The sequence below is a fragment of the Amphibacillus cookii genome, assembly GCF_016908375.1.
Classification (GTDB): Bacteria; Bacillota; Bacilli; order Bacillales; family Amphibacillaceae; genus Amphibacillus_C; species Amphibacillus_C cookii.
Genome location: NZ_JAFBDS010000005.1, coordinates 173,014 through 230,684 on the forward strand (window position 1 = coordinate 173,014; position 57,671 = coordinate 230,684).

General features: G+C 37.2%; 43 protein-coding genes and 1 pseudogene (2 of these 44 only partly in view). 4 read left to right on the forward strand and 40 right to left on the reverse strand.

What is annotated here, in order from left to right:
* The 4 genes from JOE23_RS08860 to JOE23_RS08875 all read right to left on the reverse strand — a co-directional run.
* Positions 1-664: the 5' end (the start) of a YlbE family protein gene (locus tag JOE23_RS08860; RefSeq protein ID WP_204437741.1), read on the reverse strand. 767 nt of this gene lie to the left of the window's left edge; only the first 664 of its 1,431 coding nucleotides appear in the window; it begins with the start codon at positions 662-664; its stop codon lies off the left edge, out of view.
* Positions 665-2,218 (reverse strand): acyl-CoA synthetase FdrA, encoded by a 1,554-nt coding sequence (fdrA, locus tag JOE23_RS08865; protein ID WP_204437742.1) that lies wholly within the window; start codon positions 2,216-2,218, stop codon positions 665-667.
* 13 nt (positions 2,219-2,231) lie between these two features.
* On the reverse strand, positions 2,232-3,125 hold the full coding sequence (locus tag JOE23_RS08870; protein WP_204437743.1) for an oxamate carbamoyltransferase subunit AllH family protein: 894 nt from the start codon (positions 3,123-3,125) through the stop codon (positions 2,232-2,234).
* An 819-nt stretch (positions 3,126-3,944) separates the two neighbouring features.
* Positions 3,945-5,627, reverse strand: a complete 1,683-nt coding sequence (locus JOE23_RS08875) for a PucR family transcriptional regulator (RefSeq protein WP_204437744.1) — start codon at positions 5,625-5,627, stop codon at positions 3,945-3,947.
* Positions 5,628-5,960: 333 nt separating this feature from the next.
* Here JOE23_RS08875 and upp point away from each other — a divergent pair, with 333 nt between their 5' ends.
* Entirely contained in the window at positions 5,961-6,593 is a 633-nt protein-coding gene (gene upp / locus JOE23_RS08880) for a uracil phosphoribosyltransferase (RefSeq protein WP_204437746.1), read from the forward strand.
* Positions 6,594-6,737: 144 nt separating this feature from the next.
* Here the strand turns inward: upp and JOE23_RS08885 are convergent, their stop codons facing one another.
* The 17 genes from JOE23_RS08885 to rhaM form a co-directional block, all read right to left on the reverse strand.
* Entirely contained in the window at positions 6,738-8,717 is a 1,980-nt protein-coding gene (locus JOE23_RS08885) for a beta-galactosidase (protein WP_204437748.1), read from the reverse strand.
* A 16-nt stretch (positions 8,718-8,733) separates the two neighbouring features.
* Positions 8,734-9,375: a YesL family protein gene (locus JOE23_RS08890; RefSeq protein ID WP_204437751.1), complete on the reverse strand. Its 642-nt coding sequence runs from the start codon at positions 9,373-9,375 to the stop codon at positions 8,734-8,736.
* 268 nt (positions 9,376-9,643) lie between these two features.
* Positions 9,644-10,489, reverse strand: coding sequence for a carbohydrate ABC transporter permease (locus JOE23_RS08895; protein WP_204437753.1), 846 nt, complete (start codon positions 10,487-10,489; stop codon positions 9,644-9,646).
* 2 nt (positions 10,490-10,491) lie between these two features.
* The gene (locus JOE23_RS08900) at positions 10,492-11,421 is read right to left on the reverse strand and encodes a carbohydrate ABC transporter permease (RefSeq protein WP_204437755.1); all 930 of its coding nucleotides are present in this window, start codon (positions 11,419-11,421) and stop codon (positions 10,492-10,494) included.
* 100 nt (positions 11,422-11,521) lie between these two features.
* Positions 11,522-12,829: an ABC transporter substrate-binding protein gene (locus JOE23_RS08905; RefSeq protein WP_204437762.1), complete on the reverse strand. Its 1,308-nt coding sequence runs from the start codon at positions 12,827-12,829 to the stop codon at positions 11,522-11,524.
* A 413-nt stretch (positions 12,830-13,242) separates the two neighbouring features.
* Entirely contained in the window at positions 13,243-14,127 is an 885-nt protein-coding gene (locus tag JOE23_RS08910; RefSeq protein WP_204437764.1) for a carbohydrate ABC transporter permease, read from the reverse strand.
* A 124-nt stretch (positions 14,128-14,251) separates the two neighbouring features.
* On the reverse strand, positions 14,252-15,214 hold the full coding sequence (locus JOE23_RS08915) for an ABC transporter permease (protein ID WP_204437766.1): 963 nt from the start codon (positions 15,212-15,214) through the stop codon (positions 14,252-14,254).
* Positions 15,215-15,286: 72 nt separating this feature from the next.
* Positions 15,287-16,822 (reverse strand): extracellular solute-binding protein, encoded by a 1,536-nt coding sequence (locus JOE23_RS08920; RefSeq protein WP_204437768.1) that lies wholly within the window; start codon positions 16,820-16,822, stop codon positions 15,287-15,289.
* A gap of 486 nt (positions 16,823-17,308) precedes the next feature.
* Positions 17,309-19,852 carry an exo-rhamnogalacturonan lyase family protein gene (locus tag JOE23_RS08925; protein WP_204437772.1) on the reverse strand — a complete coding sequence of 848 codons (2,544 nt, stop codon included), beginning with the start codon at positions 19,850-19,852 and terminating at the stop codon, positions 17,309-17,311.
* A gap of 58 nt (positions 19,853-19,910) precedes the next feature.
* Entirely contained in the window at positions 19,911-20,561 is a 651-nt protein-coding gene (locus JOE23_RS08930; RefSeq protein WP_204437773.1) for a YesL family protein, read from the reverse strand.
* A 16-nt stretch (positions 20,562-20,577) separates the two neighbouring features.
* A complete protein-coding gene (locus tag JOE23_RS08935; RefSeq protein WP_204437774.1) occupies positions 20,578-21,279 on the reverse strand; it encodes a DUF1961 family protein in 702 nt (233 codons plus the stop codon).
* Between the two features lie 53 nt (positions 21,280-21,332).
* The gene (locus JOE23_RS08940; RefSeq protein WP_204437775.1) at positions 21,333-23,615 is read right to left on the reverse strand and encodes a helix-turn-helix domain-containing protein; all 2,283 of its coding nucleotides are present in this window, start codon (positions 23,613-23,615) and stop codon (positions 21,333-21,335) included.
* A gap of 19 nt (positions 23,616-23,634) precedes the next feature.
* Positions 23,635-25,467, reverse strand: a complete 1,833-nt coding sequence (locus tag JOE23_RS08945; RefSeq protein WP_204437776.1) for a rhamnogalacturonan lyase — start codon at positions 25,465-25,467, stop codon at positions 23,635-23,637.
* A 16-nt stretch (positions 25,468-25,483) separates the two neighbouring features.
* A complete protein-coding gene (locus JOE23_RS08950) occupies positions 25,484-27,277 on the reverse strand; it encodes a glycoside hydrolase family 35 protein (protein ID WP_204437778.1) in 1,794 nt (597 codons plus the stop codon).
* Between the two features lie 597 nt (positions 27,278-27,874).
* Entirely contained in the window at positions 27,875-28,966 is a 1,092-nt protein-coding gene (gene bglB / locus JOE23_RS08955; protein WP_204437779.1) for a beta-galactosidase BglB, read from the reverse strand.
* A 171-nt stretch (positions 28,967-29,137) separates the two neighbouring features.
* Positions 29,138-29,971, reverse strand: a complete 834-nt coding sequence (locus JOE23_RS08960; RefSeq protein WP_204437781.1) for a sugar phosphate isomerase/epimerase family protein — start codon at positions 29,969-29,971, stop codon at positions 29,138-29,140.
* Positions 29,946-30,296, reverse strand: a complete 351-nt coding sequence (gene rhaM / locus JOE23_RS08965; protein WP_204437783.1) for an L-rhamnose mutarotase — start codon at positions 30,294-30,296, stop codon at positions 29,946-29,948. The genes JOE23_RS08960 and rhaM overlap by 26 nt, the downstream gene beginning before the upstream one ends.
* A 122-nt stretch (positions 30,297-30,418) precedes the next feature.
* On the opposite strand from rhaM, the gene JOE23_RS18180 reads away from it, so the two are divergent.
* From JOE23_RS18180 to JOE23_RS08980, 3 genes are all read left to right on the forward strand, one after another.
* Positions 30,419-32,128: a histidine kinase gene (locus JOE23_RS18180; RefSeq protein ID WP_204437785.1), complete on the forward strand. Its 1,710-nt coding sequence runs from the start codon at positions 30,419-30,421 to the stop codon at positions 32,126-32,128.
* Positions 32,129-32,170: 42 nt separating this feature from the next.
* Complete coding sequence (locus JOE23_RS08975; protein ID WP_204437786.1) at positions 32,171-33,733, forward strand: response regulator transcription factor; 1,563 nt, start codon at positions 32,171-32,173, stop codon at positions 33,731-33,733.
* 119 nt (positions 33,734-33,852) lie between these two features.
* Positions 33,853-34,614, forward strand: a complete 762-nt coding sequence (locus tag JOE23_RS08980; protein WP_204437787.1) for an IclR family transcriptional regulator — start codon at positions 33,853-33,855, stop codon at positions 34,612-34,614.
* 286 nt (positions 34,615-34,900) lie between these two features.
* On the opposite strand, the gene JOE23_RS08985 is transcribed toward JOE23_RS08980, so the two are convergent.
* The 19 genes and pseudogenes from JOE23_RS08985 to JOE23_RS09075 all read right to left on the reverse strand — a co-directional run.
* Positions 34,901-35,275 carry a hypothetical protein gene (locus JOE23_RS08985; RefSeq protein WP_204437788.1) on the reverse strand — a complete coding sequence of 125 codons (375 nt, stop codon included), beginning with the start codon at positions 35,273-35,275 and terminating at the stop codon, positions 34,901-34,903.
* A gap of 3 nt (positions 35,276-35,278) precedes the next feature.
* Positions 35,279-35,743, reverse strand: coding sequence for a DUF4879 domain-containing protein (locus tag JOE23_RS08990; RefSeq protein WP_204437789.1), 465 nt, complete (start codon positions 35,741-35,743; stop codon positions 35,279-35,281).
* A gap of 684 nt (positions 35,744-36,427) precedes the next feature.
* The gene (locus JOE23_RS08995; protein ID WP_204437790.1) at positions 36,428-36,748 is read right to left on the reverse strand and encodes a hypothetical protein; all 321 of its coding nucleotides are present in this window, start codon (positions 36,746-36,748) and stop codon (positions 36,428-36,430) included.
* A gap of 427 nt (positions 36,749-37,175) precedes the next feature.
* On the reverse strand, positions 37,176-37,427 hold the full coding sequence (locus tag JOE23_RS09000; RefSeq protein ID WP_204437792.1) for a hypothetical protein: 252 nt from the start codon (positions 37,425-37,427) through the stop codon (positions 37,176-37,178).
* 354 nt (positions 37,428-37,781) lie between these two features.
* The gene (gene kduD / locus JOE23_RS09005; protein ID WP_204437794.1) at positions 37,782-38,564 is read right to left on the reverse strand and encodes a 2-dehydro-3-deoxy-D-gluconate 5-dehydrogenase KduD; all 783 of its coding nucleotides are present in this window, start codon (positions 38,562-38,564) and stop codon (positions 37,782-37,784) included.
* A 25-nt stretch (positions 38,565-38,589) separates the two neighbouring features.
* On the reverse strand, positions 38,590-39,420 hold the full coding sequence (gene kduI / locus JOE23_RS09010) for a 5-dehydro-4-deoxy-D-glucuronate isomerase (protein WP_204437795.1): 831 nt from the start codon (positions 39,418-39,420) through the stop codon (positions 38,590-38,592).
* A gap of 22 nt (positions 39,421-39,442) precedes the next feature.
* Entirely contained in the window at positions 39,443-40,453 is a 1,011-nt protein-coding gene (locus JOE23_RS09015) for a sugar kinase (RefSeq protein WP_204437797.1), read from the reverse strand.
* Entirely contained in the window at positions 40,450-41,100 is a 651-nt protein-coding gene (locus JOE23_RS09020; RefSeq protein WP_204437798.1) for a bifunctional 2-keto-4-hydroxyglutarate aldolase/2-keto-3-deoxy-6-phosphogluconate aldolase, read from the reverse strand. Before JOE23_RS09020 ends, JOE23_RS09015 begins: the two co-directional genes overlap by 4 nt.
* Positions 41,101-41,379: 279 nt before the next feature.
* Positions 41,380-43,473, reverse strand: coding sequence for a beta-galactosidase (locus JOE23_RS09025; protein ID WP_204437799.1), 2,094 nt, complete (start codon positions 43,471-43,473; stop codon positions 41,380-41,382).
* 48 nt (positions 43,474-43,521) lie between these two features.
* Positions 43,522-44,142 (reverse strand): hypothetical protein, encoded by a 621-nt coding sequence (locus JOE23_RS09030; RefSeq protein WP_204437800.1) that lies wholly within the window; start codon positions 44,140-44,142, stop codon positions 43,522-43,524.
* 165 nt (positions 44,143-44,307) lie between these two features.
* On the reverse strand, positions 44,308-46,623 hold the full coding sequence (gene yicI / locus JOE23_RS09035; protein WP_204437804.1) for an alpha-xylosidase: 2,316 nt from the start codon (positions 46,621-46,623) through the stop codon (positions 44,308-44,310).
* A pseudogene (locus tag JOE23_RS09040) lies at positions 46,620-48,673 on the reverse strand (beta-galactosidase). The gene yicI and the pseudogene JOE23_RS09040 overlap by 4 nt, the downstream one beginning before the upstream one ends.
* An 81-nt stretch (positions 48,674-48,754) precedes the next feature.
* Positions 48,755-50,443, reverse strand: coding sequence for an ABC transporter substrate-binding protein (locus JOE23_RS09045; RefSeq protein ID WP_204437806.1), 1,689 nt, complete (start codon positions 50,441-50,443; stop codon positions 48,755-48,757).
* A gap of 49 nt (positions 50,444-50,492) precedes the next feature.
* Positions 50,493-51,377: a carbohydrate ABC transporter permease gene (locus JOE23_RS09050; RefSeq protein ID WP_204437808.1), complete on the reverse strand. Its 885-nt coding sequence runs from the start codon at positions 51,375-51,377 to the stop codon at positions 50,493-50,495.
* Positions 51,378-51,417: 40 nt separating this feature from the next.
* Positions 51,418-52,431, reverse strand: coding sequence for an ABC transporter permease (locus tag JOE23_RS09055; RefSeq protein ID WP_204437810.1), 1,014 nt, complete (start codon positions 52,429-52,431; stop codon positions 51,418-51,420).
* A 378-nt stretch (positions 52,432-52,809) separates the two neighbouring features.
* Positions 52,810-54,123: a DUF4340 domain-containing protein gene (locus JOE23_RS09060; protein WP_204437812.1), complete on the reverse strand. Its 1,314-nt coding sequence runs from the start codon at positions 54,121-54,123 to the stop codon at positions 52,810-52,812.
* A gap of 16 nt (positions 54,124-54,139) precedes the next feature.
* Entirely contained in the window at positions 54,140-54,811 is a 672-nt protein-coding gene (locus JOE23_RS09065; protein ID WP_204437814.1) for a DUF624 domain-containing protein, read from the reverse strand.
* 20 nt (positions 54,812-54,831) lie between these two features.
* Positions 54,832-56,343, reverse strand: coding sequence for a response regulator transcription factor (locus JOE23_RS09070; protein ID WP_204437816.1), 1,512 nt, complete (start codon positions 56,341-56,343; stop codon positions 54,832-54,834).
* A 40-nt stretch (positions 56,344-56,383) separates the two neighbouring features.
* Positions 56,384-57,671 carry the 3' portion of a cache domain-containing sensor histidine kinase gene (locus tag JOE23_RS09075; protein ID WP_204437819.1) on the reverse strand. The gene runs 485 nt beyond the window's last position, so only the last 1,288 of its 1,773 coding nucleotides appear in the window; its start codon lies off the right edge, out of view; its stop codon occupies positions 56,384-56,386.

Consider the following 57,671-nt stretch of genomic DNA (forward strand, 5'->3'; position numbering starts at 1 on the left):
CAGTAAAAGCTAATGCTTTTTTTAATGCTGGTGCAAAGGTGGTCTCAATCCATTTTAGGCGATCTAATACTTCCTTAGCATTTGCACCAAAGCGAAGTACCTTTCCTAAACCTTCATTTACCGTACAATAAGCTCGGTTACCATGTTCTCTATTTTCTATAATATGCACTGGCATTGAAGGTGATATAATACCTGCCATTGGTCCAACAGCACCATGTTCATTAGCAGGTGCAAATTCAAGTTCACCAGAACTGGCTAAGCGCTCTGCTGACTGTTCATTATCTGCCCAACCTTCATATAAAACAGCCCCAATAATGGCTCCTTTTGCGGGGCCACACATTCTCTCCCAAGTAATAGGTGGACCTGAATGAAGAATTTTTTTGCTATGCATCCCTGGTATAACTTCACGAGCCTGATCAATATCCACCAAGAATGGATGGGCATCTTTCATGCGTTTGATTGTTTCTTGATTGGCTTGCTCAACTTTCTCATGATCTTGAAAAGCATCCAGTGCTTCAATTAATTGCATATTACCTCCAGCAGGTGGTTGCCAATCTAAATGCACAGAAGCTATATTTTGCAAATCAAAATCCTCTTTAAATTTCGCTGTACCTATATTAATAACGTTTAAGGGTTGATTAAATAAATTCTTGGTATCTCTCATTTAAATGACCTCCTTCTTAGCAATCATACAAGCAATTCTACTAGCCATTTCATTAGAGTTAGCTACAAGCACCCCAGCCTCACTCAAACGCTTTTCTTGTTCTTGATAATCTTGTTTATCTGCGGGTGTACCACAAATATAAGCAATTACACTAATTTCTCTATCCGCTTGTTGAGCGATTGCTATTGCATCTTTAATGGTCTCTAATGATTCACCAACCGGATCTTCATGCGAACCATACCCTAACTCAAAATCTAGTAACAGCACAGCGGTTTCTGGATCTTTTGCCTCTTGCAAAATACGATCATTTCTCAACGACGGTTCAATCATAGGATGCGGCTTACCTTTGGTGAAATCGTCATCACCCATATCAAGTAAACTATGCCCTTGACTTACTAAAATGTTTTCTATTTTTTCCTTCCCTACTTTTGCTACGTTACTTTTAACAGATTCACCCATGCCACGCATAATTGATAATGCTTCTGAAGTTAATGTTCCACCGCAAAATAGACCTCTGACATAGCGTTGCTGATCATGTTGTTGACTAATTTTTTCTTTGGCCCACTCAATCACTGAGTAATCTAATTGATCTGACACGGAAGCTGTCGGATCGATTAATTTTACAGATAGACGTGCCGCTTCAATTAATGTTGGCGCAAACGATGCGCCTATACTTTCTACTGCCTCACGTTCTCCATCAAGGAAATTTACAACAACCGGTTTAGTGACATATTTTAATTCAGACAAGATTTTATCTTGAACGGCTTTTGAAGGGGGTTTTGAAATAAGTGTAATTACTTTTGTTTGATCATCTTGTTCTAAAGCCTTTATCCCTTCTATCATCATGATACCGCCAATGTCTTCATATAAATCACGACCGCCTGTTCCAATTGCTTGTGTAATACCATAACCCATTCGATCAATTTGAACCGCCACTTCCTGAAGGCCGGTCCCAGAGGCTGCTACAAGGCCAATGCTCCCTTGTTGAACTTTATTAGCAAAGCATAGACCAGCTTGATTGATGATGGCTGTGCCACAGTCTGGCCCCATGACAAACAACCCTTTATTTCGACCCATTTCTTTCAGTTCTCTTTCTTGTTCGATGGAAACATTATCACTGAAAATCATCACATTTAATCCAGTATTTAACGCGTGACGTGCTTCTCTGGCCGCATATGCACCTGGTACCGAAATAACAGCCATATTTGCTTCTGGAAGCGCTTTAATAGCGGCGTTTAATGTTTTTACAGGCTGACTATCAGCTTGCGTTTTATTGTCTTTTTTGCTGTATAAAGCTTTATTAATAAAATCAAGTGCCTGTTCCACTATCTGATCTGATTCTCCCTTTATGGCAATGATTAAATCGTTTTCACTTGCATGCTCTGCGTCACTTGTCATTAGTCCGATATTTGCTAACAATTCCTTGTTCATGGCCGTTGCCATTGAAACAACCGCATCTTCAACACCTTCTATTCCTAGAACTTTTCCTGATAAAGACATTAAAGTAACCGAATCATGATAAGCATTTTTAACAATCATCACCCTTGAAGCCATATAAATCTCCTCCTCATATCCTTCTATCAATCAGTAGATAGTAACCTACGATTACCCCTACTAACATATCCGTTCCTGAAGTTGAACCCATTTTCAGCATTAGCTTCAACCCTCGACTTTCTATCTGTCTATCATTAGTTAGTATTTGTCTTAAAGCATCGTTAACATGTCCATTAAGACAGTGTTTTAGCATAAAGTAACTAACAACAGTCGTACTTGCTTTAATATATTCGAGCCATTCAAGTATTCTATTTTTGATGCGGTCAAATATTTGATGATGATAGGCTTGTAATACCGTCAATAACCCTAGTAAAAAATCATCGCCTGAAGGCGTCAATCCGATCCCTAGACCGACAAAATGTTTAAGTGCATCTGGCTGATAACCTTGTAAAAACAGAAGTAAGCGATCGGATAGCGCACGCTGATATATGGTTTGTGTTTGATAACTTTGGTTATCCACTTGATTGATCACATACTCAAAAGCTGTTAACATTCCTTCATATTTACCTTCCTTTAATAGAAAGCTTTCTACTCTCTTCGCTTTTGAGACTAAATCATTTTCCGATAAAGGTAGCCCCTTTATCGTCCCTTCCCATATAGGCGTGTTGTGAAAATCAATTATAAAGTAGTCAATAGCAATTTGATTATAACCAATTAAAGCAATATTTTTACTTGGTTTAATGGTGTGCTTTAACTGATAAAAACTTGAATAATCAGCTGTTCTCATCATATCAGGCGCTTGAATCACACCGTCTGTCGCTATACTTATCAAGCGATTTTCTGATGTAAGCATGATATTAATAACTTGATCAAAGACACTATGAACTTCTCCTATTACTGTTCCTATTATCTCTAATGACAGATCACGCTTTAATTGCCAATCGATTTGCTGGATATTAATATACATTTAATCATCCACTCTGTATTTGACTTTTGTCCACCTCATGTACTGTTACATATATTTCTTGAATCACCCTCCCGCTTAACTTAGTTGAAATCACTTTTCGTTAAAGATGTAAAAGCCCATTCCTTAATGTTGATAAAACGAACCTTCAATCAGTGAGTGAGTGAGTGGAGGACTACAGGATGTAGGTCATGCAGACGTTGCCACAGGACGTGGCGGTCTTAGTCTGTCATCCTTCTTAAAGACGTGGCGGTTTTAGGCTACGACCTTACCCACCCACTGAGGGTTCGTTGAGTGAATCAGGACATGAGCGCCCGTTATCACCCACTTCAATCGATTTACTCTACGCTCTATTCTGAGGGGGTTTACGGACGGTTATCTGTGATAAATTGATTATAGCAACAACATATGGCTATTACATTGTTTAATATCAATAAAAAAAAATAGTTTTTTTGTCACTTTTCTATAATTTTCATTGTGTATTAAATCTCATAAATAAATGGTTTTCTTCATAGCAAGTCTATTTAAATGTAGTAGAATAAAATTCATTGGAAAAAAACTCCTCCAAAGGTAAACAGATTTTTGACTTTTTAATCTGTCTACCTTTGGAGGGGCAATCATAAATACATTATTCACTTTGATTTTACTTCTTTTAATTTTGACCTATCGATCCTCGCACTGTAAGTTCGTTGAGTGAATCAGGACATGAGCGTCCGTATCACCCACTTCAATCGATTTACTCTACGCTCTATTCTGAGGGGGGTTACGGACGATTATCTGTGATAAAAACAGCGATACAAGATTACCGTGGTGGGTTTGGGTTTATTTAGATAACCACTTTTTATAATCTATTTGATTATTTCTTTGCGTTAATAGGTATTGATATAATTGACAAGCTACACCAATTTCAGAAAAAGCTAAGCCATCTTCTAACGCCAAGCCAAGTTCCTTTATTTTATTTACTCGATAGCGTAATGAATTGTAATGAATATACATATCATCAGCGGTTTTTTGTAAGTTTCCTTTATTTTTAATCAAATAATTGAGTGTCTCCAACAGATTAATCTCTCGTTGCTGATCATATTCAATAACCTTACCAATCTTATCTTGAATATATTCATTTAATCTATCCTGATCTTTTATTAAGTGAAACAATTTATACAAACCCAATTCATCATAAAATTGAACAAATGACCTTGATTCTAAACTTGATCCATGAATATGATGGACAAGAGATGCATGTTCATAGGCCGTTTTAACTCCACTAATTTGATAAATAGTATCGGAGATGCTAACAGCAATTGGACATATACCAGACAAGCTTTTAACTAAGCTATCTCCCAATCTTCTAAGTCTTTCCTTTAATCGTGTTTCAAAGGCAACACTAACAAAACATAATAATTCATCATTGTAATAAATAACTTTACAATTTTGCATGGGTACATCAAAAATATCAGCAACCAATTGTGCAATTTTATCCGAATCTAAAATTTTATAATAGGCTGATAAGCGTGAACTACTATCTTCTATATCTGTTTTCAACAGCAAAATAACGTTAGGGAAATTAAAGTTCCAACGAAAAACTTTAGCTTTTTCTATCACTTCACTTTGTGATTGATAACGCCCATTCATAATATCGCGAATAAAGCTATCTAAATAATGACGTTCCTTTTGAATAATAGTTTGTTCAGTCTGTAAAAGAAAAGCCAACAGAATTATGGCTTGTTCAACAATGACATGTAAATGCTTTGATACTTTATCAGGCGTGTCAATGATCATCACTAGATAGCCAAGGCTTTTGCTACCTGCTGATATCGCTTGAATAAATAACTGATTAACATGATACCATTCGTTACCCACCATTAACACTTCTTGATTTGCTTCACTTAAAGTAGCTGAGTCAATCAAAAGTTGGAAATGGTCTTTATTAATCAATAATGGGTTTTCATTGCGGTTAAAGGATGAAGCTTTACAACTTAAACTGTTATCCAATATCATAATGGAGCCATCCGTTATTTGCGAAACATATTGAACAAATGTTTCCATGCTAGCCCCTTGTAAGAGTAAACGATGCAGTTGCTGTGATATGGTCTCTCGAAATTCAAGCATACTTGTTTTCATACCTAATAATGTGGTGAGAATGTGATTGGTTAATGTAGATAAGTTAGCATCTTGTGGTAACACTAATATAGGAAACTGTAACTGATTTGCTTGATCAATCATATAATGCGGAACTTCTGTTATATACCTTCCTAGCTTAATGGCGACACCTGCGAGCTGGTGTTTACTAAGTTCAGCGATAAATGACTGCATTGCTTTTTCATTGTCTGCAATTGGATATAGTGTCGTAAACAACAATCCATCTTGATCAATGTATGAAAAAATATCAGGTACTTCCATAACATAGACACTTTGCACTTGTCTTGAGATCCCTTCATCCCCAGCAATAATTCGAACATCAGCGAAAGCTTCCATATTGAGTATACTTTCAATTGAAACAGCCATCTTTTTCCACCTCCGTATTTATATAAAACGAACCTTCAATCAGTGGGCGGAGGGCTACAGGACGTGGCGGTCTTAGTCTGTAATCCTTCTTAATGATGTGGCGGTTTTAGTCTACGATCTTACCCATCCACTAATTGTTAGTTGAGTGAATCCGGACATGAGCGTTCGTTATCACCCACTTAAATAGATTTGCTCTACACTCTATTTTGAGGTAGGGATTTTACGGACGATATCTGTGATAAAATACTCAAAGTTATTCACTTATTTTCTCTTGTTATTTAATGACTTCTAATGTACCATATACTATTAGTAAAGAGAAGGAGAGAGACGACTATGACGAGAAAAGTACATGTATTTAACCATCCATTGATCCAACATAAACTTGGGATTGTCCGTGATAAAAATACCGGCCCTAAAGAATTTCGCGAGTTGGTCGAGGAAATTTCAAAGTTAATGGCCTATGAAATCACTTTAAATTTACCTTTAGCTGATGTTGAAATAGAAACACCTGTATGCTCTACAACCGTTAAACGTCTTAGTGGCAAGAAACTTGGAATTGTGCCGATTATGCGTGCTGGTTTGGGCATGGTTGACGGTATTCTTAGTTTAATTCCTGTCGCTAAAGTAGGACATATCGGTTTGTATCGAGATCCAGAAACGCTTAATCCTGTTGAGTATTATGCAAAACTGCCTGAAGATATTGGGGAACGTGAATTAATCGTCGTCGATCCTATGTTAGCTACTGGGGGTTCTGCCTCTGCAGCGATATCAGCAATTAAAAAACGTGGTGCAAAAAATATCAAATTTTTATGTTTAATTGCTGTACAAGAAGGGATTGATAAAATTCACCAAGATCATCCTGAAGTCCCTATTTATACGGGTTCATTAGACCCTGGTCTTAATGAAAAGAGCTATATTACACCAGGATTTGGTGATGCCGGTGATCGTCTCTTCGGAACGAAGTAGGCGACAATAACTTTTAGTGTTTTCCTGTTCTTCTGTCAAAGCTAGCCGATTCGCTCACCATAGCAAATCGGCTAGCTTTTTTAAAATGGATCGCGTATACGAATGTGTTCTTTTTTCAACATTGATTGGTCTCCTATTCAGCCCTTATTGTTTTATTAATATTCGATAATCGAATGGCGCTAACATATGTTCACCAGCTTCGATGATTCGATCATTCAATACATTTTTATAAGGGTGATGTAAGTTAAACGATTGCGCTTGATTTGAAAAATTAACGATCCAATACTGCAAAACCTGATCTTTCGTTTGTCGGGGGATCGCAATAATTTGATCTGCTAATTCAACCGATTGATCAATTTTATAAGCTTGCGCATAATGATTAATGATCGCTCTCATCATCGGTGCATCAGGCGTCGCACCTAGTATAACAAGCTTACCCTTACCAATCGTTCTTTCAATAAAAAAGGCTTGACCTTTTGCCTGGCCTTCAATCACTTCTCCATATACTTGAACATCATCTTCGACTTCAAAGAAGCTACTTAAACCGGTAAGCTCTGATTCAAGACCAAGTGCAGCTCCGTAATGACCAGTATCCGTCACTGAAAATTGCATCGTTGACTTTATTCCTGCTAGTTCTGTTAGTGGACCTAAGCCCCCATCAACAGGCCAAGTATGTTCTGCTGTCCGATCCCCAGTCATTGGGCCTGCTATCCAAACCCCTCCATTCTCGATAAATGTTTGTAATCGTGATAAGAAGTGATCTGAAATATGGTGAGCATATGGGGTGAATAGCAGATCACAACTATTTAAATCGTGGCCTTCTGGAACAACTTTGCGTGGAATGTTCAAATCTAAAAAGTGCTTATAAAACCCATTCAGTAAATCTTTATAAACATTGTTTTCGCCTGGCTCAACATCTATAAAAGCACGCGCATGATCTGAATACGTGATCGCCACACGTGGTTCAATTGCTTTAGTTTCATGTAAATGTGGGGTTATCCTGTTAATTAACTGACTCACAGCAAGCACGTTCTGATAACCGATGGTTGGATCTCCCCAAGCACTGACAACGGAACCATGAGGTTGTTCACATCCAGATCGTTGTCCTCTAAACAGCCAATATGTGAAGGCTTGACTGCCCGCAGCATACGTGGCGAAACTCTCTGCCTCCACATAGCCAAGATCATGTAATTTCCCGTATTGTTCAATATGACCATTATAAGAGGTACTCGTTTCTAGTAGCATGAATTTTCTTGTATCGTTTTTAATATATTTCCATCTTTCTTGGTTAATCATAAAATTAGGATACTTATCTGCCGGCGTATACGTATCAAAACTAATAAAGTCAAGCGCTTTAGCAAGTTTTTCATTATCCAAATCAAAAAACATACTTGAATTATGCGTAACTGGTATATCAACATGTGAGCGAATGATGTTTGCTTGCTCTAGCGCAAATTCAGCCACTTTATCATGAGTAAACGTGATATAATTTTGCAATAGTGCACTATTATGTAAAAATGGTGTCGGTAAGGGTTGAACAACTTGAGTAAAATCTAAGTACCTTTGACTCCATATGTTAGTACCCCATGCTTGATTTAGTACATTTATATCTGTATATTTCTGGCGTAACCATTCTGTCCATAGCGTCTTACAATGTTGACAATAACATGAACCTACATGACATTTGAACTCATTATCTAACTGCACAGCAATGACATGATCATACTTCGCTACAACTTTGATTAATTGCTCTGTCATCATAGCCGCTCGTTCACGAAAAAAAGGCTGATTTGTGCAAATGTGCTGCCTTGAACCATGATGCATTTTTGATCCATCTTGGTTTTGATGCAAACGTTCAGGATGCTGGTCTGTCATCCATATCGGCGGGGTGGGGGTTGGCGTACAAACGATGACATCGATTTGATGTTCAGCTAAATCATCAAGCGTCTCTGTTAATACCGTGAAATCAAACTGATCTTGTTTTGGCTCAAAGGTAGACCAGGTAAACTCTCCAATTCGGGCTAAATTCATGCCAATTCGCCTCATATGTTTAATATCTTTTTTTGTTATTTCACGATCCCACAGTTCTGGATATAAAGCCGCACCATAATAGATTTTTTCCATATCATGATCTTCCTTTCTATGATTCAATCGAGACTAAACCGGCTTGACTTTCAATCTGTTTAAAGACTTTTAAAGCAATCGCCATTACTAAAGCGCTTGGAATACTAATTGAAAAAAATAAAAACAAACCTGGAAATGCCCTGAACAAAATGTACGTTAATAGCAGGGTCAACCCAATCAACAAAGTATATTGAAAATAAGATATACTTATCAATAACGCATATTTAAAATAGTTAATAAAACGTGTTTGATAATGTGTAAAGGCTGGAAAAATAAAAACCACCATCATTAAAAATAAACTAATCACCATTGTATACAGGACTAACATGATATTTAAAGAAAGCGCATTCAAATAAGGTAATGTCATTATGCCAAAGCTGATCATAGTGACAATAACCATTAATAATAAACCTAATCCATTCACCTTGAAAAAGTTTTTTCTATAAGCGTGGTAGAAAATTTGGAAAATGGGTTGTTGCAAATTGTTTTCCCGATAGACTGCTCTCAGCACATTAAACATTGCGGCAGTAGCCGGCGCCCAGCCAAATACGACCAATCCCATTAAGGTAAACACAATCCAAAGCAGATTAAGCCATGCTAATAACATCACCCACTCAAAAATATATTGAAAACTTGATCGAATACCGATGTCTTTCATTATAATCATCCTTCCTCATTAAATAAAGTTGCTATTTTACTATTGTTTACTAGCAAAGGATGAAGAACCTGGGTCCTTTAGCGATTGTGTGCATTTTTTTATACTCAGCACTTTAAAGTGTGACTTCGGCACTTCCCACTTCTTTGTTAAAACCTTATGTTTTTATAACGTACGAGAAATCCCGCATCCACTTCAAGTGAATACGGTTGATTTCCTGTTTCAACGGTTTAACCAGAAACTACTGCTCATCATATCTAAGTCGTACACATTATTTTAAACCAGTCGTCGCAATCCCTTGCACGAGGTGCTTTTGAAAGAAAGCAAAGATAAGCAATTGAGGTAAGAGCGATAATGACGACATCGCTAATAGTGGCCCCCAAGACGTACTTCCTTGTGTATCCATAAAATTTCTTAATGCGATCGTAACCGTGTGAAGGCTAGCATCATTCAAGTAAATTAATGGCGCTAAGAAATCATCCCATGTCCACATGAAACAAAATAAAGCAACAGTAACGAGAGCTGGTTTTAATAATGGCAGAATAATACGCCAATAAATCCCTAACTTTGAACAGCCATCAACAATCGCTGCCTCATCAAGTTCACGAGGAATGCCTCGGATAAACTGAATAAGCAAGAAAATAAAAAACGGTTGTCCCCCCATTAATCCTGGTAAGAGTAGGGGATAAAATGTGTTTACCCAGCCTATCTCATTAAAGATAATATACTGGGGGATCAGCGTAATTTGTATGGGGAGCATAATCGTAGCCATTAAACAAGCAAATAATATATTTTTCATTTTAAATTCTAATCGCGCAAACCCATATGCAACAATACTCCCTGTTAACAAGGTGCCAACCACCACAATCGAAGTGATCATCACTGAATTTCTGAAATAGGTGGCAAAGCCAATTCCACCAAAACCAGCCCACCCGCTTGGATAGTTCTCCCAAACAAATGCACTCGGCCATAGTGATACAGCATTATTGAAGATTTCTGTCGCTGGTTTTAGGGAGCTAGCAATCATCCATAAAATTGGATAAATCATCACAATTCCGATAGCTATAACAAATACATAAAAGATCATATCGCTAAGAAGGCGTTTATTGCTGTGCATCGTTAACGTCCTCCTTCCGATTGATAAAACACCCAATACTTCGATGTCAAAAAGAAAATAAGGGTGATCACCGCAATAATAATTAATAGGACCCAAGCCATTGCTGAAGCATAACCCATTCTTAAATATTCAAACGCCGTTTCATATAAATAGACTGCATAAAACAATGTTTCATCTAGCGGGCCACCTCCGGTAATCAAATAAGCCTGAGTAAATGTCATAAACCCTTGAATCGTTTGCATCACTAAATTAAAAAAGATGACAGGTGTTAACATTGGCAACGTAATATTAAAAAATTGTCTCCATTTACTCGCACCATCAACACTAGCCGCTTCATATAGTTCGATAGGGATTTGACGTAATCCCGCCAAAAAGATAATCATTGGTGAACCAAATTGCCAAATGACAAGTAAAATGAGTACAGATAGAGCGGTATCTGGATTTCCAATTAAATTCGCATCTGTAATATTCAATAACGATAATATTTGAGTCACGGCGCCTTGGCGCCCAAACAGTTGCTTCCAAACGACAGCAATAGCTACACTACCACCAATAATAGACGGAATGTAATACACCGCAGAAAAGAACGAGCTCCCTTTTCTCCCTGTATTGAAAAGCATTGCTAACGCTAAAGCAAAAATAAGCTTAAGTGGTACCGATACAAACACAAAAGTAAACGTAACTTCTAATGATTTTAAAAATCTAGCATCTGTCAATAAGCTTCGATAATTAGCTAATCCTACCCAACTTGGAGAGGATAATAAATTATAATCAGTAAAAGACAGGTACAAAGAAGCTAACATTGGACCAAGAATTAAGAGAATAAACCCTATTAACCATGGTGAGATACTTAGAAAACCAGCCAAATGATCTGATTTGTCACGATTCGATGCTAAAGTTAAACTTACGGGTATCTTTTTTGTTTTTGTCATTATTCCACCACCTCATCGTTAGTAGCTACACGAGCTAAATGATCTGTTTCCATCACTTCAATCAGAAGGGTGACCAATCTATCAGTCACCCTTTTATTTATTAATTTAATACATTTTCTGCTTGTTGAATAAATTGGCTAGCCGCTTCTTCTGGGGTTAGTTGATCATACTTCAACGACTCGATTATTCGACTAAATGCACCACGCACTTCCGTTTCCCCCGGTGGTGAAAGTGGGTCAGCATCTGTCGTATAATCGGCTACAACTTCAAGATAATCAAATGTTTTTTGAACCGGTTCAGATACTTTATCACTTAGATGTTCACGAACAGCAGAAGAAATCGGTACTCCTCGCTCGGCTTGTAGCACCTCATTTGCTTCTAAATCATTTGTCATAAAATCAATAAATTTAGCCGCTGCTTCTTGTTGTGCTGAATGCTCAGTTATCGAGAAAGACATACTTGGTCGAATATAATTGGCATGCTGTCCATCCCATGCTGGTAATACGGCTAAATCTAATTCATACTCTGTTCCTTGAGCAATCCCTATAATTTGATTACTTGCTGCCGTTTGCATTGCTGAGGAACCCTCTTGTACCATCGAGTTACCCCCTTCAATATAGGACATCATAATATCATGTGATGGTGCGGCACCATCAACGACCATTTCTTGAACCCATTCAAAATAATCAACCAAAACAGCTTCTTCAAAACCTAGACCATTACCCTCAGCATTATAAAAGGACATCCCATGCTGTCGAACATAATTATTTAATAATTCATATTCTGCATTAGCAAAATCATAGCCAAAATACTCTTCCCCTTCAGCTTCTAACGCCTCTTTAATCGCTAAATTCATTTCAAACAAGTCATCATAGGAAAAGCCAGGCTCAAGGTCAAAGCCGTGTTCTTCTAACATCTCAACATTATAGACAAGCGCTAACGCATTTGCTCCTGATGCGACAGCCAAGACACGATCACCATCATGATTAATTTCTTGATAGACATCATCAACGTCCTCTAGATTAATCGTTCCATTATCAATAAGCGGTGCCAAATCAACTAATAAATCATTGCTGTTATACTCATTTAAGTATGAATTATCCATTGCAATCACATCAGGTAAATTACTACCTGCCGCTTGGGTATTTAATCTTTCCCAATAACCGTCCCATCCGGTGTACTCAGGCTGAACACTAATATCAGGATAAGCTACTTCGAATAATTCAATCGCTTCTAACGTCATATCGTGACGCTCTTGATTTCCCCACCACGCCACACGTATGGTCGTTTCACCAGCATTCGCTTGATCTTGATTCTCTGCATTAGTGGTGTCATCTTGCTCACCACCATTACACGCAACTAATAAAAATAAGACCAATATCAACACATACCATAAATATTTCTTCATTTTAATCACCCCTATTAAGTAATCGCTTACACGATTGATTATAAAGAACAAATGAATGTGTTAGTAGATAAAAAAAGTTAAAAAACTATCGAAAAGTAATCACTTTTTCTCCAATAAAATCCTTAAGTTGACTTGACGCAAAACTTAACGTCGATCATCTGTAAACAATGTTATCATTCCATATTTTAAAAACTCACATTTGTTCGTTCTTTTACAAGTGAGTTAGCTTTTCTTATACTGATAACTAGACATTTCCACTTCAACACTTCACACTTATTTGCTGGAATTTTATGCTTTCTAACGTAGAAACAAGCATATTTTGTTGAAATATGCCCTTCTAAGTAATATTTAGCACGCGTATCAAGTACTCCATTTAGTATTGAAATGAAACATACGATTACATACTTCTACCATTAGCCTTTAACAGACCCAATTAATAAACCTTTGGCAAAGTGTTTTTGTAAAAATGGATACACCGTCATGATCGGTAATGTGGCAATCACAATGATCGCTAATTTCATACCTTCTGCCGGCGGAACATAATCAGGATCAAGATTACCTAATGCATTAGGATCAGAAGATATCGTCACTTGTCTTAACAATAATTGTAATGTCCATTTAGAACTATCATTTAAATACAGTAACGGGCTCATAAAATCATTCCAAATCGCCACTGCATAAAACAACGCAAATGTCGCTATGATCGGTTTAGATAAAGGTAAAACGATCCGCCAAAAGATACCAATTTCAGATGCCCCATCAATTTTAGCCGATTCTTCTAATTCTACAGAAAAGTTCTGAAAGAAATTCTTGATAATAATCAAATTAAAAGGATTAATCGCATTTGGCAAAATCAAAGCCCAATAAGTATCAATTAACCCTAAACCTTGAACAACTAAAAAAGTAGGGATCATTCCTCCACTAAAAAGCATCGCAAAAATAACAATATTAATTAACAGTTTTCGCCCGCGCAATGACCTTTTCGCTAGTGGATAAGCCATAGTAAAAGTAAAAAAGAGCTGCACTGCTGTTCCTACTGCTGTTACGCCAATCGTGATCACAATACTTCGAATAAACGCCTCCGAAGTGAAAATATATCGATAGGCTTCTAAAGTAAATGTTTCTGGAATGATAAAAAAAGCTCGGCGAGCAAGTTCAGATTCAGTCGCAAAAGACCCCGCAACAACATAGATAAAAGGCAATAGCGTAACAATCGCTGCCACTGCTAAAAAAATAATATTGATGACATCAAAGACCCGACCAGGCTTGGTATTGTGCAATTTATGCATATCACTCATCGTCGAATAACTCCTTTCTTTAAAGCAGACTGCTCAGCTTGTTTCTTGCTCATTAGATGCGCCACTGTTTAAATTCTATTTTAATAATGTTTATCTTGATAACACCTTAATCCCTTTGACTCTGCTAAAAAAGCCCACTCTCTTTATCTACCTTTTTAGCAATAAAATCGGTTGTTAAGATAAGAATGATCCCGACAACTGACTTAAATAGACCGACTGCTGTACTATACGAATATGAACCTCTTGTAATCCCAACATTATAAACATACGTATCAAACACATCTGCCACCGACCTATTTAAAGAATTGGTCATTAAGAAAATTTGATCAAAACCGGTACTAAGCACATTCCCCATCGTCAGAATGAGCATAATAACAACCGTTCCTCGAATAGCTGGTAATGTAATATGCCAAACACGTCTGAAACGACCAGCACCATCAACAATTGCTGCTTCGTATTGCTCTGGTGAGACATTCGCTAAAGCCGCTAAGAAAATAATCGTTCCCCATCCTGTTCCTTTCCAGACTCCTTGTAAAATAATCATCGGCCTAAACCATTCTGGCTCTGCTAAAAAGTTTATTCTCATGCCAAAAATGGTTTCGACCATTTCAACGATCACTCCACCATTGATCGAAAAGAGTAGATGAGTTAAACCAACTACAATTGTCCAAGATAAAAAATGTGGAATATAAATGCAAGTCTGCACAAATTTCTTATACAAAGCAAAGCGCACTTCATTTAATAAAACAGCTAAAAAAATAGGAGCAGGAAATGCGATTGCAATACTAAGAAACGAAATCCATAACGTATTCCCTAATAACCGCAAGAAATCTGGACTACTAAAAAATGCTGTAAAATGGTCAAAACCTACCCATATACTTTCAGTTATTCCTAAATAAGGAACATAGTTTTTAAAAGCAATGATGATCCCATACATAGGTGCGTATCGAAAGACTAAAAAATATAAAATGCCTGGAATAAGCAATACATATAACCATTTATCCCGAAGCCACATTTGTTTAAGTGTTTCCACAAATGTTTTTTTAGGGAGCTGTTTATTTGTCCCTTGTAAAGATAAGGCCTTCATTATATTTACCTTCTTTCTTTAATAAGGGTGACAAATGACATCACCCCTATTTTAGTTTGTCGCCAATTGGACTTAATTCATCTCGCCATATAATTGCGTTAATTCATCGACAAGTTCCTGACCGCCACTGTTGTACCATAAATCAACGGCGGCATTCCAGCCACTTTCGTCGATTTGACCAGCAATATATTGAACCCTTGCATCTTCAATAATGTCATCTAATTGTGTGCCTCTTGTCGTATACACTTCAGAAACTAATGGCGCTGCCTCGTTAAATACCGCATAGTCTTCATTATCTTCCATTAGCTGATAACGTTTTTTTGGCAATTCACCCTCTGCTTTCATTCGATGCATACCGTCACCAAACATTGAAATTTGCTCCATTGTGTAAGGGTTTAATGCTTGTGCCTCTTCTGTCTCAAGGGGAACAAGGTAACCTTCATCATCCAATTGATAGTTAACGCCCTCAATACCATGATTCAGTAAATTAATGCCTTCAGGTGAACAAAGCACATCAAGGAAAGATAAGATCTCATGTAATTCTTCTTCTGTTTGAACACTGGTCTTTGGAATCGCTAAAAATCCAGCATAACCATCGGTAGGATGACCATATTCTTCACCATCAGGAGCGCGCAACGTTCCTGTTATTTCGACATAATATTGATCAGAGTCATCACTTCCAGCTTCATCAACGAACAAATTATTAACTTGCATTGCCCGAGAGTACGTATCGATAATAACGCCTCCAGCGCCATTAAACATCGCATTATTCCAATCATCAGGGCTTAAGGTTGTGAAATCTGGATTGACCAAGCCTTGATCAACAATTTGCTTTGTCCAATCCAAAGCTTCCCGATATGCCTCTGTCTCAAATGCCGGGACAAACGTTCCATCTTCAACACCCCAAACATTAGGCGCACCAAACCAAATCGATAACGTGTCGAGACTACCATACCAAGTTGGAATAATAAGACCATGCGTATCGTCAGCACCGGTATTATTAGGATCATCAAAGGTAAATGCATGAAGAACATCATAAAGCTCGTCAACCGTTTCAGGTATGTCCAGCCCTAAATGTTCAAGCCAATCTTTTCTAATAATGGCAGTCGATCGCATCACATCTCTTTCTCGATAAATACCATACACGCGACCATTAACGGAAGCATTCCTTAAAATATCTTCGTTGTATTGACCGAGATATTGATAGTCATCTAGATAATCTGTTAATTCCCAAAACGCACCAGCTTCTGCTGAATTTAAAAAACCAGGTGTTTTCCCAGTAATAACCATAATCTCTGGAATATCATTAGATGCTAAAGTGACATTCATCCGGTCTTCATATGACACATTAGGAACCCAATTCATATTAATCTTCTTCCCAGTCAACTCCTCAGTTGCTTGTTCCCATTCGTTGTCTGCTGGTGGTGCTGTCGTTTCAAAAGTAGGAGCCATAATCTTAATTTCATCAAAATATACGACATCATCAGTGTCATTGTTACCACCAGGGTTGTCTTCACTAGAGGCTGGATCATTCTTACACCCAATAACGATCATTAACACTAACAAAACTGAAATGACCAATAATCCCCTTTTTCTAAATGAATGCATGAATCAAACACTCCTTTTTTTAACAGTTAGTTGAAACGATTAATATACAACCATTTCACAAAACATATATTAAAGCGCTTACAAATTTCCTGCAATGATAATTTTTTGCACTTGCGCTTTTCATAATTAACAGCGGAAGTTTGGGTCGGAAACATCGTACATCTAGGTTATCAACCGAAATAAAGACTCCCCGATGAGGCTTCATAGCGATGATGACTTATCTTTTCGGAGATTATTTCGTTGTGACTATTTTACACTGGCCGACATCAATAGCCATCACTTATTCAAACAGAAACCCTGCCCTAAACGATAAAAATAGCGTGATCATAAATGAATCACGCTATTTTTATTTAGTCTTTTAAGTTATTTAAACATTTCCCAGGAAATATTTACGCTTTGCTACTCGTGAATCATGAAGTTATTAAATAGCAAGCTAACGAAGTGATAACACGTCCTTTTTTAGCTTTCACGAATTGATGACCATCACTATTTTTTTATTACTATCGAATCAAAGTTGACTTGTAAATCACCAGCAATATATTGTAAGCAGATCAGCACATTAAGGCTCCATTGCGAAACAACGTTAGTCGTGATCCAATCTATTTCATTAACCGTTTGCCAACCTTTGAAAATGGTTTCTTCAACTGGTAACGAAACGCCACTCCGTTCTTGATCTAACAATAATGTCCATGCTTGTCGAGAGAGATCACTGTCTTGTTTGCGATAAGCTGCATAACCAATCAGCCCACTTGCAAACATTGGCCAATGAAAATGCTGATTGGATAACATACCATCTGAAAACGCCTGTTTTTCTTGTTCTGGCATTGCATAAACCATGCCAAATTCAGCAATCATATCTTTAAAAACATCGTCTTCTAGTAAATCAGCGAGTTCTATCCATACTTGTGGAGCACCAAATGCAATAACCATATGATAGCCCCCTTCATTGCCTGTCGACTGATATATTAGCGTTGATGTGGTTGGATCATACTTAAAAGTAGGTCCAGATAATAGACGATGAGAGGTCTGTTTAATCGTATTTAAACCCATATTAATTTTTTCAAGGTATTGTTGATCTTTTTTTCTTTCCCACCTGGATAACCAGTTTGAGCAAAAGGCAGTCCAGTCAGGCCCAATGCGTGCATGCGTCAAATGATCATCTCGATGGTAAAACTCTCGCATGGGATCCAATGTCGCTAGCGCTTGATCAGCATCTTTTACCTCATCCAACAATTCAGCCATGCGCTGATCTGCCGTCAAATAATAATAATATTTATATAAGCAAGCCATACTTATCCGCACTTCTTTACAACCACAGCCCCAATGACTAACATTATGTCTAGAACCTAACCCCTTGTATGGCCCAAAATGATAACGGTCCACTTCACTGTTATGTCTTGTCATTGCTTCAATCATCCTGAATATATCAGCATCGCCCGTTCGAAAGAAGCTATACCATAACCATAAATTCGGGACCAACTCTGTATTCTGCCATGCATAGCCCCCAACATCATAAAACCATTGATGTCTTGCACTATCATAAGTATGCATGATATCACCATAATCCCAGAAACCATACCAATTGCGTTGGTTGACTTCACTTTTATAAAATTGAATCAATTTGGTTAATTGATCTTCCAGAAACCGTTTGGCGTGCGTTGTCTTATCGATTAATGGCCACGTTCCCGTTGCACCTGTCTGATAATAATAAACGGGATCTGCTACTAATAAATAAGGACTTTGGCTATATTCTGCTAAATTGAATAAATCTTGGTCAGATGGAACAGTAGAAAAAAAAGTCAAGTAAGCCTCACTCGTATTCGCAATCCCTACTGGTGTTGCCCTATTTTCTTCAAACCCTTCATAAGCACTCTGCACATGGGTCGCGCTTGAATAGTGTCTTAAGTCCATCGGTTCTTGGTCAGGTGACCAAAACCAAACAGAAAGCTTTGTTTGATGCGTGGCTAAGCCATTAACTGCAAGTTGGCTTGGATACTTTTGATTAAAGTCTTTTAAAGCCATTGCCACACCACCCTGTTCACCACCTGCGTATAACAAACCCTTTGTGTTGTGGATGGTTGGGATCTTCAACCAAGCGTTCGTTTGATCTGTTCGCTTTTGATATTGGCTGTGCTGATATGACGTTTGTGTCAATTTAAAATCCTGCCATACCGCATGTTGCTCTGCTTGAACGCGTACATCATTAACAGTTGACATGTTCACCATCTCACCCTGAATTTGCTTTTGATAAAAGGAGGATTGCCTGTATCGCCTTGAAGTCAACAATTGTGCTGGCTCATTGTAAATGCCTGAATCCGTTGCTACACGTACGTGTCGATTATAGACTGGACCAACTAACTCGGTAGACAATTGCAAACCTATTCCTTTAACAAAATCTTGTTCAGGATCGCCATTATAAAGAAATGTATGCAAGATCTTTATTCTCTCAAGTTGATAGTAAAAAATAAGTCGAATAACAAATTTAAGCTTATCATTCTCACCAAAAGTTCCTGTCACTCTAACCGTTACTTGGATATCCCCCTCATGCTCAACTTCAACTCTACTAATCTGTCCCAATCGTTCTTGTTCGATAATTGAGCGGCAATCTCCATCTTCATAAATGCTTTGCATAACAGCAACTACCTTGCCCTGATTAGCTATCATTTGATCATTTACGTCTATCACTTTATCAATGATCGAGGATCCATTTTTATTAAGATAGTAAATGAAGTTACCTGTATCAATAATGATTTGATCGTTTTGATCTTTAATAGCAATCCCCTGGTGATCTTGTTGACTATCAGACTGATCGCTAAGTATCATGTGTTCAGAGGCATCTTGATTGATAACGGTAGCGTGTGCTGTCCATTTCAAGCTTCCATCAGGCCAATAAGCAGTTGGCCAACTCTGTAATTGATAATCATTAAGGGCAACGTCTGATATTGTTTTTCGTTCGCCCTTTTTCCAAGGCAAACCAAACGTAACACCTGCTTTTACTTTCGGAGCCGATTCAAGCCAATTTAATTTCATCTTTCATCTCCATTTCTGTCATATTGAACGTTCTGATAACAAGCATAATCAGCATCAGCTAACTCACTGACTCTACGTCTTTATCTAGCACCATCTGATCATTTCGAATAAAGCAAGAATAACTAATGCCCATGATGCCATATGCTAAACTACTCATTGTCAACAGCAATGAGAAGGGAAACAAACGATACGTTAGATAACCAATTAACACAAGCCAAACTAAATTTAATGCTGTTGGGATGGGATGAGCAAGGGCGACTATCCACGATTTTAAGTAGTATGCTTTAAGTGGTAGTTGATAGTGTACATATAAAGGGAACAGGTAAGTTAAGATAATCACGGCTAAAAACGATAACACGACAGTTGCTACCTGAATAAATTGAAAAACAACTTCACTTCGTGCACTTGCATAACGATAATTAACGAGAAAGATAAAGAAAAGCACGATCAAGGAGAGTCCCATCAAATTACCAGTTATAAAATGGCGCTTATAAGCTGTAAAATAATGCTTGAAAATATCTCGATCAGTCCCTAATTCTTTCCTTAACCATTTGCGATTGACATGATAAAGAGCAAGTGTACTTGGACCAATCCCGAACAAAATTCCTCCGAACAAACTAAAACTAATCCATAATAAGTTCAAGTAAACGAGTCGATAAATAAATTCGAAGCCAATATAAACCTTCCCTAACGAACGATATTGACTCAAGTGAATCCCTCCTCTCTTATAATGTTTCTTTCTTAATTGCCTGAGATACTGTGAATTGCTGATAAGCTGCTTTCAAAGGTGCCATTTGTCTAAAACCAATTTTACCGTTCTCATAGATGGGACCATAAGTGCTACCATCATCTTCCCATTCCAAAACAACTAAACCATTAACTGAAAATTGAATAATTTCTCGATATTTTACGAGTCTTAACTTATAGGGTTCTATTACATCGGCAACAGTTGGTATCGGGTCTGCACCCTGACTCACAAGATGAAAGCCTGCGCTTTTTCTAAGATTACATGTGCAAAACATACGCTCTTGCTCCCATTTACGCCTAAAGTAAGATAGGTGAAAGGTATTGATGGCGCCGGAATGGTATTCAGGATAATGCCCCTGACGAGTCGGTAACTCTGGTGAAAAAATATCATCTCCTGTTTGGTCAGTAGCCGCAAAAAACACCATGGCTAAACCAGGTTCTTGAATCGGCTCGAATTCCCACTCAATCATAATTTGATCAGGAAAATCATGCACGCACCATAACACCCAATGAGCAAAATCACCAAATTGGTCTGGATCCTTACTACTTTCAAGCACTAATCGCTGATTTATAAAGTTTAATTTAACCGGACCTTCCGCCTTAAAATCTTTTAAATCTTCTTGATGCATTAATCGATTTTGATAAAGAACATCACCTTTAGTAAAGTGATATTTATTCATACACTCACCTCAGCCTTCCAGAGTATCATTATCGTTTGGTTCACAGTTTAACGTTAGAGATGAAATAACTCTATCGCACTTACGTCTTGATCACTTTGACGAAATTGACCAGGTGTCATCGTCGTATGTTTTTTAAAAATACGATTAAAGTAACTGTGACGATAGCCAACTGCGCTTGATATTTCTTGTATTTTCATTGAAGTCTCAACTAACAATTGCTTTGCTATTTCTATTCGATACAATGTTAAATAATCAATGAAATTAATACCCTTGCCTTGCTTAAACCATTTACTCAACGTATACGTATTAATCCCACATTGATTCGCACATTGATCCAAGGAAATATCATACATGTAATGGCTATGAATATAGTCAAGTGCCTTCTTGACAACGACATCTTGCTTGGTCATGACTTTGTCCTTTATAGCTTTTACATAAGGTGTGATCACTTGATTTATTAAAGTTGCCTTTAAGCACTCAATGTCGTAACTGTGGATTAATGCTTTTAAAATATTTTTCCCTTCAAATAATTCAAATGGATAAAAACCCTCCTTTAACATTTGCAATTGCACCGCACTATATAGCTGAATGAAGCTATATTGAATCGCGCGTTCATCTCGCTCACACAACACAGCAATAAACTGATCTATTAGGGCGTTAATTTTCGTTTGATCACCTAAATCCATCGCCTCTATCAGCCTTTGCTCAATATGAAAAGGATAAAGATCACCTTGTATTTGTGTAGCCTCAAATGTTTCAGGCATTCTAATTAATAGGGTTTGATCATGTTCAGGTTTCGTATATTTCTTCTGTCGTATTTGTTCAACGACACTAATCAATCCTCTTAGGTCTGGAACCGTTTGACTTAAATACATAACCGTTAACTCATGTTTCCCACTTGACCTTACATTTTCTTCTATTACATTCAATTGTTGCTCTAATATTTGAGTGTCGTCGAATACAAAAATGATACCTACGAATCGATCGTTAAAAGGAATCACGTAAAGCGAACAACTAAAACAACGCTCAATTAAATGGATCATTAACTGCTGTTGCTTTTTATTGATGGTCTCGACATCAAGATAACGTATCTTCTTTTCTGTTAACCTAACATGATATTGCGCAAGGCGCGCGCTCAATTCCCGCTCAGTCTGATGATCTAAAAAACCTTCGATCAGTTGGAAAAAGAAATTGCTGATTAATTTATTGTTTAATCGATCGACACGTTTTTCTAAAATATTCTTTTCCTGATTGAGCTGATGCCAGTTCGATTCGATCAAGTCAAACCCATCATTCTTACTTAAAGGATTCCCTTTTATAACCGCTAACAGTTTGTCAATCGGACGATAAATTGATCGAAACGTCACATTAGCAATCATAAACGAAAGAAAGAGGCCCACTAAACTAATCACGATAATCGTTTGTGACAGTTGATTGATTGGTTCAGTGATAAAAGAAATCGGTACGACCGACATATAGATCCAATCCGCATTCACGCGATTTATCGTTCCAGAAGTAACAGAATAATCAATCTCTGACCAAGTAGTTGTAAAAGAGCCATTTTCAATCCCTTGATTAATGACAACCTCATCAAAAAAGGCTGCACTCTTCTCATTTGAGGAAATCATCATGCCGGTTTCTTGATCAATTAGAAAAGAAAAGCCATCACTTGATAGGCTAAGTCCATCAACCATTTGCATAACCGTTTCTCTATTTAACTCAACAATAAAAGAAGCACTGTGGTGATCACGTTCTTCATTGAATGCTGGCATATTTTTAACGAGTACTAATGGAAACAAATGATGATCAGACTCTTCTTTTAATAAATGACGATCCCAAAAAAAGCTATCTTGACTTAATAGAAAGTGTTGATAGTTAGCGAGCTGGTCTTCGTTAACCCAACGGAATTGTGGGTTAAAAACAATCGGTCGATCCGCATTAATAAACAAACTGATGCGCTCAATTAAACTATTGCCATTTTGCTTAGAAAATAAAGAATCTGTAATTTCACGGGCATGTTGATATTGATCTTGAAAATTAATATGATCTAACTGATCGGTAAAAAGGTGTTCATGAGACCAATAATTCAAATTCACCTCCAAACTTTGCATCTGAGAGTCAATATAATCAACTTGATTAATAATTTGCTCCTCATGAGTAGCAATCATTTCATCTTTTAAATGTCTCGCTCCAAAGAAATAAATTGTCGCTCCAATTAATAAACTAGGTATACAAAGAATAAGCAAGAGCACAACAATACTTTTCTTATAGTAGGCATCCTTGATGGAATGGGCATTTAACAACTGAAGACGGATATGGTTTAATCGCTTTCTCATAAAGCCACCTTCCACTTACTTATTTTTTTCGAATTAAGTGAACAGGAGGGACAGGAATATTCATGTATGATTGATCAAAACCAATATAAAAACTTGGATGCGGGGGTTGATTATAGGCAACATTTTGCCAGGCAATTGCTACTCGATATTGACTATCGTGCATTAATGTGTAAAGACGATGTTCACTTAGATCAGTGGTTGTGTATACTCGAAGTGCACTCGAATCTTCTAGTCGCCAGATCACCTCTTCACGCCAATCACCAAATAAATCAGCCTGTAAATTAGGGTTACCTTTTGTACCGTTATTAGATAGAGTGCCGTCAGCTCTTAGTAATAAATCAGCTGTATGCGTTTCCCAATTCCACTTGTGAATCGTACCCACACCCGCTTCAATATTGGGATCAAATTGATGATCTAAGATTTCTCTTCCTAGATCGCCGTCCCACCAAATTACGAAATTAGCTGATAATACAGGCCCATCAATGGCTTTACCTTTACAAGTATAAAAACTTTCCGTTCCTTCGACACGCTGATGGCCATCAGGTGCATACCCCCACAATTGAGCTCCTCGATATCTTGGGTCAATATCAGCAGCAACACCTCGGCCGATATCCTCTGACGCCGAAGGGATACTGAACAACACTTGACCCGTCTTCGCATCATGCAATTCAAAACCATGTTCATGTGGACTCTCTTCGTGTGTCATAAATATTTCTAATCCAGGATTATCTAAGTCAAAATCACCAACATGTAAGGCATCACCGTGCCCGAATCCTGTTGAGTATAATAATGAGCCATCATGATCAATAACAGCTGATCCGTAAATGATCTCATCGAAACCATCTTGATCAACATCAGCAACACTTAATGAATGCGCGCCTTGACCTGCTAGTTCTGGTTGATTTTGATCAGAGTCGATGCACCAACGCTCAACTAACTTTTTATTGATAACATCATAGGCAACAATAACCGTCCGTGTATAATAACCTCTACAAACGATGGCACTTGCCTTTTCTCCATTTAAATAAGCAACGCCTGCTAAATACCGGTCAATTCGGTTACCATCAAAATCACCCCAACTCCCAGGTGCGCCACGATCCGGCTTATAATCTATTGTGTCTAAGGCTTTCCCTGTTGCTCCATCGAAAAGCGTTAAGAATTCAGGACCATCAAGAATAAAACCTTGATCATTACGGTAATCCTTGTTCACATTACCAATCACTTGTCCCTTACCATCAACCGTGCCATCAGCGGTCTTACAAATAAGCTCTGCCACACCATCACCATCAAAATCATAAACGAGAAACTGGGTATAATGAGCACCAGATCGAATATTAACCCCTAGATCAATACGCCATAATTTCTTACCTTCTAATGTGTAACAGTCCAAATAGGTATGACCGGTATAGCCTGAATGTGCATTATCTTTCGCATTGCTTGGATACCATTTCACAACTATTTCATATCGTCCATCTCCAGTCACATCTCCGACGGATAAGTCATTAGCTGAATACGTATAATGTTCTCCAGATGGTGTTATTCCATCTGCCGGTTTATCTAAAGGAATATCAAAATAAGGATTTTCTAAAACAGAAGCCGGTGATGATTGGTCATACTGATCACCTGTAATAGCCACCACTGTATATTGACTATCTATTTTACCTGCTCGATCTAAATAATTACTATTCTGTTCTTCATTGAGCGTCGCAATCAATTGACCATCTCGGTGAATTTGATAAGTTGTTGTCGAATATTCATTAATGGCAATACGCCAACTCAAAAAGACGCCTTTGTCAGTTTGAACAGCTATTAACCCACGATCTAAATCTTCTAAACATCTTTTTTTAACCATTATCTATGCCTCCTTATTAAAGCTTTTCATCTATGATCGGATCTGAAATAAATTGAATCGTTTCTGCAACCTCACCCTCTGTCTCAAAAATGATGAGCTGATTTTCTCCAGTTATTAGCTTTGATGCGGGAACATATAGACTATGCTGTGGCCCCTCTTTCCAAAAACGCCCTAAATTAAACTGATTTAGAAAAACGCATCCTTTACCCCAACCCGGTAACGTTAAATACGTATCTGACACCTGATCAACATTAAATATAATTTTATAGAAAGCCGGTTGCCCCTTACGATAGCCTTTGTTAAAATCTAATACATCTAAGTTCGTTAATGGTAACGGATAGTGCCCCCATCCGGTATGAAAATGTTCATCAAGCATCACACCTTTATTGATGCCTTTTCTCTGTTCATTTAAATATGGACCGAAATTAGCCCGCCCCATATTCTCTACTAAGATATCTAGTTGATCGGTTGATGTATCAGACAAACTTAACGTTTGCTTCATTTTGAATGTCTCTCGATAGGCAGTAAATAGATGTTTTTCATTTAAAAACACTTGAGCACGATCATTTGTGTCAAGTAATTTTATCGTTTGACGACCTGACTGCTCGCTTAGCTCACTGCGATATAAAATATAACCATAAGCTTGATCAAGGTACTCCATCGTGAGAGGGTGTTTGTCATAAACAGGGTGAGAGAGGTCATCAATCACTTGAAATAAGCTGACTTTTTCAGACACTGACCATTCTCCAAGATTCTTTCGTTTGACTTGATCATAATCGAAAGGAAGTTGATTTTTTCGTCCAGTAACTGATTCGATCGTTTGTTTAAATGTATGGAAGTTCTCCGTTAATTCGCCTGCTTCACTAATTGGCGCACCATAATCATACGAGGTTGTTGCAGGTGCATAAGTTTCTGTTATGTAGCCATCAACTACTTGCTCATAATAATTAGCCCCATTCATAAAGCCAAAATTCGTACCACCATGAGCCATATAAATATTAATATGACCGATTTCCAACATATCTTTTAAATCTTGATTAAGGTCTGGTAATGATCGAACTTGATGTTCACCTCCCCAAACATTAAACCAACCAACCCAGAATTCCATACACATGAGGGGGCGGTTGGAAATAATAGCTTTTAAAGCATCAAGTCGTTGCTTTAGATTAGCCCCGCAATTAACGGTAGGGAGTGCTTTATCTGGAATTGAGCCCGCTTGTAAAATGCTTGCTCTCGTACTATCCGATGTCACCAATGGAACAGTTATCCCAAGCTCCTCCATCATGTCAGCTAACGTAGACAAATATGTTTTATCATTACTGTAATAGCCATATTCATTTTCTACTTGAATTAAAATAATCGGACCACCATTGTTGATTTGGTACGGTATAATACGCGGAATAAGCGTCTCATAATATGATCTAACATGTTCTAAAAAGGGGCGATAGCAACTTCTCACCTTCATATTTGAATCTTTAAGCAACCAAGCTGGCAAACCACCAAATTCCCACTCAGCACATATATAAGGCGATGGACGAAGGATGATGTATAAGTTAAGCTGCTGAGCAAGCTCAATAAATCTAATCAAATCAGCTGATCCCGAAAATTGATACTCTCCTTTTTTAGGTTCATGTATATTCCAAGCCACACAAGTCTCCACCGTATTACAACCCATTGCTTTTATCTTTTCGAGGCGATCCTGCCAATTACTCGGATCAACTCTAAAGTAATGGATGGCACCTGAGACAATCTTAATAGGCTTTGAATTAACATAAAAATCGTTACAAACCTCTAGCTTAGCTTTTATCATATTTGATACTCCTCTCCCTCCAAAAAAGAAAACGCTTCCAACATTTGTTTTAAGTATATGATGACCAACCAAAAAAATCAATAAAAAAAAAGAAAAAACCACTAAAAACAAAATAATAGTGGTTTTTTTGTATGATCAGAACGTGTAAAATTTTAAAAAGCAGTGGAAAGCAATGATGTTAAAATTTTCAGTTCCAACTATAAGAAAAGCTTACCTTTTAGATCGATTGCAAAATAATTTTTTTCTTTAACATCTCACTCAACTTTCGCACACTGAAAATAGACATTCAACCTTGATTGTGTATAATAGATTCGGTATTCAATAGGCTTGTTGCCTTTACTTCTGCATGGATGTGCCGCATGCGACCTTCTCATACGTTTAGCACGTTATGTCGTTCCGAAAAGCGGAACATCACTCACCTGCGCGTCTAAAACGAAAGGTTTAGAATATTCAAAGTCAACGCTTATATTTAATATTAGGTCTACCCTTATGCTGTCTTGGCTGAACCTGAAAATTTAGATAAGAAAGTTGAGCATCTAATATTTGATGTTTTACAGTTTCCTATCTATCATGACGCTTACATATGTTCTAAAGCATTTAAATATACATATACATATATTCGGTTAAACAAAGTATGGCTAAAGATTGACCATAGGGCATTGTCGTTTGGTCAATTTGACGATAAAATTCTAAGTCCTCTCCCATACCTGTACCAATCGATACTTTCTCTAACGCACCATCTTGATTGATTTCATTTAGAATCCCTTCAATTGCTCTTTGTGCCATTGGTAAATAACGTTTAGAAATATAGCGTTTGCGAATACCTTTTAGAATACCATAGCAAAAACCAGCAGTGGCCGAAGCTTCTAAATAAGAGGTGACATCATCAACTAACGTATGCCATAGACCACTCTCGTCTTGATGTAGTGCTAACGCCTCCACTTGACGTTCAAAGGTGTGAACGAGATAGTCATAAAGTGCGTCTCCTTCTGTTAAATCAAGTAATTCAATGATTTCAGGAATTGCAATGGTGGCCCAACAATTCCCCCTCCCCCATAAAGCAGAAGCAAAATTATGGTGTCCTTCAAAGGTCCACCCATGAAACCATAATCCCGTCTTTTTGTCCGCCAAGTATTTAATATGCAATAGGAATTGTTTTTTCGCTTCTTCAATGTAGGATGGGCGATTTAATAATTTACCGATTTTGGCTAACGGTAAAACCGTCATCATTAATGTATCTGCCCAAAGTTGATTTTTGTTTTCCGGTCCATAAGTCATGTGTTGGAGACCATCTTCATCTGTTCGCGGCATATCATACATGACCCAATCTGCCCATTGCTCTAAGTACGGTAAGTATTCAGTCATACCTTCTTCTTCATACAAATAAGCCATTGTCAAAAGAGGTGACATTGTATTCACGTTTTTCGGGGGAGAGCTTTCGAGCAAACGTTGACTAAACCATTCTTTAAGGATACGAATCGCTGTCTCACTTCTGGTCATTTTCCAATATTGATATAGACCGTATAACCCTACACCTTGGGGCCAATTCCAAACATGCCAACTTTTATCATCAACAATTAATCCATCAAAATCCAATAAAAATTCACCCGTCTCATCTTTAATCTCCGATAAATTTGTAGCTAATTCTTCAATCTTACTCATGATTAATGCTTTACTCAATTGATCCATGATCTCGCCTCCATCTGCTAAATCGATTTATAAAACGAACCTTCAATCAGTGGGGTTTTCGTTCTTCTCCCACTGATGGTTAGTTGAGTGAATCAGGACATTAGCGTCCGTTAGCCTCCCCCTCAATCGATTTGGTCTACGCTCTATTTTAAGGGGGGGGTTTACGGACGTTTATCTGTGATAAATTTGTGTCAACTTCGCTATACTTTGGTTAATATACGGTTCTTTCGTTTCTTCTAATAATATTGGAATCATCGGCTTAGCAACTTTAATCTTAGTAAACAAATGAGCATAATTAAGCTGACCGTGTCCAACGGGCACAATGTAAAGCTGACCATCTTTTATTTGAAAATCTTTTGCGTGAATAATAGCGATGCGATCTCCAAACAATGAAAAGGCCTCATCAATTATTGACATTTGCCTTTGATAATTATCAAGTGTTAAGTAGTTAACCGGATCGAATATAACCTGAAGATGATTAGAGCTCACTTCATCTATTAAACGCTTCATTAACTGCGGCGTATAAATAGGATGATTAACACCACCTTCAATACCAACAATGACACCAAATCGTTCAGCTTCTTCAACTAATATTTGTACGCTGTCAACCACTTTTAAAAAAGCTGCTTCGGTAAAATTATCGGTTGTATAACCCATTTGCGAATGAACATTTCCGGTTTCAGATCCAACGATACTGCAACCAAAATCACTCGCTAAGCGAAGATGGGCTTTAAAATAATCTAACGCCTGCTCGCGTTGCTCTAAATCAGGATCAATCATATTAATGTAACAGCCTAATACGGCAATATTGATCTTCTTATCATGAAGAATATTTGCGATATACTTAGCTAAACCTGTGTTTAAACTTGCCGTGGAAATCTGCCATTCTTTTACTGATTTCTTTAAAGCGAGTTGAATAGAGTGAATCTCTTTCTGATTAAGTTTTTGAGCCAAATCTAAGATATCTTTGTTTTCAACATCATGTGCCCTTATCCCTATGTTCATCATGCTCCTCCTTTTCAATATAAAACATTTCAGAAAGCTCAACTGTTTTTGGGCTATGGTCTGTATTGGTTTCCATGATCGGTGCCATGTAAGCCCACCATTCTTTATTAATCGGATCAGTAGCTAGTTGTTCCCATCTTGATTCATCTTCCACCTCAAGGTAGGCAAATAAATCGCTCGTTTCACGATCTAAATAAATGGCATACTTGATCACACCATGACTTTTCAATAACTGAAGCAATTCCGGCCATAGATCCTGATGGCGTTGGTGATAGGTTTCATGTTGATCAGGATACACTTTCATCTTAAATGCTTTTCTTAACATGACTAGCCCTCCATCAAAAAAATATTGAAAACCCTTACATTATTATATATAATAAAGATGGTTATTTCTATATAAAAAACTAAATTTCTTTATAAGAAATCAACTATTTTGGAGGCAGCTATGTGAAATTATTCAAGAAGTATTCTTATAAAAACATTTTATTTATTAGTTTGTCCGTTTTCCTTTTTTCCGTTTTAATAATGATCATCTACGTCAATTATCACGTATCTGTTAATGAAATGATCAATTTAACAGCGACACAGCAACAAACAAATCTTGATCTGATCAGTCAAAATATTGATGAGAAATTACGTTCAATAGAAAATAATTCTGTTGTTTTATCGAGACAAAGTAGTTTGAATCAGGTCATAAATGGAAATAGAACATATCACCAAGTCTACACGCTTACGACTGATTTTTCTAATTCGGTATATAGCAATGGCTCACTTCATTCGATCGAAATTTATTTAAACAACGCACCTACAAATAATATCCAAAATCCTGTTCGCTATTATGAACTTGATCAGGTTAATGGATCGGGTTGGATTGACGTATTGGACGATCTATCTGCATCTTGGATTGGTATTCGGACCGTTGCAATGATCACGGGTGAGGAGCCTGTTATTAGCCATGCACGTGCAATTAAAAATTCTCGTGGACAAACGCAAGCAATTGTGATTCTAAACCTTGACCCACTAATTGTTGAAAGTTGGCTTCGCTCTCATTCAAATGCGTCCACCCTTTATTTAGTTAATGAACACTCACATATATTAGCCAGTACTGACCATCAAGGAATTGGTGAAAACTACCATCCAACAGTTCCTTTACATACAACAAGTGATCCTTATCTTGTCGAACAAGAACAATTAATTGTTTCTACTGAACTCGTCCCCTATCAGTGGAATTTAATTGGGGTCACACCTTATCAACAATTAACTGCACAAAGTAAAAAGGTAGCTCAACATTTATTAATCATGAGTTCACTATTGATTATATTGACCTTTTTTGGCATTCGATTTTTAACAAAACAGCTGACACAACCTATCCATAAGCTTACAGATTTGATGAATAACTATCAACTAACACGTACGATTCAAGATATACCTGATGACTATCAAAATGAATTTGCTCAGCTATTTAATGGTTATCAAAACCTTATTAAAAGAAATGAGCGCTTGCATCATTCGTTAATAAAAAAATATCGCCAACATAAGCGAGCAGAGTTAAAAGCACTACAAGCGAATATTAATCCCCATTTTCTATATAACACATTAGACCAACTCAATTGGCGGGCAATTGAACGTGGTGATGATGACATGAGTATAATCATAGAGTTACTTGGTGACATGTTAAGAACCGGATTATCAAACGGTGAAAGTATTATGACACTTGAGGAAGAAGTCAACTATGTAAAAAAATATTTGCAACTGCAATCAATTAAAGACAGTGATGCCTTTCAATATACTATTCATTTAGAGGAAAAAATTAAAGACGCTTGCATACCAAAATTAACTTTACAACCCTTTGTCGAAAACGCGATTATTCACGGTTTTCAAGAAATGGCAGGTGGTAAAATTAGCATTAATATTTCTCAACGAAATCAGCAAGTTTTTATCTCCATTCAAGACAATGGTGTTGGTGCTACTTCATTTTCTAAAAGCAACCAAAAAGCAAAGACTGGAGGCTATGGCATAAAAAATGTGAAAGAACGATTAAATAACTATTTCAACTATAAGGCTAACCTAATGATTTCGAATCGCGAACAAGGTGGGGTAGAGGTGCAATTAACCTTTCCGGTTATAAGAGATAAGAAAGCTTTATCATTTATTTAATGGATACGAGTAAGCAGTGTTTTCTACAAAGGAGGAGCAAAGATGGAATGGACAATTGTTATTGTAGATGATGATAAACAAGTTATTCATGGAATAGAGTCCACACTTTCTCATGCAAATATCAACTGTAAAGTCGTTGGTACCGCAACAAATGGTAAAAATGGTGTAGAAGTGATTTTATCTAAACAACCTGACCTTGTCATTACCGATATTTATATGCCTAAAATGGATGGTATTGAAATGATTAAAGTACTTCGTCAACATCAATTTTTAAATGAGATTATTATCTTAAGTGGCTATTCCGAATTTAAACATGCTCAACAAGCTTTAAAATTAAAGATCGTCGATTATTTATCGAAGCCCGCTTCCAAAACAACGATTATTTCTACGATTGAAACCGTCTTACACCAGCTTGAAAATAATCGTAAAGATCAGCAGAATTATCAACAATATAAAACGAAAGTAAAGCAATATGATAGATATATAACAGAGGAATTAATTGAATTAGCCATTAAAGGACAGCTTAATTTGACAACATTACAAGTAAATCAACAAAAAGTCATTAATCAGTGGGCTTCACGTCTTCACCTGCCCATTAAAATGAGCTTCACATTTCTCGATCAAAGTAATGGATTAGCGCATCATAATCAGCTGATGCATTTTGCTATTGCTAACATTATTCAAGATACGTTGTATGATTTTGCATTCGATTATCATTATATTGAAATTGATCGGATTAATAGTATTTTGTGTTTACATACAACGCCAGATCAACAAACTGCATTATCTAATCAAGTCCAATCTATCTTAAAGCAAACGGAAGTAAATTTACATCAACTGTTGCCTGTTAAACTTGACGTCGTTCTAGGTGACTATGTCGTCACGTGGACGGAGACACTTTCTGGCATTCATAGTCTTTTAATGAAATCAGCACAGCAACAATCGTTTACGAACGAAATCACACCACTAAAAAAACAATTGGCCCAAGCAATCCGCTCCACTGACCTTCAGTTGATACAGCACACACTCGAAAACTTTTTTAGTAAAATGAATGATCAGGCATTTTTACCTTCGATTGCTCTACATGTCGGTATTGAATTATGGACCATATTTAAATATGAGCTACAAGACAATGGAATCAAAATAGCTAATCAAGTCGATGTTTCTTTTAATTTATACCAACAATTTGTCCAATTTCGCTCTTGGCAAGAATTAGATCAATTCTTTAATCAATTACTTGAACGTTTAAGTAAAGAAGCACTTTTCCAAGATAATATCCGACACTCTAAATTGATCGAAGAAGTTCTGTGCTATATTGAAAATCATCTCTCAGAGCCGATCACATTAAGTGAAATTGCGGAAAACTTATATATTTCAAGAAACTATTTAGGACAGCTTTTTAAAAATAAAATGAAGATTACGTTTAAAGCCTATTTAACTAAAGTACGGATTGAGCGAGCCCGCAAATTATTACTAACAGAAAACTATATGATCTATGAAGTTGCTGAAGCTGTCGGTTTTGATAACCCAGCTTACTTTACTGCTGTTTTTAAAAAAGAAATGGGCTATTCACCATCTCAACTTATCCAAGAAGATATCAAGTAAAGCATAACCATTCTGATCACTCATTCCGATAAAGATAGTGACAAATAAAAAGGTGGCAGATGGACAACTTTTTGATATACTTGTGGGTGATATTTTCATCATAATATGGAGGTCTTTATATGGCACAAACGAAACCACCTTATGGAAGTGTACTGATAAAAGCTGATCACATCCTTGAGTTTTTATCACGTCACAATAATCCACAAAGGTTAAGTGATATTGCTAAACAAACCGAATTAACCAATCCAACTGCTTTAAAAATTTTAAATACCCTATTATTAATCGGATACGTACAAAAAGACCCTGATACTAAAATGTTCAGTCTAGGTCCACGTTTGATTAAATATGCAAATAAAAGCTTGCACCAAATTAGCATTAAGCAAATTGCTCAGCCACATCTTGAACAATTACAAAAAGCAACAACGGAAACTGTCCATCTTGGCATCTACGAATTGGATCATATTAAATATATATCAAAAATTGAAAGTAAAAAACCCGTCTCTCTCTACTCAGAAATTGGAAAATCAATCCCTTTATACTGTTCTGCGATGGGAAAAGCCGTTTTAGCTGATTTCACCGATCAACAGATCGAACACTACCTTGACCATAATGCACTCGTTAAAAAAACAGAAAATACGATTGTAACAACGAACGCTCTTTATCAAGAAATTAACAAAATAAGAACGCAAGGTTATGCTTTTGATGATGGTGAACATGATTTTGAAGTGTTTTGTATCGGCAGTAGCATAACAGTCAACGAAAAAAACTATGGGGCAATCAGCGTCAGTTTACCCAAATACCGGTTAACAGATGCGATTTTAACTGATCTGATTAGTAATATCCTCATCTGCAAAGATAATATTGTTGAAGAACTAACATAAATCAGTAAAGAGCCATCTTCGAATGGCTCTTTACTTGTTAATAAATGATGATATTTGTGAGCATATTAAAATGCGCTTTTACACTTTAATTGAGAAAAAGTGAAAACGCATTTTATTCACATCTGAATTTTCAGGTTCAGCCAAGATAGCATAAAGGTAAAGGTAATATTAAATATAAGCCTTGACTTTTAACATAGATTTTCGTAGGAATAACTAGGCTTGCCGCTTGTTTGTTATTACTTCCACTCGATTGTTCCAGTTCGCTTGAATCGTATAAATACCTATCTCATACAGAATGTGTATAAGCATAAATCGCTTTATTTCTTAATAACATATTATCCTCATTTACCATTCCTAATTGATAGGACTTCCTAATGATCTCCAGAACTTTATTTCCTAATTCTGGATTTATTTTTTCGAATGTATTTTCCACTCGAAAATCCCAGTTTGCTTCAACATATCTATTTGCTATATTTGCAGTATTTTTTGGTTCCACTATTTCTCCCTTTTCAAGCTTTTCACAGAATTCTGAAAAGCTTATGGAATAACGATCTTCATCTGCTACTTTGTCTCCACCATAATTTTCAGTAGCTAATCTGTTGAACGCCAAAAATCTAGGATCTTTCGTTACATCATAAGAATTTGAAACAGAACTTATCATCAATTACCCTCCCACTTTATCAAAGCTAATTGGATTAGCTAATATTTGAGTGCCTAACATATGATCTATTCCAGTAATTCGGATGTTATTATAGGGAAGACTTTCCATAGGTACTTTAAGGTAATAATAGAAACCATAAGCAATTCTCGTACGACGATCTTCAAGAGCAACAGAATCATATTTGGTTACATGAGGATAAAGATTTTCTCCACCACTGCTTGCAAGAAAAGTCTTTGGATACCCCATAAAAAGCACTTTAAGATAAAGTGTCTCTCCTTCCAATGGATTATTTGCTTTCAATTGGTTCGAAGCGATGTTTTCCCAAACAAAATCGTTTCCATCTGATGTAATTGCTACAACTCTTACCTCTGTTAATCTTGGAGCAGATGCAGCAGAAACTGAATTTGTGTTAAATATTGGAGTTATAACTAACAACATCAGAAATATCAAGCCATAAATTTTCTTCAAAGTAAAACCAACTCCTCATTTTTATTTATAGTGGATACATAATATATATCGGTAATGTTCACCATATTTTAAATATTATTTCCAAAATGCAAAGAATAACTTTTTGGATTTGTCTATATAATAACATTGTAGCAATAGAAAGCCCCTTGAAAAGATCTTTTTTACAAGGTATAAGCATATTGTAAAAGTCTTTAGTGTTAAGGTAAAAATTTGGAGCGCTCGTTTAAGTAAATGATATTCATGGTCTTTGAGAATGGGATTTCATTTGGATTTTTAGTTTTAAAATGGATTCTTAGGGTGAAAAAGGGATCCTTTATCCTCATTTTTGTTAAAAATAGGATAATAGAGTAAGTAATGGCCTATAGAGATAAGTCCTTAACAAGGTTAACGTGTAGACAAAGCAAACATTGGAAAATATTTGATTGCTAGGCAAAGAAGATTGCCACCATTTCCTTCACCAATATAGTTGTTTATATTGCCAATGGACATTCACTAACAAGACTGTATATGGTAACTTAAATGTTTGTGAAATAACTTAATAAATTTATCGGAAAAAATTCTCAACAACGGCATTTGACAAAGAACCCAAATAATCCGCCGATGAGTCTATATCTTGGCGGATTACTTCGTCGCAGTACTTCCCCCTTGAGGAAAGTAGGCTTTATTTAGTAATAATTTTTAACATTACACAATTATGTTAATTACAAATTCCATACCGAAATATGTTGCAATTGCAATTATTACTATAAACGGAAGAGACAGTATCACTACTAAAGACACCATTGGTAGAAGCATGGGCTCAAAACTTTTTTTATTCAAAAAGAAATAAATTACAGGCATTGCTATTCCTATTCCTATTATAGTACTGATAGGTATTAATATATCAAATTTATACGGAGAAAATAAACTACTAGCTAAATTTATTCCAATACCATAGAGAATCATTTGTATTAGTAAAGATTTAAAATTAACCATCCTTTTTACTATCTCTTTATTCATTCCCATTGGAATTCTCCTTTCGTGTAAATAATGCTTAAAGCTAAGATAATTAAAATAACTTTAAACAATGTTAAATTGAATATTTAATTTTCCCTACAATAATACTATTTAATATAATATTAACAAAACGCACCTAGATATCCCCCCCCTAATGTCATAAGAACTGTGTAAGCAGCCATACCTACTGGACCAGTACCTATAGCTGCTAGTACTTGAGAATATATTGTTGTTATAGCGAGACCAGATCCAGCCATCAACATACTACATATTTGAGTATTCACGCTAGGTTTAGCTTTGAGTGTTGTTACTCCTCCGTCCTCATCCCCATCAACGTCCACAGATGCTTCTAATATGGTAAATTCGTCGTCACTTACTTGTATAAAACCTTGAGTTGTTTTATCGGTATTTGAATAAACAATAACCTTAACATCTTCTATAATAAGGGATTCCTCTTCAATCTTGTATCCTTGTTTTGAAGGCTCTGAATTTCTTTCTTCAAGTCCTCATTCTCTGCGGTCAAACTTTCCAAATATTCTTTTGAGTTTGTCACATAGGTAATTTCTGGTTCAACATATTCTTCTGCAGCGGATATCACACTAACGGGCGAGAATGTCATCATCACTAATAACGCACTTAAAAAAATTGATACAGATTTGGTCAATAGTCCTTTAATTTTTGTTTTCATAGAAATCATCTTTTTTTGTTTTTGATAACGTTATAAAAATCCATTATATAACATTTAATTGTTAATTTAAATACATAAAAAGTAAAAAAATTTGATTTGCTAGATTATTATTAGCGCTATCCTCATAAGTTCCATCTACGCCACCCAATTCCACCAGCTATATTCTCATTAAAATATGTAACGTGTTTTTCAAGATTAATTGTTTTAACCTAACCGCAAGCAAATTGACGAAATAGTAATTTTCAATAAGAAAACGAACAGAGTCGCCAAATATCCAAAGCGGATCTGTTCGTTTTTTCTAAAAGCATGTTTAAAAGCAAAGATGAAGCCCTAACCACTTCAGGAATGTTTATCTTATCTCGCTAACCATCCACCATCTATCGCTAGAACATGACCATTCACATAATCTGACGCTGGGCTTGATAAAAACACAACCGTGCCCATTAAGTCTGCGGGTTGTGCCCACCTTCCGGCTGGAATTCGAGATAGAATTTCTTGATTGCGTTTCTCATCTGCCCGAATTGGTGCTGTATTGGCTGTCGCTACATAGCCTGGTGCAATCGCGTTGATTTGAATATTGTGTTCAGCTAGTTCATTGGCAAATGACTTCGTTACGCCAGCAACAGCATGTTTACTTGCTGTATATGGTGGCACGAATTTTCCACCTTGGAAGGTTAACATGGAACAAATATTTATGATTTTACCGTTTTTTTGATTCACCATCACTTTAGCTACTTCTTGACTTAATAAGTAAACCGCATTTAAATTAATCTCGATAACGGCATCCCAATCTTCTGGCTTATATTCCAATAATGGCGCACGCCGAATCGTTCCTGCATTGTTAACCAAGATATCAATTTGCCCATAAACGTTCAGACATGTGTCAACAACTGCTTTAATTTGATTGCGATCAGTTAAGTCCGCTTGAAAAAATTCAACCTTTCTTCCTTCTTCCTCAATTAATTCACGTGTTTCTTGCCAATCTTGATCATAACTCACAACAAATACATCTGCACCTGCTTTAGCCAATGCAACAGCATAACCTTGCCCTAAGCCGGTATTTCCACCTGTGACAATTGCCACCTTACCTTTTACTGAAAACAAATCAAGTGAGAAGTCCTTTAACGTTTCTACCATTCTCCCAACCTCCTAAGATAAATGATTACTTTAAGCGACTCATTTCAATGTGGTCCATATCATCATAAGTAATATTTTCACCACACATCCCCCAAATAAATGTATAGTTGTTCGTTGCCACACCAGTATGAATTGACCAACTTGGTGAGATCACTGCTTGTTCATTTGACAGCACAAGATGGCGCGTTTCTTCTGGTTTACCCATAAAATGAAATACACGCGTATCTGCTTCCATATCAAAATATAAATATACTTCCATCCGGCGTTCGTGGGTATGCGCAGGCATCGTATTCCATGCACTACCTTGGCCAAGCATGGTATAACCCATTTGCAGCTGGCAACTTTCACAGTTGTTTGGATGAATGTATTGATAAATTTTACGCTCATTTAACGTTTCTGCATTACCCTTTTCTAATGGTGTCATTTTATTAATATCTAATTTTACCGTTGGGTACTTATGATGTGCTGGTGTTGAATTTAAATAAAATTTAGCAGGTTGGCTTGCGTCCTTTGAGCGGAACAAAATATCTTTTGTCCCTTTTCCAACATAAAGACCATCACGATGGTTGATTTCGTATGTTTCACCATCGAGCACAACAAATCCGTCTCCACCAATATTAATGATGCCGAGCTCACGTCTTTCTAAAAAAAAGTTGACACCAAGCTGCTTATCTAAGTTAATCGTTAAATCTTTAGAGGTTGGGGTTGCTCCACCAAAAATCATCCGATCATGATGGGTATAGGTTAGTGTTACTTCACCAGGTTTAAAAATCGTTTCTACTAAAAATTGCTGTCTCAATTCCTCTGTTGTTAATCGTTTTATCCCTTCTGGGTCTGTAGCATAACGTGTTTCCATTCCTTATCATTCCTCCATCTTATTATCTTGAAATTTGATGACCGTGACTTAACATGTTGATCACTTCTGCTTCCGTTACCAGATTTGCATCACCGTAAACCGTGTGTTTCAACACAGAAGCAGCTGTTGCAAACGATACAATTGTATCAAATTTCCATTTATTAATTAGACCATGAAGAATCCCTGCTACAAATGCATCCCCACCTCCAACTCGATCAATAATATGATCAATATGATAGACTTCAGATTGATATAATGTGTCATCAGCATATAGATAACCGGTTAGTCTATTTTGTGAGGCTGAGATATTTTCACGTTGTGTCGACATGCACCACTTCAAATTGGGGTAATCATTTTTTAATTGACGATAATATTGACGCAGTTTTTCCTCATGGGACAACTCATCTGCTAATTTTGGATAATCCAACAAATATATCAGATCCAATTCACCACAAGAACAAATATCTATATAAGGTAACAATCGCTTAAATACAGTTCCTGCTTGTTTTTGTGACCATAGCTTTGCACGATAATTAAAATCAAAACTAATCCGTACACCACGGCTTTTCGCTTCGCTAAACAAGTGCTCAACTACTTTAACCATATCGCTTGATAGCGCGGGGGTGATACCTGTAACGTGCAGTAAGTATGCGTTTTCAAAAATGGCGTCATGGTCTAACTCTTCGGTCGTTAAACTGGAAAAGCTCGAAAATTTACGATCATAAACGACTTGTGATCCTCGATTACCAGCACCGACTTCAAGATAATAGGTTCCTAAGCGCTCGCCACCATATTGAATAGCAGCAGTTGATACATTTAAAGATTTTAAATAATGCGTAACCCCCTTACCCAAGGCGTGATCAGGTAGCTTACTGACAAACAATGCTTCATGCCCAAATTGAGCTAAGGAAATAGCCACATTGGCTTCAGCACCACCATAATTTAGTTGTAATTGTTTAGCTTGGGCTAAACGTTCTCCTTGTTTAGTCGAAAAGCGTGCCAATATCTCACCAAACACCACGATTTTTGTCATGAATGATCACGCCCTAGACTGGAGACCTTTGTGACATAACGTTGGGCTTGTTCTGTTATCGCTTGATAAGAACCTAGTTTTTTCAATGATGTTAAGTTACTCCCAATTCCAACCGCAACCGCACCATTTTCAAACCAATCAAGCAGATTGTTAAGATCAACACCGCCTGTTGGCATGATTTGCAGATCAGGTAATGGACCTTTAACTGATTTAATATAAGAAGGACCTGCAAGTTCACCTGGAAATAATTTAATCAGATCAATACCCGCTCTGACGGCTGTCTGCATTTCCGTTAGTGTCATACAACCAGGTAAATAAGGAATATGATAAGTATGACATAGCACTGCAGTATCTTGATCAAACCCTGGGCTGACGATAAATTGTGCGCCTGCCAAAATCGCTATTCGAGCCGTTTCAGCGTCTAACACAGTTCCCGCACCAATGAGCATGTCAGAATCTGAATAAGTTGCCGCTAGCTTCTTAATCACATCTGCCGCATCATTAAGCGTAAATGTCAACTCGATCGCTTTAACTCCCCCTGCAAAGCACGCTTCTGCAATTTGTTCTGCTTCCTGTGCTGAATCCCCGCGTACAACAGCTACAAGTTTATCTTCCATCAGTTTGGAGAGTATTTGATATTTTTTCAACACAACACCCACTTTCTTATTTGGAAATTAATTTTATCATAAAGAAACTTCAAGTTCATTATAGCTAAACGCTTACATTTTTTCAACCAAAAACTTGATATTTTATATATTAAAAGTTTCACCTTAACATCTGGCTCACTGACTTAATCAAGACAAGATTCACTATACGTCAGATCGCTTATATTCGGCTAAATGAGGCGTACGACAACAAAAAAACTGACTCAGAAGTCAGTTTTTTTAAATGGTTATAACTTATTTCTCAAAGAAAAGCTTACGCAGTTACTTTTTTAGTGGGTAGCTCTTGAAATAGATTGGCTCGACTTTTATTGAAGTGGCCTCACATCCCTCGGGCATTGGCATTTCATAATAAACGTTTTCACAAGTCGGGTAAATGTTTAACGTTAACTGTTCTGGATATTGAAAGCGTCTAAGTGGAACAACCCATTGTTCGCCATTAGCAAACCAGTCTGCGATCCGTGCACCATCAGCAAATAACACCGCTTGATCACCAATAAAATCAATCTTTAGCAGTAGATCATAAGTGTCTTTGCTTAAACTAAATGCTAGATCCAATTGATATTGACAAAATGCTTGATCTGTTATTTGTTGTTGATAAACCAGATCAGCTGTTGTCCTATCAAAATGCGTAGTGATCGTTCGCTTTTCCGGATAAACATCTGTTTCAACAGGTTTCGGTGATAAAACATAGCGATTTTCTTGGTCAAACCATTGATCAGCAGACGTTACATACAACTTACCATTTATCAATAATGCATTATTTGCGTCTTGTTCTGAAATCACGATGTATGATAATCGATCACCTTCCACATTTATAGCAGCCTGACTTGGCTCTGAATGATAAAAGATTACCGTCTCATCTGCTAATTGACAGAGTAAACTCGCATTTGCTGATTTAATCACAGAATTTTTTATTGGCACATTATACGGCAAAATAGCCTTATAACCATTTGTAACCGTAAGTGGGGGAATTGTAATAATTTCTTGATTAAGCTCGATTTGAAATTGGACATCATCATGTCGCTCCATACATCGATCACGCTGGTAATGATTAATAAACAAAAAACCACCATTTACTTCAGCACAATGTCTGATACTGTAACGAATCGCCGTCGTGTCTTCTGGATCTGTAACATAATCATTAGGAAAAATCGGTTGGGATAACGTAAGCAGGCGTTCAAATGATTTAATAAAAAGATGCAATTTACGTAAACGACGATAACTTTGATGAAATAACCCTGACTCTCTAATTGGAGCCTGAAAATCATAAGACAAAATCGGTACATCAGTGTATGATCCGGTCGCAGTCGATTCTTGTAAGGTACTTTTTTTGCCAAGCGGATTGGTACCACCATGATACATATAATAGCCAAGTCCATTCGCCCCTGAAGCCAACTTAGCTAATACTTGTGCCTCGGTAGCACCGGCTTCTACTAATGGACGCCGATGTTTAGTAACTTGTAAACCACCACCTAGTTCAGCGGTCAAGATCGGATACTTGTTCAGATCATTTGTTGTTGGTTGATTAGCCATGCTTTCATTAAAATCATTGGCAATCAATGGGTCGTCAAAGTAAGGGGTAATTAGAAAATTATCGTTTGCTGGTAGCGGCTTTAATGTTTGAGCCCAGGGAGCATCGATATAGCCGCCAAAAACCGGCAATGTTTCTTGGTCAATAACAACCGTACCTCCCCAAGCTGTTGCTGTATAATAAGGCAGATCAAAACCAATTGCTAACAGCATCTCCTTTAATGTTTGCATATGCGCTCTACCCTGAGCACCGCTACGACCACCGGCATGCCCGTATTCATTCTCAATCTGAACACCAATAATGGGTCCACCGTCTTTAAACAACAAACCTTTACATTGCTGATATATTTTTTTGAAGTATTGTTCAACATACGTTAGGTATTGGGGATCATTCGTTCTTGTCTCGATCGGCCGATCAATCAACCAATCTGGGAAACCACCATTTCTAACTTCACCATGAATCCAAGGCCCTATACGCAAGAAGAAATATAGCCCTGCTTGCTGGCAATATTGAATAAAACAACGCAAATCACGGTTATTAGAAAAATCCCATTGTCCTTTCTCTTCCTCGTGATGAATCCAAATCGTGTAACTAGCCACAACATTGAGTCCACCTGATTTGATTTTATACAGTTCCATCAGCCAATCGGCTTTAGGATAACGCGAATAGTGAAACTCACCCATCAGCGGATACCATGGTTGACTATCTTTGGTTAAAAAGCGATTGGTTGCTGCAAATAGTTGATCTTGATAGCGATTAGAAAAGGGAATATCATATGTCATCTTCTGTTCAATTTTTTTTGCACTTATAGAATACATCTTCATTCACTTCTTCCATTGTTGTTAGATGTCTAAAACAAAATGAGCTGGGGGTCATTGTTCGTTAGTATCGGATAAATACTTAATTAAAGCTTGGCTCTCTTCTTTATTCCTTCCAGATTCAGGAACGAAAAGGTATGTATCTTGAAATGTTTGATGTTCTTTAAAAAAAAGCAAATCAGCTGTTCGTATTCCATAAGTAACACCATCAACTTCTAATCTTTCGTGGCTAGAACCAAGTTGATCAAGCTCCATCATTTCGTCTAATGGTGAGAGAATATTTTCATCGATTAATTGTTCTGCAAAAGGGCCATTAGTCACGAGCAAATCAACCTGTCCAACACCAATGCTCGTGGCTAAGCGTTCTAACATTTCGTAGCTGTCACCAACGACGATACCACCTTGATGCTGCATATACTCAAACAGAATGTCAAAATCATTATCCATATGCAAAAGGAGCTGTTCTTCAACAGTCTCTAATTCTGCTAAAGTCGCTTCACTTACTACCGTTATGCCTAATGGTTCAGCATCTTTCGTTAACAAACCATTAACCATTAACCAGACAAATACAAGCAAAAATATTGAGCCGATAATATGTAACTTATAATATTCCCAAATGTATTCGACTTTCTCGGCTGTCTTCATCCCTGCTAGCGCATCTTTTAGCTTAATCATATTCCACCTCATTTTAGAATAACTCACATTCACCCGTCCTTTAGCGAACCAGGTGCTTGAAAATTTTAACTTCATCGTTTTCTCCTTCCTTGTTAAAATTTTATGGTTTCCGAACGTATAAAAATATGTAAGTGGCGGGCAAATAAATGACATGCCCGCCAATGATTACAATGTTAAAGTTAAGCTATTGATTCCTTCGGCAACTCCTACTTTTACACCTGTTTGTGTTTCTTCAAGGTGACCAGCTGTAGTTGAAGAGATCCGATCATTCCCTATGATTTCTATAGAGAATGGCTCTTTTGTATTGGTAATACTTACCTGGATTTTATCATTTTCTTTTTTAACGGTAAAACGCTTACACAATATTCCTTCACTATTATAAATAGGTAGCTCTACCTTACTATTGTCTTGTAATTGATACAGGCGTAATGTAACAAATTCTGCATAATCGTATACAGGCTTGGTCTGATCACTTCCGATCGGCAAGACGGTGTGTTCTCGCACAAATAATGGTAAGCTAAAGTAGTCATAGTCAGTTTTCATCCATAAGCCACCTTCAACAACTTCCCCAGATAATAGATGTGTCCATCTGCCTTTCGGTAAGTAAAATGATCCAAGTCCCACTTCATTAAAAATCGGTGCAACCAGTAAACGATCACCTAACATATATTGCCGATCAAGTGTTTCTGTTAATGGATCATCAGGAAATTCAAGTAGCATTGCGCGCATGATTGGAATACCTGATTGGCTATTTTCAACAGCATGCCGGTACAAGTAGGGCATTAACTGATTTTTAAGTTGAGTGAAATGACGTGCGACATCAACCGCTTCTTCGTCAAAACTCCATGGTACTCGGTAAGACGCACTGCCATGAAAGCGACTATGACTTGATAACAACCCAAAAGCCGTCCATCGCTTAAACACATCTGGAGAAGCGGTATTTTCAAAACCACCAATATCGTGACTCCAATAGCCAAAACCTGAAGTCGTTAAAGATAAACCACCACGCAAGCTTTCTGCCATTGCTTCATAAGTCGAGTCACAATCTCCACCCCAATGGACAGGATATTGTTGACCACCCGCCGTTGCAGAACGGGCAAATACAATCGCTTCTTGCTCACCTTTAACTTCTTTTAATAAGTCAAAGACGACCTGATTATAGAGCTGAGCATAATAGTTATGCATTTTTTCTGGATTGGAGCCATCATGGTAAATAACATCTGTTGGAATCCGTTCACCGAAATCGGTTTTAAACGAATCCACCCCGATATCAATCAACGTTCTTAAGTGATCTTGAAACCATTTAACCGCTTCTGGATTCGTAAAGTCTACAATGCCCATCCCCGCCTGCCAACGGTCCCATTGCCATGTATCACCATTTGGCTTCTTGAGCAAATAACCATTTTGATGGGCTTCGATAAATAATGGTGATTTTTGCGCAATGTATGGATTTATCCAGACACAAATCTTCAAGCCTTTATCCTTTAACCGCTTTAACATTCCCTCTGGATCTGGGAAATTCTGGCGATCCCAGATGAAATTCGTCCATTCAAATGCCTCCATCCAAAAGCAATCGAAATGAAAGACACTTAATGGAATACCACGCTCTGCCATGCCATCAACAAAATGGGTGACCGTTTCCTCATTATAGTTAGTTGTAAAAGATGTCGATAACCACAGTCCAAATGACCAAGCAGGTGGTAATGCAGGACGACCCGTTAACGCTGTATAGCGACTAATCACTTCTTTCGGTGTCGGTCCATTAATAAGGTAGTAATCCAATGTTTCGCCTTTGACACTAAATTGAGCGCGTGATACTAATTCTGAACCTAACTCAAAACTGACTCTTTCCGGATGATTAACAAAAATGCCATAGCCTTTACTAGATAAATAGAAAGGTACATTTTTATAGGATTGTTCTGAGCTTGTTCCACCATCCTCGTTCCAAATATCGACCGATTGACCATTCTTCACAAACGGGGTAAAACGTTCTCCTAATCCATATAAATGTTCACCCACACCTAGTTTAAGCTGGCCTCTCATATACGTTTGTTGATCCGTCCCTTCGATCCAAGCTAATCCTTTTTGATCAGCACTGGTTAATCGACCGGCAACATTTTCAAAAATCAGTTGAAAATCTTGCTTATTCAGCTTAAGTGTCAGCGCACCACTCGAAAAAATCAGTTGTTGCTCTGTTTCCTTTATATTCAATGCCTGATTTTGATTAGCAATAGCATAATTGGGATACTTCTCCTTTTCACCTTGAAAATGCCACGTTTGAACACGAATAACATCGTCCAGTGGTGCCGTTAATTTAATCGTTAACAGCGGTCCATCTAGTGTATCGCCACGATGGTTAATATATTTACATGGCGCATATAGTGTGATTGCTTTTTCTTCAACCTTAAAATCATATACTTCTTTTGGAAAATGAATCTGATATCCTTCTTTTACTAGCCAATTTCCGTCTGTAAATTTCATTGTCTTTCCTCCGTTTCTCTATTTTTGTCTTTTAATACAAGCACACCACGCCCCTCAATCCTTGATAACCCATGATAGCTTTGGTCGTTTAAAAGATCAGCATAACCATGTTCTCCTGTATGAAAATGCGCTTGTTCTTTATTATGATTGATAACAAACAGAAAACGTTGATCAGCGTCTTCTCTCGCACAAACTTCGACACCAGGATCAGACACAAGGATAGGCGTTAATTGCTTTTCATCTTGAAGGATAGCAACAAAATCATCAATAAATCGTTGTTCAGGACTTGAAGCAATATAATAAGCTTGACCCTTTCCGAATTGATTTCGGGTTAATGCCGGCATGCCCGCATAAAAATCGGATTGATAAGTAGCGAGTACATCTGCTCCTTCACTATGAATTAAGTCAAATAATGTACTACACATGTATTTTCCCGATAACTTTCCGTATCGTTTATCAAAAGTTATATGATTTTTCACCGTAGGATCAAGCGCATCAATCTCCTCAGCCCAAATGCCAACAAGTTCTCTAAGTTCACCAGGATAGCCTCCTAATGTCACCAAATCCGCTTCATTAACAATCCCACTAAAAAAGGTGGTAACAAACGTGCCGCCATTGGTGACAAATGTTTTTAACCGATCAGCATGACCATCTTTGATCATATAAAGCACAGGAGCAATCACCATATCATATTGGCTTAAATCTGCTTCAACACCAATCATATCAACTGGAATATTCTTCCGGTAAAAAGCTTGATAGTATTTATGAACCTCTTCTACATAATCAAGTGCAATAGACGGGCCGCTTGATAAATCAATCGCCCAACGATTCTCCCAATCAAAGGTAATTGCTACTTTAGCTTTAACACGAGTACCCATCGTTTGATCAGCTAACGTTTGCAATTCTTGGCCTAAATGAGCACATTCTTTAAAAACACGGGTATGTTCATGACCGACATGCTCAATCACTGCACCATGATACTTCTCAGTGGCTCCACGAGAGCGACGAAGTTGAAAAAACATCACTGTATCTGCACCATGAGCAATCGCCTGATAACTCCACAATCGCATCACTCCAGGACGTTTTAACGCATTATAGGCTTGCCAATTTTGTTGTGAAGGCGTTTGTTCCATCAGCATAAAGGGCTGACCGCTTTTTAATCCGCGCATCAAATCATGGGTCATTGCTGTCATACTAATCGGTGTATTAATCGATGGATAGTTATCCCATGATATAACATCGATTTCCTTAGCCCATTTAAAATAATCTAATTCTGGATATAATCCCATTAAGTTCGTTGTAACAGGAAGGTCACTAGTGTATTTCTTGATTCGATCCCGTTCTAACTTATATGTTTCTAGTAAGCTATCAGATTGAAAGCGACGATAATCGAGTGACATCCCTTGAAAATTACTGTTCTGACCGTTTTGCCATTCTTCGGATAAACCACTTGGTGCAACGATCTCATCCCATTGATAAAAAGTATGCCCCCAAAACGCCGTGTTCCACGCTTTATTTAAGGCATCAAGCGTTTGATAGCGTTGTTTTAACCATACGCTAAATTGCTTCTCGCACTGTTCACAATAACAATAACCGCTATATTCATTTGAAACATGCCATGCACAACAGCCGGATGGTCGTGATAGCGTTCAGCTACTTTCTCTGCTAAACGAGAGGCATATTTTAAATACGTTGGACTATTTGGACATGAATGGTGTCTACCACCATATTTTCGCTTTCTCCCCTCAAAGTCTACTCGAGCAATATCTGGGTAGCGCTTTGCCATCCAAGCAGGATGTGCAGCCGTACCTGTCGCCAAGCAAACATAAATCCCATCTTGATATAAACGATCAATCGTTTTATCCAAATTGGAAAAATCGTAAGTCACTTCATCGGATTGGATCAGTGCCCAGCCAAAAACATTAACAGTAGCTACATCTATACCTGCCAATTTAAACATGCGCTGATCTTCTGCCCATGTTTCAGCATCCCACTGCTCGGGATTATAATCACCACCATACCAAATTTTCTTTAACCGTTTATCTAACATAAATCGATCCCTCCTATTATGTAAAGGTCAGAACAGCTTGAGCCTGATTCCCAGATAGGAAAGCAGGCTCATCTTTTAAATTTAATTCACTTCTCCACCCCATAATTCAAGTATGTTTTGCGTCAACTTTGTCATCTCCTGATTTAATTTTTCTACATTAGCGGTTTCAAGTTCATCAAGCATCGCATCCCAAAGGTCATCAAAATCTTCCGGATCTGCTAAAATCGCTTGGGTAATCCGCTGTTCAGTAATATCATCAGCACGTTGCTGGATAATCGCAATATCTGAACCTGCTGGGATCGAGAAATTATAAGCTGCGCCGTGATTAGACAGTTGTAAGTCATCTTGAGATGGGAACCAATCAATCCAAAGCTCCATATCATATTCTGCTAACACTTCTTTTTCCACATCAAGTTGATTTTCAATCACTTGTTCTCGTGTATTCACCGTAATCGATTGGCCATTGGAATCGACAGCTCCTGTTCCCCAATTCGGGAACGGATGTATATAGTAACCGAAGCCAGTTTCTTTCGAAAAATTCCCGTCTGTATTCATGCGCTGGCGAACCTCTTCAAATAATACACGTTGCCCGTCAACTATTTCATAATGTTCACCTTCAATTCCCCAATTCAATAAGATTTGTGCTTCTTCTGAAGCCATCCAATTCAAAAAGTCAAAAGCTAAGTCGGGCTGTTCACTCGTAGACGAAATCGCAATGCCCCATCCACTAGCAAAACCATAATCTTTTAAAGCTTGGTGAACATGATCTTCACTTAACGTTACTGGTAAGGGCGCATAAGTGCGTTCTTCCATATCATCTTCTATTAATGCAAAACGTGCATCATTTATATTCCAATCTTGATCAGCAACGGCTAATACTCTTCCCGAAGAGATTTTAGAGATATAAGTATCCTGTGTATGGGTAAATGATTCAGGATCCAACAAGCCTTTTGCGTTCATACCATTGAGCCATTTAAAATAGTCGCGGTATTCTGGTTCTAAAAATTTGTAAATCGTTTCACCAGTGTTGGTATCAACGGACCATTGGCCATCATCTGGAAAACCACCCGCAAACCCTGCTGGATTTCCAACTGTAATGAGCCAACGCCAATCACTACCTTGCAACGATAATGGAATCGTCTCTTGTCCATTAATTTCTGGATACATCTCAGTATATTCTGTTAGGGCATCTTCAAATTCTTCTAGAGTGGTAATATCTGGATAACCTAATTCACGCAGGACATCTAATTGAATTTGGAACGTACCTGATGTCTCTAACGGTTCATCGTGCACGCCAGCAGTTCCTACATTATAAATATTCGGATCATCAACTGAATTGCGTAAACGATCCAATTGGTCACCATACATCGCTTTTAAATGATCGCCTCGCTCTTCAATCATCTCATCGAGCTTAATCACACCGCCAGCGTCAATTAACATCCCTATATCACCTTTAGCAAAAATTAGATCAGGATAATCACCACTCGCAATCATTAACGGAATGGTTTCATCATTTCCACCGACTGGATAATCAATGTTTAAAATGACTCCCGTTGCTTCAGTAATTTTTTGTGCAACAGGGTCATCAAACGATTTATCTTCACCATCTTCATTATAAAAAGTGAGTGTCACCGGTTCGGCAGATGTCTCTTCAGTTGTTCCATCATCATCACCATCTGCATTGGTTTCTTCACTATCACCGCCACATCCCGCTAAGAAAAGGAGACCTGATACGAACAACAAGATAAAAATTGATAATGTCTTTTTCATAGTTACCCTCCATTTTTTAAATGCTTATTTATATTAACTTTCATTAATATCATGTTTTTACTGCACCTAGCGTTAATCCCGTTACAAAATAGCGTTGTAAAAATGGATAGACAAGTAAAATCGGTACCGTTGCTATAATGGTAATTGCCATCTGAATCGACTGAGGATTGGTTTGACCAGCAATAATCTCTGCATTAGCTGATGTTACATCACCGCTTTGAATATTCGTGTTATCAAGTATTTTCATTAATTCAAACTGTAACGTTGATAAATTTGCATTCCCACGCGCGTATAAATACGTATCAAACCAGCTATTCCATTGTTGAACCGCTAAGAATAATGAAATCGTTGCAACAACAGGTAAGCTTAATGGAATAATTATTTTCCAAAAAATTGTAAAATCATTAGCGCCATCCATTTTTGCCGATTCTGTTAATGCAATCGGAATGCCATCCATAAACGATCGAATCACAATGACGTTAAAAGCCGATAATAACAGTGGCAAAATGTAAACTAAGAAGTTATTCATTAAACCTAATTCACGAATCAACATATATTCAGGTATCAAGCCACCACTAACAAACATGGTAATGACAAGAATGATACTAATCGGGACATTAAAAATAAAATCTCGCCGACTTAAGGTATACGCTAACATGGTACTCGCAATGATACCTGTTACCGTTCCAACGACTGTTCTCAATACTGACATACCAAAGGCTGACCATAAATTATTCCTTCCACCGAATATCTCTTGATAGTTGGCCCATGTAAATTGGCGCGGATAGATGTGAAGCCCGCCTCTTGCTGTATCTGTCGCATCATTAAGAGAAATAGCCAAAATATTCAAAAACGGGTACAGCGTCACAATAATGATACCGATCATTAAAATGAGTAAAACAATATCAAAAACCGTTATCCGGCGTTTTTTCATGGTAGTACTCCCCTCTCAAAAACCTCTGTCTAAAATATAATTAAAACACCCGACCTTCTCCTACCTTTTTAGCTACACTATTTGCAATTACTATAAGAATAACGCTAATAACAGATTTAAAAATACCAATCGCGGTCCCAAATGAATAGCGGAACATCCCAATACCGTAATTTAAAGCATATAGGTCAATAACGAGCGCACGTTCACTAACAATGTTGTTTCCTAATAACATCTGTTTCTCAAATCCAATATTAATTAAGTTACCAATATTAAGAATCAGTAGCACGATAATAACAGGTCGGATACTCGGCAAAGTGATATGCCACATCTGCCGCCATCTTGATGCACCATCCACTTTAGCTGCCTCATAAAGTTGCGGATCGGTACCAGCCATAGCTGCAAAGTAAATAATCGCATTCCAGCCCGTTGATTTCCATACTTCAGCAGCCGTTACCACACCCCAAAACATTCCTGGTCTTGCCATAAAATTAATGGGTGAATCAACTAATCCGATTGAAGTTAACAGGTTATTAACAGGACCACTTATTGATAACATGGTTGTGACAATATTTGCTACAATCACCCAAGAAACAAAGTGGGGTAGATAAGAGACCGTTTGCGTTAACTTTTTAAATTTGGTGAATCGCATTTCATTTAACAATAAGGCAAAGGTAATAGCCGCTAGCGTACCGAAGACTAATCCTAAAATCCCCATTCCGATTGTATTTTCTAATGCACGATAAAAAGTAGGCTCATTAAATAAATCTCTAAAGTGCTTTAGACCAACCCAGCTTTGTTCAAAGAAGCTATTCTGTGGTTGATAATCTTGAAATGCCATTGTCCAGCCAAAAACAGGTAAATAACGAAAGACGATTAACCAAATAACAAATGGTAATGACATAAGAAGAAGTGCTTTTTGATTCTTTAACCGCTGCCAACCATTCTTCTCACCAGGCGATCGTTTAGGCTGCTTTCCCTTCTTTCCAGCTTGATTAATCGTTGGCGCAACAGGCATATTCGATTGCGGGGTAACTGGTGATAAGTTTTTGCTCATTTTTTCTCTCTCCCTTGCTTTATCCAAATTGCCTTTCTATCTCTAAGCTTTGTTATATTTATTATATAAGTAAACGCTTACAATGAATACATCACTATCTAGACATAAAAACCAGCAAAAAGAAGACGTCGTATATTTCCATAGTCACAGTCTCATAGTCTACGGATAAAACGAACCTTCAATCCGTGGGCGTTTCGTTCTTCTCCCACTGATTGGTAGTTGAGTGAATCACAACATTAGCGTCCGTTATCACCCTCTCAATCGATTTGCTCTACTCTCTTCTCTATTTTGAGGGGGGTGGTTTACGGATGGTTATCTGTGATAACAAAAACACATCCAGCAAGGTAACCGGATGTGCTTCCGCTGAACACTGTATCGTTATTGAATAATATCCTTCATCGTATTTAGCATCGTATTCACGTCTTCTTTTTTGACAAGGAAATCACTTGTTCTATCAATAAAAGCAGTATAATGGTCTATATCATAGTCAACAAACTCTAGATAAATGTTTTTTTCACCTCTACTTGTTAAAAGTGTTGATTGAACAACAACCTCTGGTTCTTGATAACTTGGATCATCAACAATGCCTGCCACCGTTAATCCTGCCAATGCTTTATAGGCCTCTCGAATCAGCTTTTCATCGACCTGATTACCATCTGCTTCAAACCGTAGCGCCTCTTGATCAAGGTGATCGATTGTAATCTGAATGTTATGATCTGCTGAAGTGATTGTCAATTCGCTGATCAGATCAAGTGCTAAGATTTTCACATATCCGTCATGATATGCCTGTGCAGGATGACTGAATGCGTCTAAAATATCTTTTGAAATAGTAAAGACTTGGTCAACTTGATCGCGTTTAGCATAATAACTTTCAGGCGTGGCAGGCTCACCAATCATTAGTCGGGAAGTGCCGGCGTCTCTAACAAAATCAATGGTAAAATCACTATCATCTAATCCATACGGAGAAAAATCGGACACCTGTTCTGCAACTAATTGATCCATCGCTAAGGCATGGATACTTTCAAGCAACGCTTCAATACGGGAATATCGAGCGTGGTGATGAAGCTGATAAGGTGCTTCAACAAACCAACCTGTAATATTTGCCCGTGTTTCCTCTTCTGGATATGGACTGTTTTTTGTTAAATGAATCGTTTCTGTACCATTATCAATGAAGACTTGTTCGACCTCTGTTGCTTCCCAACTAAAGATACTCGTGTCCAAAAAAGCGTCGGCATAGAAGGGAACAGCTTCGATCAACGATCGTTCAACAATGTAGATCGCTTCACGCTGTCGATCTTCAACATAATAACCAGATTCGTCCTGATTGAGTGAGCCAATCATTAATCGATGGTCTTCACCATTTTGATAATTTAAACGTATGCTCAATTGTGGCGTATTCAATCCGGTTTCTCGCCTTTTCAAATCAACTTCTTCCCCAATCCAGTTTGCTAAACGGTCAATCGCTTTATTAACTTGATCTTGGTTCGTTTCCTCTAACCGACCTTGTACAATCCACTTTTGATTAATCCACTCAATTTCAAAGCCTTGCTCCCCTTGAACAATGAAGCTTGTCACGATATCTTCTCCATTAATTATCTGGGACGAACGCGCATCATCGTTAAACAGAAAGATAAACAAGAACGTTAATGCAACAATAGTTATCATTAGTTTTAGACGTGTGCTTTTCTTCATCGTTTAACACCTCTTTTTACTTATCGTTTCTTGAAAATTTCTGCTCAAGTTGGTTAAACACGGTTTGCATATTGTACATCATGAAGAAACCAATTAAACTCATTAAAAACAACACCGCTACCCCGGGATAAGCATAAAAGATAATACCAAATGCGGCGATGGTTGATAGATTTAATAAAGTTGTCTTTAAATATTTGAAAATTGCATAGGTTGAAACAACCAAAAGATTCTTTAGCTTCACTTCAAATTTCGTCAAAATAGGAAAAGTGTAACACATTAACACTAAACAAGCCGCCATAAATATTAAGAAGATAGGTGCTAACATTGGCATATGGAGATTAGCATAATGGATATCAATAATCAAAATAACGATAATCGTCCATTGAATAAACCAATATTTAAACGATAATTTAAAATTCTGGCTAAAAAATCGCCAAAAATCCTTGGTCGGCTCAATTATTTTTTCATTGACTAGCTTATCCATTGTTTTTAATAAAGCAGCAAATCCAGGACCAAATGGTATTAAAGCAAGATAATAAAGTAAAATATTTTGAATCGTAAACTCCGCGAGATAAAAAATAATCACAAACGGACTCATTAATAACATAAAGTGAAAATTGGTAACAAAAAATGCATAAATATAATTTACCATGCGATAAAGCGGACGATCGATTATTGTTTTACTCATTTTTCCCCTACTCTCATCCTTTAAGTATGTTGTGCTTGCATTTTCTTTTGATATTCTTTCGGGCTCATCCCAACATATTTTTTAAATTTTTTATAGAAATAATCCATATTACTGTAACCGACTAACTCTGAAACCTTATAGACTTTATAAGGTTTATTAGAAAGAATCTGTTTCGCTTTTTCGATTCGAATCCGTTCTAAATAAGCATGGAAATACTCACCTGTATGCTTTTTAAACTTCTTGCCTAAATAAGAACTGTTATAATTAAACAGATCAGCTAATACTTTCAAGCTTAGATCTTGATGATAATATTGATCAACATAATTTGTGATTTTTTCAATGTTGTTTTCAGGTGTAATGACAAACCCATTGATCTGTTTCGTGATCGCCCACCATTCTTTATTCAGACGATCGATCAATGCTTCCAGATTATATGAATGATATATCATAACCAACCACTCTTGCTTATTAGGCATAACCACTTCAGGATATTGCTTGCTAATCATCTGTGATATCAAAAGAACGCACTCGATCATTTCTGCTTGCACTCTAGCTTTATCAAGTGCACAAGCTTGAAAATAGTTGATGACCAATTGCGATTGTATCTTTAATGCCTGATAATCTTTGAACTCAAGGGCTTGAATAAGCTTTGCACCAATCTGTTCACTGTTAAATGTTTGAGCCGTTTGTTGTTGTTCTAGTGGGTATTTAAATATTTGATCACTATTAAAACTATATGATCGACTTTGTAAATCGCTAATTTGCTCAATTGCTTTAGGCGTCTCTGCTAAACTTTGATAGCGCGCTGATAAACAAACCAACATTAGTGAATTCAGTTCACGTTTAAAGTCATAGCAAAGCTGATTGATTTCGCTCTCAATGACTTCATCTAACAGCTCGCTATAAAGCAAGTACATTATCTCATCTTTAATAATTACCTTGGTAAAGTGATAGTGATTTGTTGCTAGCCGCTCCTTTAGAGACACCCAATCAATATTTTCTTTAAATGAGATACCCGCTAATCGGAAAGGACCCTGTTGATGCTCGATATAAGAAAACCTACCCCAATCTTCAATTCGCCCGTCCATAACAGCCTTCCACGCCTCTTCTTCAGATAAATGATGATAAGCGGTTAACTGTGACGATACTTTGCGTTCATCTGCAATAATTGCTTTTATTTCAACTAAAATCTCAATTAACTCTTGCTCATCAATCGGCTTTAACAAATAAGAATGAATCCCTAACTTAATCGATTCCCGCGCATAATTAAAACTTGAGTACCCAGAAAGTATGACAAACTTCGCATCACATCCCGCTTGTTTAGCTTGTTTGATAAATTCCATACCTGACGTGCCAGGCATACGGATATCAACAAAGATAAGATCTGGTTTTGTCGCATCAATTAATTGCATACCATCGCGTGCATTTTCACCGTCACCAGCGACAGTAAAACCGTAATCTTCCCATTTAATTACATGCTTCATTCCTTCACGAATAATTGGCTCATCATCTATTAATATCACTTTATACATATGCCTCTCCCTTCCTTAAAAGCTATTTACTACGATAAGCTTACTCCACAATCGGTAAGAAGAGTGTCACCGTTGTTCCATAACTGATTTGGCTAAAAATCGTTAAACCATAAGTTTTTCCGTAATATAATTGAATACGTTGATGAACATTCCTGACACCGATATGTCTACCATCGTCGTCACCTTCATCAAGGCTATTCCTTAGCTTAACTAAACACGCATCCGTCATCCCCACTCCATTATCTTTTACAACGATTTTTAAATACTCTTGTTCCTTAAAAGCAATAATCTCCAAATCTCCCATGCTTTCTTTCGGCTCTAATCCATGAATAATTGCATTTTCAATTAGCGGTTGAATTAATAAAGGGAAAATTTCGCACTTTGCCACCTGCTCATCTATATCAATAGAATAAGTGAATTTATTTCCAAATCGCATCACTTGAATTTCCAAATACGTAGAAATGATATTTATTTCATCTGATAATGAAATGGGACGATCTGTACGTTCCAGCGCAAATCGCATCATCTTACTCAATTTTTGAATTAAAACAGCTACCTCTTTATCTTTATTGACAATCGCCTTCATCCGAATCATTTCTAATGTATTGTATAAAAAGTGTGGATTAATTTGACTTGAGAGCATTTTAAATTCAGACTCTTTTTGCTGACGACGCCATCGTTCCTCTTTTATTTTATGGACATAAACCTCATCAATGAGTTTTTGGATACTTTGTGACGTTCGATATAATTCATCATATGCTTCTCCAATTTCGTCCTTGCCAGCAATAGCAGGCTTAATATTAAATGTGCCGTGGGCCACTTTTGCCATTGCTAACTTTAACGTTTTGATTCGTGAATGAAAAATTTTTATGAATATTTGAAAGGCAACAATTGAAATCGCGAGTGCGCCAAACATCATCCAATAACCTCGATTAAAGATTCGATTCGGTTCTTCCATTAAACTTTCCACTGGGATGATCGTCGCAATTTGGAACTCATTAACGAGTGCCTTATTTGGTTTTAAACGATGAAGGTTTACTTTAACATCTTCTCCATGATAATGATGATCAAACAAGATATTATCCGGCTCATCTTGTTCAGGAACAGCAGAAATAAAGCCTGGATACCGGTACATTAAATTATCATCTCGGTTATAAACAATTTCTTGTTCGTCAAGAATGATGAAGACATCATGAACCTGACTATCAACCATCTCTGTTAATTTATCTGTCGATAAGTAGATTGCTAGTACACCTAACAATTGATTTTCTTGATCATATACAGAGCGCGTTAAAGTAAGGAAGCGTTCATTTGTCCAATGTTCATGC

Excerpts from the sequence above, each read along its gene's own strand:
- fdrA (WP_204437742.1), bottom strand. The coding sequence starts at position 2,218 with ATGGCTTCAAGGGTGATGATTGTTAAAAATGCTTATCATGATTCGGTT.
- JOE23_RS08870 (WP_204437743.1), bottom strand. The coding sequence starts at position 3,125 with ATGTATATTAATATCCAGCAAATCGATTGGCAATTAAAGCGTGATCTG.
- JOE23_RS08875 (WP_204437744.1), bottom strand. The coding sequence starts at position 5,627 with ATGGCTGTTTCAATTGAAAGTATACTCAATATGGAAGCTTTCGCTGAT.
- upp (WP_204437746.1), top strand. The coding sequence starts at position 5,961 with ATGACGAGAAAAGTACATGTATTTAACCATCCATTGATCCAACATAAA.
- JOE23_RS08885 (WP_204437748.1), bottom strand. The coding sequence starts at position 8,717 with ATGGAAAAAATCTATTATGGTGCGGCTTTATATCCAGAACTGTGGGAT.
- JOE23_RS08890 (WP_204437751.1), bottom strand. The coding sequence starts at position 9,375 with ATGAAAGACATCGGTATTCGATCAAGTTTTCAATATATTTTTGAGTGG.
- JOE23_RS08895 (WP_204437753.1), bottom strand. The coding sequence starts at position 10,489 with ATGCACAGCAATAAACGCCTTCTTAGCGATATGATCTTTTATGTATTT.
- JOE23_RS08900 (WP_204437755.1), bottom strand. The coding sequence starts at position 11,421 with ATGACAAAAACAAAAAAGATACCCGTAAGTTTAACTTTAGCATCGAAT.
- JOE23_RS08905 (WP_204437762.1), bottom strand. The coding sequence starts at position 12,829 with ATGAAGAAATATTTATGGTATGTGTTGATATTGGTCTTATTTTTATTA.
- JOE23_RS08910 (WP_204437764.1), bottom strand. The coding sequence starts at position 14,127 with ATGAGTGATATGCATAAATTGCACAATACCAAGCCTGGTCGGGTCTTT.
- JOE23_RS08915 (WP_204437766.1), bottom strand. The coding sequence starts at position 15,214 with ATGAAGGCCTTATCTTTACAAGGGACAAATAAACAGCTCCCTAAAAAA.
- JOE23_RS08920 (WP_204437768.1), bottom strand. The coding sequence starts at position 16,822 with ATGCATTCATTTAGAAAAAGGGGATTATTGGTCATTTCAGTTTTGTTA.
- JOE23_RS08925 (WP_204437772.1), bottom strand. The coding sequence starts at position 19,852 with ATGAAATTAAATTGGCTTGAATCGGCTCCGAAAGTAAAAGCAGGTGTT.
- JOE23_RS08935 (WP_204437774.1), bottom strand. The coding sequence starts at position 21,279 with ATGAATAAATATCACTTTACTAAAGGTGATGTTCTTTATCAAAATCGA.
- JOE23_RS08940 (WP_204437775.1), bottom strand. The coding sequence starts at position 23,615 with ATGAGAAAGCGATTAAACCATATCCGTCTTCAGTTGTTAAATGCCCAT.
- JOE23_RS08945 (WP_204437776.1), bottom strand. The coding sequence starts at position 25,467 with ATGGTTAAAAAAAGATGTTTAGAAGATTTAGATCGTGGGTTAATAGCT.
- JOE23_RS08950 (WP_204437778.1), bottom strand. The coding sequence starts at position 27,277 with ATGATAAAAGCTAAGCTAGAGGTTTGTAACGATTTTTATGTTAATTCA.
- bglB (WP_204437779.1), bottom strand. The coding sequence starts at position 28,966 with ATGGATCAATTGAGTAAAGCATTAATCATGAGTAAGATTGAAGAATTA.
- JOE23_RS08960 (WP_204437781.1), bottom strand. The coding sequence starts at position 29,971 with ATGAACATAGGGATAAGGGCACATGATGTTGAAAACAAAGATATCTTA.
- rhaM (WP_204437783.1), bottom strand. The coding sequence starts at position 30,296 with ATGTTAAGAAAAGCATTTAAGATGAAAGTGTATCCTGATCAACATGAA.
- JOE23_RS08975 (WP_204437786.1), top strand. The coding sequence starts at position 32,171 with ATGGAATGGACAATTGTTATTGTAGATGATGATAAACAAGTTATTCAT.
- JOE23_RS08980 (WP_204437787.1), top strand. The coding sequence starts at position 33,853 with ATGGCACAAACGAAACCACCTTATGGAAGTGTACTGATAAAAGCTGAT.
- JOE23_RS08985 (WP_204437788.1), bottom strand. The coding sequence starts at position 35,275 with ATGATAAGTTCTGTTTCAAATTCTTATGATGTAACGAAAGATCCTAGA.
- JOE23_RS08995 (WP_204437790.1), bottom strand. The coding sequence starts at position 36,748 with ATGGGAATGAATAAAGAGATAGTAAAAAGGATGGTTAATTTTAAATCT.
- JOE23_RS09000 (WP_204437792.1), bottom strand. The coding sequence starts at position 37,427 with ATGAAAACAAAAATTAAAGGACTATTGACCAAATCTGTATCAATTTTT.
- kduD (WP_204437794.1), bottom strand. The coding sequence starts at position 38,564 with ATGGTAGAAACGTTAAAGGACTTCTCACTTGATTTGTTTTCAGTAAAA.
- kduI (WP_204437795.1), bottom strand. The coding sequence starts at position 39,420 with ATGGAAACACGTTATGCTACAGACCCAGAAGGGATAAAACGATTAACA.
- JOE23_RS09015 (WP_204437797.1), bottom strand. The coding sequence starts at position 40,453 with ATGACAAAAATCGTGGTGTTTGGTGAGATATTGGCACGCTTTTCGACT.
- JOE23_RS09025 (WP_204437799.1), bottom strand. The coding sequence starts at position 43,473 with ATGAAGATGTATTCTATAAGTGCAAAAAAAATTGAACAGAAGATGACA.
- JOE23_RS09030 (WP_204437800.1), bottom strand. The coding sequence starts at position 44,142 with ATGATTAAGCTAAAAGATGCGCTAGCAGGGATGAAGACAGCCGAGAAA.
- yicI (WP_204437804.1), bottom strand. The coding sequence starts at position 46,623 with ATGAAATTTACAGACGGAAATTGGCTAGTAAAAGAAGGATATCAGATT.
- JOE23_RS09045 (WP_204437806.1), bottom strand. The coding sequence starts at position 50,443 with ATGAAAAAGACATTATCAATTTTTATCTTGTTGTTCGTATCAGGTCTC.
- JOE23_RS09050 (WP_204437808.1), bottom strand. The coding sequence starts at position 51,377 with ATGAAAAAACGCCGGATAACGGTTTTTGATATTGTTTTACTCATTTTA.
- JOE23_RS09055 (WP_204437810.1), bottom strand. The coding sequence starts at position 52,431 with ATGAGCAAAAACTTATCACCAGTTACCCCGCAATCGAATATGCCTGTT.
- JOE23_RS09060 (WP_204437812.1), bottom strand. The coding sequence starts at position 54,123 with ATGAAGAAAAGCACACGTCTAAAACTAATGATAACTATTGTTGCATTA.
- JOE23_RS09065 (WP_204437814.1), bottom strand. The coding sequence starts at position 54,811 with ATGAGTAAAACAATAATCGATCGTCCGCTTTATCGCATGGTAAATTAT.
- JOE23_RS09070 (WP_204437816.1), bottom strand. The coding sequence starts at position 56,343 with ATGTATAAAGTGATATTAATAGATGATGAGCCAATTATTCGTGAAGGA.